We start from the raw sequence: 57,671 nt of genomic DNA, 5'->3' as shown, positions 1-57,671 counted from the left end.
CGACGTGGAGATGCGCAGGCCCGCCGCGGCGAGTCCGCCGATGACGGTCGGCCCCTCCCAGCCCGGGCTCGGGTGCACGGCGACCCCGACCGGCTTGTCGACCACGACGATGTCGTCATCCTCGTGCAGGACCTTCAGCCCCTCGACCGGTTCGGCCACGACCTGCGGCGGCTCCTCCGGTTCGGGCAACGTGACCTCGAGCAGCCCGCCCGCGACGAGCCGGTCCGACTTGCCAGCGGGCTCGCCGTCGAGCAGCACGTCCCCGCCCGCCGCGAGCTCGGCCACCACCGTGCGCGACAGTCCGAGCAGTTTGGCCAGCCCGGCGTCGACGCGCATGCCGTCGAGCCCGTCGGGCACGGGCAGCATCCGGGCGCTCATGCGTCGTCCTCCGTGTCGGTCCTCGCGGCCCTGCCGGGCCGGGTCGCGTCCCCTCCGGCCGGCCCGCCGTCGCCGGGAGGATCGCCGGCGGTGTCGCCGGCGATCGCTGCGCCGGCATCGGTGTCGTCACCGGCGGTGTCGTCACCGGCGGTGTCGTCGCCCGGCTCGGTGTCCTCGCCCGGCTCGGTGTCGTCGGCGGTGTGCTTCCCGCGCCCGCGTGCGATCGTGCCGTCGTAGTCGCGGCCGAGGATCGACAACACCACGATCAGCACCGCACCGACGGTGATGGCCGAGTCGGCCGCGTTGAACACCGGGAAGTACCTGCCGTCGGGGCCGAACACCGACAGGAAGTCGACCACGTGGCCGTGCATCGGGGCGGGGGCCCGGAAGACCCGGTCGGTCAGGTTGCCCAGCGCTCCGGCGAGCACGAGCCCGAGGCCGATCGCCCAGCCCGTGGAACGGAGCTTGCGGGCGAACCAGAGGATCACGGCGACGACCGCGAGTGCGACCAGCGCGAGGATCCACGTACCCCCGAAGTCCATCCCGAACGCGGCGTACGGATTACGGACCAACTGCAGGTGGACGATCCCACCGAGGATGCGGACCGGCTCCTCACCTTCCAGCGCGGCGGTGGCGGCGATCTTCGTGCCCAGGTCGATCAGGTAGGCGACCGCGGCCACGGAGGCGAGCAGCACGACGTACCGGACCGGGCGACCACCGGTGCCCGCCGGTCGGCCGGACGTGGCGGTCTCGGTTTCACGCTCGGTGTTCACCGGTCCATTGTCCACCCCGGTCGTCCCGGGCGTCGCCGGTGGTCAGTCGCCGGACTCGCCTTTCCACGCGGCCAGCGGGCCCGCCCTGTCGACCGCGCGGATCCGCCGCTCGGCGCGGCTGCGGGCCTCGCTGGTGGTGACGACGAGCAGCCGGTCACCGGACGTGAGCCGGGTGCCCGCACCGGGGGTGAAACTCGCCCCGTCCCGCACCACCAGGCTCACCCCCGCACCGGTGGGAAGCCGCAGTTCGCGCAGGTACACCCCGTGCAGCCGGGAGTCCGGCCCGATCGCGACCTGCAGCAGCACCGCGCCGAGCTCGTCCAACGGCGCGGCGTCCACGTCGAGTTCCTCGGGCTGGCCCGTGCGCGCGAGCCCCAGCAGCCGCGCGACCGGCCCGAGCAGCGCCCCCTGCAGCAGGGTGAAGCCGATGACGATCACGAACACGGCGTCGAGCAGGCCCTGCGCACCGGGCAGTCCCTCCGCGAGCGGGATCGTGGCCAGCACGATCGGCACGGCACCACGCAGCCCGGCCCACGACAGGAACACCTGCTCACGCCACGGCAGCCGGAACGGCAGCATGGACACGAGCACCGACACGGGACGGGCGAGGACGAGCACGACCGCGCCGGCGACCAGGCCGGGCACGATGCCGTCCACGAGCCGTTCGGGCGAGGCGAACAGGCCGAGCAGCACGAACAGCCCGATCTGGGCCATCCAGCCGAGCCCCTCGGCGAACGACAGCGTGTCACCGCGGTGCGGAAGCCGGGCGTTGCCGAGCACGAGCCCCGCCAGGTAGGTGGCGAGGAGTCCGGACGCCTGGCCGAGTTGGCCCGCCGAGTACGCCACCACGCAGACGGCGACCGTCGCGAGCGGGTACAGGCCCGTCGCGGGCAGCGCGATCCGCCGCAACGCCTGCGCGCCGAGCCAGCCGAGTGCCAGGCCGATGCCGGCGCCCGCACCGAGCTGGTACAGCACAACCAGGGGCAGTGTCCACTCCACGTCGGCCCCGCTCGCCAGCAACACCACGGCGATGTAAGCGGGTGCGTCGTTGAGACCGGACTCGAGTTCCAGCGTGCCCGACAGCCTCCGGTTGATGCCCGATCCGCGCAGCATCGAGAACACGGCCGCGGCGTCGGTACTGGCCAGGACCGCACCCCACAGAAAGGCGAGCTGCCAGTTGAGATCGAGCAACCAGTGCAGGGCCGACCCCGCGACCAGGATCGTCACCACGATGGCCACTGTGGACAGTGCAATGCCCGGGCCCAGCGCGGGACGTACCGCCTCCCAGCGGGTGGTGAGCCCGCCCTCGGCCAGGATCATCACGAGCGCGGCCAGGCCGAGGCTCTGGGTGAGGGCGGGATTGTCGAACTCGACGCCCAGGCCCGACTCGCCGATCAGAACGCCGATCCCGAGGTAGATCAGCAGCGACGGGAGCCCGAGCCGGATCGAGAACCGGACGGCGAACACCGACGCGAGCAGGACGATGGCCCCCGATCCGAGAATGATCGGAAGCTCGTCCATGCCCTACGTCCCTCGCTCTCGCCTCCCGCGACGCCGTCCCCGTCTCCCCTCCCTGCCGGTCGGGTCGTCTCCGGGCCGCGGCCGCCTCATGGCATTACGGTATCCGGCCGGGGCGCAACCGGCCGTCACAGCCGCGACCGAGGTGACGCGGACCGCACCGGCGACTACCTGCGGGACCCTGTCCGGCCACGGCCCGAGACGTCCTGCCGAGCCCTGCGCGCACCGACCCGCAACGCGCCGGCGGACACCGACCACGCCGGTTCCGGTGCCGGCCTTCAGTCGAGGCGATAGCCCATGCCGCGCACGGTCACGATGCGGTCCTGCCCGATCTTACGGCGCAGCGTGCGCACATAGACGTCGACGACGTTGGATCCGGGGTCGAAATCGTAGCCCCACACGTGCGAGAGCATCTGTTCCCGCGACAGCACCTGTCCCGGGTGCCGCAGGAACAGTTCGAGCAGCGAGAACTCGCGCGCCGTGAGGTCGACGACGCCGTCGGGCGTCTCGGCGCGGCGGGTCCGCAGGTCGAGCGACAGCTCCCCGTGGCGCAGCACCGTGACCTCCGGCGCCCGGTCCGACGAGCGCAGCCGCAGCCGCACCCGCGCGAGCAGTTCCTCGAATCGGAACGGCTTGGTCATGTAGTCGTCCGCTCCGCCTTCGAGCCCCGCGACGGTGTCGTGCACGGTGTCGCGTGCGGTCAGGATGATCACGGGGACGTGCACGTGGGCCCGGCGCATCGCCTGCAGCACGGCGAAACCGTCGCGTTTGGGCAGCCCCAGGTCGAGGACGACGAGGTCGAACTCGCCCGCCACCACCTGTGCGAGTGCCGTGTCGCCGTCGTCGACCACCGTCGTGGTGAAGCCGTTGGACCGCAGTCCTTTCTCGATGAACGCTGCGATCCTCGCCTCGTCCTCGGCGATCAGGATGCGGCTCATCGGTCTCCTCCCTCGAGTGGTATTTCGAACCCGAACGTCGCACCCTCCTCGGGTGCCGACAGCACCCGCACCTGTCCGTGGTGCGCGTCGACGATCGCCGTAACGATCGCCAGGCCGAGGCCGGCTCCGGTACCGTCGCGGGCCCCGGACCCGCCCCGGACGAACCGGTCGAAGATCCGCGTCTCGTCACCGGGCGCCAACCCGGGGCCGGTGTCGGTGACCCAGAACGACACCGAGTGCTCCCCGACGGCCGAACCGATGCGGATGCTCGCACCGTCGGTCGTGTGCTGCACCGCGTTCTGCGCCAGCTGCACCATCGCCTGGGTGACGCGCTGGGCGTCGACGCGGGCGTCGCCCTCGCCGATCGCCTCGAGCGTCCAGGCACGCGGTGCGATGGCGCGCACCTTGGCGTCGATGTCACTCGTCAGCTCGGGTACCGACGTCCACTCCGGACGGACGAAGTCGGGCTGCTCGGCCTTCGCCAGCAGCAGCAGGTCGTCCACGATCCGTGCCATGCGGTCGAGTTCGTCGGTGCACAGCCGCACGACCTCGGCGCGTTCCTCCGGGTCGTCGCCCATGAGCTCCAGGTTCCCGCGCACGATCGTGATCGGTGTGCGCAGCTCGTGACCGGCGTCGTCGAGGAACTGCCTACGGGTGTCGAACGCCCGCTCCAACCTGTCCAGCATCGCGTTGAACTGTTCGGCCAGTGCGGCGACGTCGTCGCGGCCCTCGACGCGGATCCGCCGCGTCAGATCGGCCTCGGTGAGCCTGCCCGCCGCCTTCCGCACCGTGTTCACCGGCGCGAGGATCTGGCCCGCGACCAGCCACGACAGCCCCGCGGCCAGTACGAGGGCCACCGCGCTGACACCGATCAGGGTGCGGACGGTCGCGCCCGCCTCCGCCCTGACCTCGTCGACGAAGTATCCGCTGACGAACCACGCCTCGGCCTCGTCACCGCCCTGGCGCGGCAACACCTCGACACGCAACCAGCGCAACTCGCCCGCCGGGGTCTCGACGGTTCCCGTGACGTCGTCGCGCGAGACGATGTCACGCAACAGCTCGTCGGAGAGCCGCACGTCCCGGAACGTCTCGTAGGCCTGCCGGATCGAGTCGAGCCCGTTCGCTGTCTCCCGGATGCCGAGCATGATCTCGGCGTTGTCCGGGTACTGACTGCTCAGGTGACGGTAGAACAGGTCTCCCGGGTCGGTCACCGCCCTGCCGGTCGCCGGATCCAGCCCCGCCTCGGCGAACCGCCGGAACTCCTCGGCATCCTGGGCGAGGGCCGCGTTCACCCGCTCGTCGATGGCGCGGTACTCGAGTTCGGCGACGAGCAGGACGACCGTGGCCAGTCCCGCAGCCATGACGGCCGCGAGCCAGCCCGTGATCTGCAGCCGCGCCGGGATGCGGGTGCCGCGTCTGCGACCGGGTACCGGCCTGCCCGCACCATCCGGTGCGGACCCGTCGTCGCCCGTGCCGGCAGCGGCGTCGTCCTGGGTGGCGAACACGTCAGGCATCGGCCACCGCACCGGCCGGTCCGCAGGGGCCGCGGCGGTCAGTCGTCGTCGTCATCGTCGTCCCGGTCGTCGTCATCATCGTCGTCATCATCGTCGACCGGCGGCGGTGGCGGCACGACGTCACGGGTCGGCTGCGGCTCCGGGCGGGGCTCGGGCGTCTGCGTGGGCTTCTGAGTGGGCTGCGGACTCGGCGGCCGCTCCGGCCCGTCCGTCGTGGGTGCCTGCGACGACGGGTCGTCCGGCAGCGACGGCAGCTCACTGCGGGAACCGTCGGCCCCGCCGATTCGGACGACCGGGGTCTCGTTCACCGGCGCGTCGGAGCCACGGAGCAGCAACGTCGCGATCACCGCGGCGACCGGCAGGGCCAGCACGGCGACCAGCGCCAACGCCCTCGGTGTCGGTTTCATGGTCCCCACTCTCCCCCGACACGACGAAGCCCGGATGAGCCGAAGATGAAGAGATCCTCATCGGGCTCATCCGGGCTCGTCGACCTGCCGGACCGGGCGGTCAGCCCGCGTGCCTGCGGACCGCCACCGTCACCTTGTCCCCGTCGCCGACCGCCCCGGCGAATCCGTCGCTCACCGCGGCGTAGGACACCTCGGTGGCCAGCGTCTCCGCGGCCACGAACTCCTGGTGCACCCGGACCGCCTCGGCGACCACGTCCGGCGCGTCGATCGTCAACGCGATGCGGTCGGCCACGTCGAGCCCCGCGTCGCGCCGGGCCTGCTGGACCACGCGGACCAGGTCACGCGCCACGCCCTCGGCGGCCAGCTCCGGCGTCACGTCGGTGTCGAGCAGCACCAGTCCGGAACCGCCGGGAAGCTCCCCCGCGACGCCCTCGTCGGACGCGACCAGCTTGCGCTCGTACTCGCCCTCGACCAGTTCGATCCCGGCGGCGACGACCGCGCCCTCGGCCGTGGTGGACCAGTCACCCGCCTTCACGGCCTTGATCACGGTCTGCACGTCCTTGCCCAGTCGCGGTCCGGCGGCACGCGCGTTGACGGCGATCTCGAACGAGCCGTGTGCCGAGACGTCGGTGGTCAGCTCGACCGACTTGACGTTCACCTCGTCGGCGACGATGTCGGCGAAGGGCCGCAGCACCTCGGCGTCGTCGGCGGCCACGAGCAGCGACGCCAGCGGCAGCCGCACCCGCAGCTTGTGCGCCTTGCGCAGCGACAGCGCCGACGAACACACCTGCCGCACCCGGTCCATCGCCGTGACCAGGTCCGGGTCCGCCGGCAGAGCCGCGGTGTCCGGCCAGTCGGTCAGGTGCACCGACCGGCCACCGGTCAGCCCCCGCCACACGGCCTCCGTCGTCATCGGCAACAGCGGTGCGGCCACCCGGCACACCGTCTCCAGGACCGTGTGCAGCGTGTCCACCGCGGCCTTCTCGCCCGCCCAGAACCGGTCGCGGGAGCGCCGCACGTACCAGTTGGTCAGCACCTCGAGGTAGTCGCGCAGCGTCGCACACCCGCCCGCGATGTCGTACCCGTCCAATGCGGACTGAACATCGGCGACCAGCTCACGCGTCTTGGCGAGGATGTAGCGGTCGAGCACGTGCCGCGAGGGCTGGGTGCCGGCCTGCGCCATCGCTTCGGCGTCGGTGACCGATGTTCCCCCGACGCCCTCGGCGTTCGCGTACAGCGCGAGGAAGTAGTACGAGTTCCACAGCGGCAGCACCGCCTGGCGCACCGCGTCGCGGATCCCCTTCTCCGTGACGACCAGGTTGCCGCCCCGCAGGATCGGGCTCGCCATCAGGTACCAGCGCATCGCGTCGGAACCGTCCCGGTCGAACACCTCGTTGACGTCCGGGTAGTTCCGCAGCGACTTCGACATCTTCTGCCCGTCGGAGCCGAGAACGATGCCGTGCGAGACGCAGGTCCGGAACGACGGCCGGTCGAACAGCGCCGTGGCCAGCACGTGCAGCGTGTAGAACCAGCCGCGGGTCTGGCCGATGTACTCGACGATGAAATCGCCCGGGTAGTGCTGCTCGAACCACTCGGTGTTCTCGAACGGGTAATGCACCTGGGCGTACGGCATCGACCCGGAGTCGAACCACACGTCCAGCACGTCCGGCACGCGCCGCATCGTCGACGCGCCCGTCGGGTCGTCCGGATTCGGCCGGGTCAACTCGTCGATGTACGGCCGGTGCAGGTCGGTCGGCCGCACCCCGAAGTCGCGTTCGAGTTCGTCGAGCGAACCGTAGACGTCCACCCGCGGATGGTTCGGGTCGTCGGAGACCCACACCGGGATCGGCGTCCCCCAGTAGCGGTTGCGCGAGATCGACCAGTCACGCGCGTTCTCGAGCCACTTGCCGAACTGGCCGTCCTTGATGTGGTCCGGGTACCAGGTGATCTGCTGGTTCAGCTCGACCATCCGGTCCTTGAACTCGGTCACGGCGACGAACCAGGACGACACCGCCCGGTAGATGAGCGGGTTCCGGCAGCGCCAGCAGTGCGGGTAGCTGTGCTCGTACGTCTCGTGCCGCAGCAGGATCGCGCCCTGCTGCGCCGCCGAGCCGGTGCCGTTCTTCAGGTCGCGGATGATGTTCGGGTTGGCCTCGAACACCTGCTGGCCCTCGTAGTCCGGCACCTGGGAGTCGAACCGGCCCTTGGCGTCCACAGGGGTCACCGGCGTGATGCCCGCCGCGTCGGTGACGACCTTGTCCTCCTCACCGTAGGCCGGGGCGATGTGGACGATGCCCGTGCCGTCGTCGGTGGTCACGTAGTCGGCCGACAGCACGCGGTGCGCGTTCTCCCGGCCGGTGAAGTACGGGAACGGCGGCGCGTAGCGGGTGCCGAGCAGGTCGGAGCCCTTGTACCGGGCCACGACGGACGGCTCCTCGCCGAGTTCCTTCGCGTAGGCGCCGACCCGGGCCTCGGCCAGCACGAACCGCCTGCCCTCGGCGTCGGTGACCTGCACGTAGTCCACGTCGGGGTGCACGGCCGTGGCCAGGTTGGAGGGCACGGTCCACGGCGTCGTGGTCCAGATGAGCAGGTGCGCGCCGTCCAGCTCGCTGTCGTTGCCCTCGACCCGGTAGCCGACGGTGACGGCGGGGTCCTGCCGCGACTGGTAGACGTCGTCGTCCATGCGCAACTCGTGATTGGACAGCGGCGTCTCGTCCCGCCAGCAGTACGGCAGCACCCGGTAGCCCTCGTAGATCAGGCCCTTGTCCCACAGCCGCTTGAACGCCCAGATCACCGATTCCATGTAGGTGACGTCGAGCGTCTTGTAGTCGTTGTCGAAGTCGACCCACCGTGCCTGCCGCGTGACGTAGTCCTGCCACTCGGCGGTGTAGCGCAGCACCGACTCGCGGCACGCCCGGTTGAACTCGGCGATGCCCATCTCGTCGATCTGCGACTTGTCGGTGATGCCGAGCTGCTTCTCCGCCTCGAGCTCGGCGGGCAGGCCGTGGGTGTCCCAGCCGAACCGCCGCTCGACCCGCTTGCCCCGCATCGTCTGGTAACGGGGAACGATGTCCTTGACGTACCCGGTCAGCAGATGGCCGTAGTGCGGCAGCCCGTTGGCGAACGGCGGACCGTCGTAGAAGACGTAGTCGTTGTCACCGCCGGTGCCCGCGTCGCGCGCCTCGATGCTGGCCTGGAAGGTGCGGTCGCTCTCCCAGTAGGCCAGGATGTCCTTCTCCAGCGCGGGAAAGGACGGCTGCGACGGGACCTCGTCGGCGGGCTGTGCGCCGACGGACGCCTTGGGGTACATCCGGTGTGCTCCTCGCGGAAAATGTCCGTGTTGCCGTACGGGCCTTCCGGCCCACACGGGGACGACGCGCGCGCTGCGTGAGCGCACGTTCCGCGGTACCACCCCGCTTGCCCGCGCCGGTCGGCGCGGACCCCTCGTTCGGCGGCTGTGACGGGCCGCTGCCGTCCGGTTCTACTGGGCCGCCGCGGGCGTGTGGCCGCGCGGCGTCCGTTCTTCCGGAAGCTCCCCGGTGATGGCCGGATCGTCGCCGTGTGTGTTCAGGATAACCGGTCGCGAGCCGGGCTATCACGCACCCGCGCCGTCGCGGTGCCTCCGCGCCAACGTTCCGTCCGGGGCGCACCGGCTGCACGGGCTGAACCCGAGCTCCCTGGCCTCCCTCGCGGGAAGCGGGATCGTCTCCCTCGCGCCGAGCCATGCGCAGTGCGCGAGGTGGTAGCGCGGCCGTTCGTCGACGACCAGCACCTCGTCCTCCAGGCGCGCCATGAGCAGCGCGTCGTCGTCCGAGGAGTCCTCGATGGCCGGCTCGTCCTCCGGGTCGGCCAGGTCGCCCTCGGCGGCGATCAGCTCTGTCTGACCGTCGTGGACGGGCTCCTCGGCGCCGGTGTCCTCGCCACCGTCCTCAGCGCCGGTGTCCGCGACGTCGGCGACCTCCGGCGTGGCGGAGTCGGTCGTGTCCGCCGCCGTTCTGCCCGCGGTCGCCCTGTCCGTTGTTTCGTCCGTCGTCTCGTCCGACTCGGCCGACGTGTCACGCGCGGCCTCGTCTCCGGCCGAACGGCGGCGCCACCAATCGATCACGAGCAGAATCGCCGCGAGCACGGACACACCCAGTGACACCCAGGCCCACAGCGAGTCAGCGGTGATCAGCGCCGCGACCACGAGGCCGAGCGCACCCAGCACGAGAATCAGAACGATGTAGAGCACAGTGAATTACAACACGAACGAGAAAGAGACGACTCCGACCCCTTCCTCAGGGTGTCGGAGTCGTCTCTCTCGGTGTACATCAGCCCGGCGGCGCCGGTGTGGGCGCCGTGTGCGTCGGCAACGGCGGCAGGCCGTCAGCCCGCTTCGGCTCGGGGGCCGAACGAATAGCCCTGGCTGCCGCTCGAGGAGTTCGAGCCGGAACCGCTCGTCGAGGACGACGACGATTCGGACGACGAGGACGTCGACGCCGAAGCCGGCGCGGCCGACCCGCGATCGTCGAGCTCACGCAGCTGCGACTCCAGGAAGCCGCGGAGCCGCGTGCGGTACTCGCGCTCTATGGTGCGCAGCTCCTCGATCTTCTTGTTGAGCTCGCCCTTCTCGGTGTTCAGGTTGTTCATCGTCTCGGTGTACTTGCGCTGCGCCTCGCGATCCAGAGTGGTCGCCTTGTCGCGCGCCTGACGCTCGAGCGTCTCCGCCCGGGTCCGTGCGTCGTTGAGCATGCTCTCGGCGCGCGTACGCGCCTCGTTGACCATCGAGTCCGCCTTCGAGCGGGCGTCGGACAGCAACTGCTCGGATTTCGTCCTGGCCTCGGCGAGCATGCCGTCGGACTCGGTCTTGGCCTCGGCGGTCAGCCGGTCGGCCATCTCCTGGGCCAGGCCCAGGACCTTGGCGGCCTGCACGTTCGGCTCGCCGTTCTCACCGCCGAGCAGTCCAGCGGCCGTGGCCTGCGTCTGCTCGGTCGACGACGGGGGTGGCACCGGGGCGAGTCGCCGCGACGGGGCCTCGTCGGTGGATCCGCGCTGCGGAGCGGGCTGCTGGGCCGCAGGCGCGGCACCGCCGCCCGCCTTCGCCGACTCCAGCTCACCGCGGGTCGACTCCAGCTCGGCGTCGAGCTGCTCCACCTGCTGGCGCAGCTCGTTGTTGTCCTCGATCAACCGGGCAAGTTCCGTCTCCACCAGGTCGAGGAACGCATCCACCTCGTCCTCGTTGTAGCCCCGCTTGCCGATAGGCGGCTTGCTGAACGCGACGTTATGCACGTCAGCAGGGGTCAACGACATCAGATCACCTCACGCACTCCATGGGCTGTCGGACGATCCGGGTTCCCCGTCACCCGGGTAGCGCCAGTTGCATCAGTATGAACACAACCAACAGCAGCACCATAATCGATAGGTCCAGGCCCACGCCGCCGATCCGTACGATGGGAATAACACGTCGCACGAGCTTGACCGGTGGGTCTGTCACTGTGTAGATGCTCTCGACCGCGACCGCAACCCCTCCCGCAGGTCGCCATTCGCGCGCGAAAGCCCGTACAAGCTCGACGACGATCCGCGCCGTGAGCAGGAGCCAGAAGACAAAGAGCAGCCAATAAAAGACCATCCGGACCGCATCCACGCCGCCACTGTAGCCACAACCGGCGAGGTTGTGGGCCACCGGCCCGGCGGCGCGCCCGACGGCCCTGCCCTGGCGCCCGGCGGTGGCCGGGTGACCGGCGGCGGGGATCACCGGGGACGGGGAGCGACGACGGGCGCCACCGACGACCGCGAGAAGTCGCCGACGACAGAGTCGCCGACGGCAGGGACCGCCGGTGACAGAAGTCGTCGGTGACAGAAGTCGTCGGTGACGGGGCAGGCCGGCGACCGGAGTCGTCGGCCGTGGGATCGAGGCGGGGTCGGCGGAGCGGAATCAGCGGCGCAGGAACAGTCCGCCCTCGGCGATGCGCCTGCGGTCCTCCGCCGAGACGTCGGCGTCCGGTGGAGAGAGCAAGAACACCTTGTTCGTGACGCGGTCCATCGAGCCGCGGAGCGCGAATGCGAGTCCCGCGGCGAAGTCGACGACACGTTTGGCGTCCGCGTTGTCCATTTCGGTCAAGTTGATGATCACCGGTGTGCCGTCCCGGTAGGCCTCGCCGATCTCGCGGGCCTCGGTGTAGCTCGTGGGGTGCAGCGTGCGGATCCGGCTCAGCGGATCGCGATTGGCCGCGGAGGTCCGCGCAGGTGGCTCCGGTGCCGGGCGCAGGCGCGTGACCGGCTCCGGCTGCCGCTCGACGGCGAGCGAGCCGTGCACCGGCGACGGCTCCGGCGCCGACCGCCGCGTACGTGCCGGCTCGGGCTCCTCGAACTCCTCCATGACGTGATACCGCGAACGACCCCGGCGCGGCGGCTCGTCGTAGTCCGCCTCCCGGTAGTCGACCCTGCCGCGGTCGTACGCGTCATAGGAGTCGTAGGCCTCGTAGGAGTCGTACGCGTCCGGGTCGTCGGCATAGCCGCGCCGGTAGTCGTCGTAGTCGTACTCGTCCTCGGCAGGGACCATCCCGAAGTAGGCCTTCAGCTTGTGCAGCGTGCTCATGCCTCTCCCTCGCCCGCACGGTCGCGTCCCCACCCCTGACGCTGAGTCACCGCAAAACGCCACTGTGGGTGAACGTCTCTAGGGCGAGGCTAGACCGCGGCCACCGAGCAACGCGGTTCCGACACGCACACAAGTCGAGCCGTGCGCCACCGCGGCCTCCAAATCCCCGCTCATCCCTGCCGAAAGTTCCACGGCGTCGGGATGATCACTCCTCACCCTCGCGTGGGCCTCGGCGAGCCGGGCGAACGCCGGCTCCGGATCGGCGTCCAGCGGAGCGACGGCCATGACTCCCCGCAACCGAAGCGCCTCACCCGAACGAGCGATGGCGTCGGCGAGCTGCGGCAGCTCCTCCAGCGGGCAGCCGCCGCGCCGCTGCGCGTCCTCGGCGGTGTCGAGACTCGCCTGCAGCAGCACGTCCAGCGGTTCGGACCGCGTGCCCGCGTCCTGCGCGCCTCGGACGGCTTTGGCGAGCGCCTCGGCGAGACGTTCCGAATCGACGGACTGGACCTCGCTCGCCCAGCCTGCGACCGATTTCGCCTTGTTTCGCTGCAGCCGTCCGACCATGTGCCAACGCACGGCCGCCTCCGGCCGCAGTTCGGCGACCTCGGCCGCCTTCGGCGCGGCCTCCTGATCCCGGTTCTCGGCCAGGTCCGTGAGCCCGAGGTCGCTCAGCAACGCGGCGTCGGAGGCCGGGAACGTCTTCGTCACGGCGAGCAACCGCACTTCGCCGGGGGCGCGCCCGGCAGCGGTGCACGCCGCGTCGATCCGGCCTCGCACCTGTTCCAGCGACGCCGCCAGCTCCGCGCGGCGCCCCGGCTCGCCCTGACTCTCGGCGGCCACGGTCACTCCTCGATCCACGTCAGTGCGGCGATCCGGCCGGAAGGATTGTCCCTGCGATGACTGAACAGCGTGTGGTCCTCGACGGTGCACCGTGGATCGACGCCGATCCTGCCCACACCCGCGTCGGCGAGCTGCCGCCAGAGGCCCGCATGGAGGTCGAGCGCGGCGGTGCCCTTCCGACTCCGGCACCGGCTGCCGGGCAGGTGCGCCTCGACGTCGTCGGCCATGTCGGCGGGCACCTCGTAGCAGGAACCGCACACCGCAGGGCCCAACAGCGCTTCGATCCGTCCCGGCTCGGCCCCCACCGAGCGCATCGCCTCGAGCGCGGCGGGCACGACACCCACGCGCGCGCCGACCCTGCCCGCGTGCACCGCGGCGACGACGCCCGCCTCGGCATCGCCCAGCAGTACCGGCACGCAGTCCGCGACCAGCACCACCGGCACCACGCCGGGCGTCGCCGTCACGAGGGCGTCCGTGGCCTCGGCGGGTTCGGTCTCCGTGCCGTCGACGATCGTCGCCGTGCGGCCGTGGACCTGTTCCATCCAGGTGAGACGATCCTCGGCCAGTCCCAGTTCGGAGGCCAGCCTCGCCCGGTTGGCGCGCACCGCGTCGGGGTCGTCCCCCACGTGCAGGCCGAGGTTGAACGAGTCGTACGGGGGCTTCGAGTACCCGCCCGCCCTCGTCGTGATCACGCGCCTGATGCGCACCGAATCGTCCTTTCACTCGCCGCCTTCATCGAAGCCCCGTGGGGGCCGTCGGCATCGGAGCTTACGGACCCAGGACACACACCGAGGGTCACCGTCCCCTGCGGCGGGAACGGTGACCCTCGAACGCGACCGGTACTGGGCGTGTGTCCGGGTGCTCCGAACGCGCGCCTTCAGCGACGCATGAACGGCGGCACGTCGACCTCGTCGTCGGCCGGGTCCTCCGCCACCGGCTGCGTGCCACCGGGAAGTCCCGTCTGCGGGCGCGGTGCTGCGGGCTGTCCCTGGCCGGCGACCGCGGCGCCCGACTGCGGGGCAGCACCCTGCTGAGTCCCCGCCTGCTGAGTCCCCGCCTGCTGAGCCCCGGTCTGCTGAGTCCCCGCCTGCTGAGCTCCGGCCTGCTGAGACGCGGCCTGGTGCGGCGACGTCTGCGGGAGCCCCGCCTGTGGGGCCGGACCCTGCGGCGCGGGCCGGTCCTGCGTGCCCGCCACCGGCTGGGCACCACCCGGGGCCGCGCCCCCACCGTGGGCGTGCGCGGACGCCGCACCGTTGGCGGGGGTCGCCCCGGGCGACGCGGGAGCCGACTGTTCGGCAGGATTGCCCCCCGCGGGCTGCGCCGGAGCGGACGGAGCCGCAGGAGCACCGGGTTCCGCGGGCGCGCCGCCGATCTCGCCCTCCTCCGCGGTCGCGGTCGACCCGTTCGCCGTCAGCGTTCCGGGGTCCAGCTTCTTGTGCGTCGGCGTGCCCGCGTCGAAGCCGGCGGCGATCACCGTCACCCGGACCTCGTCACCGAGCGAGTCGTCGATGATCGTCCCGAAGATGATGTTCGCCTCGGGGTGCGCGGACTCCTGCACCAGCGATGCGGCCTCGTTGATCTCGAACAGACCCAGGTCGGATCCACCGGCGATCGACAGCAACGCGCCGTGAGCACCGTCCATGGACGCCTCGAGCAGCGGAGAGTTGATGGCCTTCTCCGCGGCCTGCACGGCGCGACCCTCGCCACGCGCCGAGCCGATGCCCATGAGTGCGCTGCCCGCCCCTGACATGACGCTCTTGACGTCGGCGAAGTCGAGGTTGATCAGACCGGGTGTGGTGATCAGGTCGGTGATGCCCTGCACACCGGACAGCAGCACCTCGTCGGCCGACCGGAAGGCGTCCATCAGCGAGACGCCGATGTCGCCGAGCTGGAGCAGGCGGTCGTTCGGGATGACGATGAGCGTGTCGCACTCGTTGCGCAGCTCCTGTATCCCGTCCTCGGCCTGCTTGCCACGCCGCTTGCCCTCGAACGAGAAGGGCCGCGTGACGACACCGATGGTCAGCGCACCGAGCTTACGGGCGATCTGCGCCACGACCGGGGCGCCACCGGTGCCGGTGCCACCGCCCTCGCCCGCGGTCACGAACACCATGTCGGCGCCCTTGAGGACCTCCTCGATCTCTTCGCGGTGGTCCTCGGCAGCCTGCTGGCCGACGTCGGGTGCGGCACCCGCACCCAGCCCGCGGGTCAGTTCCCTGCCGATGTCGAGCTTGACGTCCGCGTCGGACATCAGCAGTGCCTGGGCGTCGGTGTTCACCGCGATGAACTCGACACCTTTGAGGCCGACCTCGATCATGCGGTTCACGGCGTTCACGCCGCCGCCGCCGATACCGACGACCTTGATCACCGCGAGGTAATTGTGCGGGGGCGTCATCGGGTTCGCCTTCCTGATCGTGGTGCTTGTCCCTGGCTCGCGCTGGATGTCGACCTCGAACTCCCGGCAACCCTCAACCTCAAGTTGAGGGTCAGACTTATGTCAACTACCAACGTTGCGGTAGGACGGTAGGCATCGCGCGCGCCCGAATCCAGGCGCCACGCCGCGTGTCGCCGGATGTTTGCACCACGTCGGCGGTTATCTCCGCCACCGCGGGCCGCAGGTGCGTCGTCTCCGGGTCTCCCAAGCGGCGCGCCCGTTGCCGCACAACGGAAAACCGGCTCCGGCCGGGTCCGGGACCGCGCGGCCGCCTCCCCGGCCGGCGGTCAGGACACGGTCGGCAGTTCCGGACTCGACACGTCGTAGACCTTGCCCTTGCGCGTCATCAGCGCGCCCAGCACCTTCGCCTTGCGGTCACTGCCGGACGCGTCGCCCCACCGCACCGTCTTTCCGCTCCGGAGCGTGAACTCGACACTGCCCGGCGAGTCGGCGCGCCACTCGGTGACCTTGTCCCGCAGTTGCCGCGGCAGCGCCTTCCGTACCGACACCACCGCGCGCGTCTCGGGATTACGCGCGCCCACTTCGGACAATCGAAACTCCGGAAGTCCTTGGGGGCGCTTGGAAATCTCCTTGTACACCACACCGCCGGCGTCGACGAGGTACAGCTTCGGACCGGTGTCGTACACGCCCGCCGGCGTGCGCTCGGTGACCGCGATCTCGATGGTCGACGGCCACGACCGCGAGACGTCGACCGTCGCGACGCCGGGGATGTCGGCGACCCGCTCGGCGATCGCGTCGGTGTCGACGCGGAGCATGGCGCGCCGTTCGGGCACCTCGGCCACCTCGCGGACCCGGTCGGCCCCGACGTCACGGTTGCCGGTGACCTCGACCGAACGCACCCCGAGCAGCGACGTGAACAGCAGTACGTAGGCCAGGCCGAGAACGGTCAGCACGCTCAGCACCGCGATCCAGCGACGCCGCAGCGCGCGGGCGCGCGACACGACACCGGTGTCCGCGGGCCGCGTGGACCGCCCTTTCCCGCCTGCGGGGCCCGGGCGCCCACCGCGCCGCCGCGCCGTGCGGGCCGGCCGCGCGGGGCCGGCCTCGTCCCCGCGCCGGCCGCGTCGGCTCGTGCTGGTCATGTCGTGTCCGTTCGCCGCCTCAGACCCCGCGACGGTCCAACTCTGCGAGGATCTCCGGGCCGAGCTGGGTCACATCGCCCGCGCCCATCGTCACGAGCAGATCACCCGGCTTGACGAGGTCGGCCGCGAGCGCGGTGGCGCGGTCGAACGCAGGCTCGTAGTGCACCGCAGCGCCCGTGATCCGCTCGGCGACGAGCTCCCCGCTCACCCCCGGTTTCGGTTCCTCCCGCGCGCCGTAGACGTCGAGCAGGATCACCTCGTCGGCCAGGCCGAGGGCCTCGGCGAACTCGCTCGCGAACGCCTCGGTGCGGGAGTACAGGTGCGGCTGGAACACGACCACCACGCGACCGGTGCCCGCGGCGTGCCGCACCGCACGCAGCTGGGCGTCGACCTCGGTCGGGTGGTGCGCGTAGTCGTCGTACACCCGCACGTCGGCTGCGCGGCCCTTGAACTCGAACCGCCTGCGCACGCCGCCGAACACGGCGAGGCCGGCGAGCATCCCGTCGACCGGGGCACCCAGTTCCAGACCCGCCAGCAGCGCGGCGACGGCGTTGAACGCCATGTGCTCGCCCGGCACGGTCACCCGCACCTCGAGCTCCTCACCGCCGAGCGCCAACCGCACCGTTCCGCCCTCGTCGGCGGGTTCGTAAGCCACGACCCGGGCGTCGTGCTCGCCGGTCGCCGAGCGCCCGTACCGCAGCACGCGCACCCCCGCGGCCTCGGCGCGGCACGCCAGTTCGGCGGCGGCCGCGTCGTCGGCGCACACCACGAGCGCACCGCCGGGCGTGATCCGCCCGAGGAACTCGGTGAACACCGCGATGTAGGCGTCGACGGTGCCGTGGTGGTCGAGGTGGTCGGGTTCGACGTTCGTCACGACCGCGACGTCGGGCGCGTAGCTCAGGAACGAGCCGTCGCTCTCGTCGGCCTCCGCGACGAACACCCCGCCCTCACCGTGGTGGGCGTTGGCGCCGGACTCGTTGAGGTCGCCGCCGATCGCGAACGACGGGTCGAGCCTGCAGTGTTGCAACGCGACCGTGAGCATCGACGTCGTCGACGTCTTGCCGTGGGTGCCCGCGATGCAGGCGACCCGATGCCCCTCCATCAGCGCCGCGAGCGCCTCCGCACGGTGCAGCACCGGGATGCCGCGAGCGCGCGCCGCCGCGAGTTCGGGGTTGTCGTCGCGAATCGCCGTCGAGACGATCACCGCCGTCGGATCGCCCCCGGCGAGGTCGAGATTCTCGGCGGCCTGCCCGACGGCGATCTGCGCACCCTGCGCCCGCAATGTCAGAAAGGCGCGCGACTCCTTCGCGTCCGAGCCGGAGACCTCGGCGCCCCGGGCCAGCAGGATCCGGCCGATACCGCTCATGCCGGCACCGCCGATACCGATCAGGTGCGCCCGCTGCAGAAGCTCGGGCGGCCGCGCCGCGACCGCGACCCGGCCGGGCTCCTCGGGTGTGTCAGCTGCCATCGCCATGTCCGCCGGCCTCCAAGACCATCCGCGCCAGTGTTTCGTCGGCCGCGCCGTGACCCAGTCCGACCGCCGCCGCGCTCATCTTCGCGAGCCGCTCCGAGTCGGTCACCAGCGGGACCACCCGCTCGGCGATCGCCTCCGGCGTGAGCGCCTCGTCCTCGACCAGCAGTCCGGCTCCCGCGTTCACCGCCGGCTCGGCGTTGAGCGCCTGCTCGCCGTTGCCGTGCGGCAGCGGGACGAACACCGCGGGCAGCCCGACCGCCGACACCTCGGCGACCGTCATCGCGCCGGACCGGCACAGCACCAGGTCGGCAGCCGCGTAGGCGAGGTCCATCCGTTCCAGGTACGGCACCGGTACGTACGGCGGAGCACCCGGGAACTCGCGCACCGCGACGGAGTTCTTGGGCCCGTGGGCGTGCAGCACACCGACGCCCGCCTCGGCGAACGTCCGCGCGGCGCCGGCGACGGCCTCGTTGATCGACCGGGCGCCCTGCGACCCGCCGAAGGCGAGCACGGTCGGCGCGTCCGGGTCGAGCCCGAAGTGGGCACGGGCCTCGGCGCGCAGCGCGGCACGGTCCAACGACGTGATCGAGCGCCGCAACGGGATGCCGACGACCTCGGCACCCGACAGCGGCGTGCCCGGGACGGCGGCGGCGACCTTCGCGGCGAATCGGGCACCGACCTTGTTGGCCAGACCCGGGTGCTTGTTGGCCTCGTGCACCACGATCGGGGTCCGCCCGCGGGCGGCCAGGTAGGCGGGCAGCGCGACGTAGCCGCCGAAGCCGACGACGACGTCCGCGCCGACGCGGTCGAACACCGCCCGCGTGCGCTTGACCGCGTCCCGGACCTTCAGCGGGAGCCGCAGCAGCTCCTTCGTGGGCTTGCGCGGCAGCGGCACCGGCGGGATCAGCTCGAGCCGGTAGCCGCGGTCCGGCACCAGCGTGGTCTCCAGGCCGCGCTCGGTTCCCAGCGCGACGACCGTGGCGTCGGGCCGGAGCCGTGTGACGGCGTCGGCCAGCGCGAGCGCGGGTTCGATATGGCCGGCCGTGCCGCCCCCTGCGACCACGACCGTCGGTGCGGTGCGTGCCGGCGTCTTCTCCCCACCGGTGTCAGGCTGGCTCACCTGCGTCCTCTCCGTGTCGATCGACTGGTTCCCGTGGAGCGGTCCGGTTTCGGCCTGCGCGGCCCGCCGCGTCCGGGCTCACCACGGGTGCGGCGACCGTACTCCGGTGTCGCACTCCGAGGTGCCGCACTCCGGGGTGCCGCACCCCGGCGGTCGGGGGCCGACGCCGAGCGGGTGGCGGGCCTGCCCGCCTTGGCACCCGACGCACGGGCTCCGCCCTGACCACGGCCGCCACCCCGGGTACCGCCACCACCGCGGGTTCCGCCACGCCGGGTGGCGGGCGGCCGGTACGGCTCCGGCGCGGGCAACCTCATCAGACGTCCGAACTTACCCGGACCCTGGGTGCGCAATGCCGCCACGGCCTCCGGTTCGTGCCGCGCGCAGTTGGCGAGCAGGCCGAACAGCAGCATCGTCACCAGCAGCGAGGTGCCGCCGTAGGAGATCATCGGCAGTGTCACGCCCGTGACGGGCAGCAGGCCGACGACGTAGCCGATGTTGATGGCCGCCTGCGACACGATCGACACCGTCAGCGTGCCGGCGACGATCCGGATCCACGGGTCCAGGTTACGCATCGCGATGCGGAGGCCGACGAAGGTCAGCAGGCCGAACAGGCCGATCACGACGATGCAGCCGATGAACCCGAGCTCCTCGCCGATGAGGGCGAAGATGAAGTCGTGCTGCACGTTCGGCAGGTACATCCACTTCGACTGGCCCTGCCCGAGCCCCTTGCCGAACAGCCCGCCGTCGGCCAGGGCGTACAGCGCCTGATTGGCCTGCATGCCCTTGCCGAGCGGGTCCGCGCCGGGGTTGAGGAACGTCATGACGCGGTCGAGCCGGTAGTCGGCGATCAGGGCCAGCACCACGGCGCCCGCCACACCGGCCGCCAGCACGATGCCGAACAGCCGCTTCGGCGCGCCCGCGAACCACAGCAACGCGATGAGCACGATGCCCAGCGGCACCGTGCCGCCGAGGTCCGGCTGGGCCATGACGAGGGCGCACATCAGCAGCGCGCCGGGCACCACCGGCACCAGCAGGTGCCGCCATTGGTGCAGCACCTGGTACTTGGTCACGAGGATGTGCGCACCCCACAGGGCGAGCACGATCTTGCCCAACTCCACCGGTTGCAGCGAGAGCGGACCGACGACGAACCAGCCCTGCGACCCGTTCTGCTCGCTGCCCAACGGGGTGAGCACGAGTGCGAGCAGGCCCAGCGCGACGACCATGGCCGCGGGCGAGAGCGTGCGGATCCGCGGCAAGGGGATGCGCACGCCCAGCCAGAACACGACCGCGCCGATGGCCACGAACACCAGGTGCCGCTGGAACAGGGCGTACACGCTGGCCGCGTTGCCCGGGTCGTAGGACGACACCGACGACGCCGACAGCACCATCACGGTGCCGAGCACCACGAGCAACCCGCAGACGGCGAGGATCAGGTGGAAATCGGCCAGCGGTCGCGACAGCCACGCGGTCAGCGCGGTGCGAACCGCCGCGAATCCACGTTCGGTGCGTTTCCTCCGGTTCCGGCCTTCGCCCCGCCGGGCGGATCCGGACGAACCGGATCGGCTCTCGTCAACCGCCGTCACCGAGGCGTTCCCGTCTCAACGCGTCGACGGCCGCCGTGAACGCCTCACCCCTCGCCGCGTAGTCGCGGAACATGTCCAGCGACGCGGCAGCGGGTGCCAGTACGACCGTGTCGCCCGCCTTCGCGAGCGCGTGGGCCGCGTTCACCGCCGATGTCATGGGCTCATGGTCACCCGGATCGACGCGTGTGACGGGAACATCCGGCGCGTGTCGCGCGAGAGCGGCGCCGATCACGTCCGCGTCGACCCCGAGCAGGACCGCACCGCGCAACCGTGCCACGACCACGTCGACGAGCTCGTCGACGGAGGCACCCTTGAGCTGGCCACCCGCGATCCAGACGACACCGTCCTGAGCGAGCAGGGAGCCGGTGGCGGCGTGCGGGTTGGTGGCCTTCGAGTCGTTGACGTAGCGCACCCCGTCGACCTCACCCGCGACGACGGCGCGATGCGCACCGGGCGTGAAGGCGCGCAGCCCCTGGGCGACGGCGGCGGACGGCACCCCGTGGGCACGCGCCAGCGCGGCGGCGGCGAGGGCGTTGGCGACGTTGTGGGGGCCGATGGGCCGGACGTCGGCGAGCGTGGCGAGTTCCTCGGCCCCCTGGACCGGGTCGCCGACGTAGGCGCGGTCGACGAGCAGGTCCTCGACGATGCCGAGCTCGCCGGGCCGCGGCGTGTCGATGCGGAACCCGATGCGCCGCGCCCCTTCCGGCGCGTACTCGTCGGCGAGGCGCTGCGACCACGCCTCGCCCACGTTGTGCACCACCGTCGCCGACCGGGCGTGGACGGTGCCCTTCGCGGCGGCGTAGGCGTCGAGGCCACCGTGCCAGTCGAGGTGGTCCTCGGCGACGTTGAGCACGACGGACGCGCGCGGCGCGAGCGTCGACGACCAGTGCAGCTGGAAGCTCGACAGTTCGACGGCCAGCACGTCGTGACCCGCTCGGACGGCGTCGAGCACGGCGAAACCGACGTTGCCGCAGGCTACGGCGTCCGCCCCGGCGGCACGCAGCATCGATTCGAGCATGCCGACGGTCGTGGTCTTGCCGTTGGTGCCGGTGACGACCAGCCACACCGGCGGGCGTTCCCGCTGCTGCCCGAGCCGCCAGGCCAGCTCGACGTCGCCGATCACCTCGATGCCCGCCTCGGCCGCGGCCACCAGCAGCGGCGCGGTCGGCCGCCACCCGGGGCTGGTCACGACCAGTTCGGTGCCCTCCGGCGGCGCGTCGAGGCCGGGTTCGAGTGCGGCACCGAGTCCGTCGAGCTCGGCGAGCCGCTGGGCGTTGCCGTCCGTCACGGTGACGTCGGCACCGAGTTCGGTCAGTGCCTGGCTCGCCGACCGGCCGGTCACCCCGGCGCCGGCGACCAGCACCTTCGTTCCCGCCAGCTTCACCGATCAGCCTCCGCCGAGCCCGAGCTGTTCGCTGTAGAACAGGCCCAGACCGAACATGCAGCACACGGCTGCGAGCAGCCAGAACCTGATGATCACCGTCGTCTCGGCCCAGCCCGCCAGCTCGAAGTGGTGATGGAACGGTGCCATGCGGAACAGCCGTTTGCGAGTGGTGCGGAAGACGGCGATCTGCAGCACGACCGACACCATCTCGACGACGAACAGACCGCCGATCACGATGGCGAGCAGCTCGGTGCGCGTCGTCATCGACAGGCCCGCGATGAGACCGCCGAGGGCGAGCGATCCGGTGTCGCCCATGAAGATCTTCGCGGGCGCGGCGTTCCACCACAGGAAGCCGACACAGCCGCCCGCGGCGGCGGCGGCCACCACGGCGAGGTCGAGCGGGTCCCGGACGTCGTAGCACGCGGCCTGCGGCGTCTCGACACAGCTGAGCCGGGCCTGCCAGAACGCGATCACCACGTACGTGACCAGCACCATCGCCCCGGCGCCGCCTGCGAGGCCGTCGAGCCCGTCGGTGAAGTTCACCGCGTTCGACCACGCCGAGATCAGCAGGTAGCAGAACAGGATGAACACGGGGACCGGGAAGAAGATCAACGACAGGTCCCGCACGTACGACAGGTGCTGCGAGGCCGGGGCCAGGCCGTTGTCGTTGACGAACTGCAGCGCGAGGATGCCGAACACGACCGCGACGACGAGCTGGCCGACCAGCTTGGCCGTCTTGTTCAGGCCGAGGTTGCGCTGTTTGCGGATCTTGATGAAGTCGTCGAGGAAGCCCACGAGACCGAGCCCGACGGACAGGAAGAGCACGAGCAGTCCGGACGCCGTGGGCCCCGAGTTCGACGAATCGCGGATCACGTCGACCAGGTGCGCCACGAAGTAGGCGACGACCATCGCCACGATGATCGCCACGCCGCCCATCGTGGGCGTGCCGCGTTTCGACCGGTGCCCCTCGGGGCCTTCCTCCCGGATCTCCTGCCCGAAGCCCTGCTTCGAGAACACCCGGATGAGGTAGGGGGTGAACAGGATGGAGATCAGCAGCCCCACCGAGGCCGCGATCAGGATGCTGATCACTGGGTGCCCTCCAGCCCGGTGCCGGCCAGCAGCGCGGGATCCAACAGTGCGTCGGCCACTCGCCACATCTCGGCGACCTTGGAGGCCTTGACCAGGACCACGTCGTCGGAACGCAGCTCATCGCGTAGCAGGGCGACGGCCGCGTCGGTGTCGGGAACCAGAACCGACTCCTCTCCCCAAGAACCTTCGTGGCTGGCACCGGTGTGCATCGGGGCGGCCGCGTCTCCGACCACCACGAGCCTGCTGATGTTCAGGCGCACCGCGAGCCTGCCGATCTCGTCGTGCGCGGACACGCTATCGGTACCCAGTTCACCCATCTCCGACAGGACCGCCCACGATCGTCGGCCGCTGGACCGGGTCATCGAAGCCAGGGTCTTGAGCGCCGCCTTCATCGACTCGGGGTTGGCGTTGTAGGAGTCGTTGAGCACCGTGACGCCGTCGTCGCGCGTGGTGACCTCCATGCGACGCGAGGACCGGCGTTCGGCGCCGGAGAGCCGCTCGGCCACCTCGGCGACGGGCGTGCCCAGCTCGAGGGCGATGGCCGCGGCGGTGAGGGCGTTGCCGACGTGGTGCTCGCCGTGCAGGGACAACGTCACGTCGGCGGTGCCCTGGGGGGCGACGAGCCGGAACGACGCACGCGCCTGGTCGTCGAGGCGGACGTCCTCGGCCCGGACGGTCGCCTCGGCGCTCTCGCCGACGAACACGACCCGCGCCGCGGTACGGGACGCCATTGCGGCGACCAGCGGATCGTCGGCGTTGAGCACGGCCACTCCGTCGGCGGGCAGCGCCTCGACCAACTCCCCCTTCGTCTGCGCGATGCCCTCGCGGGAGCCGAACTCGCCGACGTGGGCGGTGCCCACGTTGAGCACGGCACCGATCGTCGGGGGCGCGATCTGCGCCAGCTCGGCGATGTGTCCCGGCCCTCGCGCCGACAGCTCGAGCACGAGGTTGCGCGTCGAGGCGTCCGCCCGCAGCGCGGTCCAGGGGTGGCCGAGCTCGTTGTTGAACGAGCCGGGCGGGGCGATCGTCGAGCCGAGCGGTTCGAGCAGCTGGGCGATGAGGTCCTTGGTGGAGGTCTTGCCGGACGAACCGGTCACGCCGACGACCGTCATGCCGCCCTCGGTCAGCCGCGTGACGACGTGCCGGGCGAGTCTGCCGAGGGCGGCGAGCACCGCCGCGCCGGCCCCGTCGCTGTCGCCGGCCAGCGCCATCGCGTTCGCGTGGGCCGCCTCGACCGGCGGTGCGATCACCGACGGCGCGTCCACCTCGCGGCCCGCGAGCACGCCCGCGGCACCGTCGGCGACGGCCTTCGCCGCGAACGCGTGCCCGTCGACCCGTTCGCCGGGCAGCGCCACGAACAGTCCGCCGCCGGTGAGCTTGCGCGAGTCGAATTCGACCGACGCCGTCACGCGCTCGGTGCCGTCGGCACGGTGCAGCCGGCCGCCGGTCACCTCGGCGATCTCGGCCATGCTCATCTCGATCACACGCTCACCTCGAGTCCGTCGCGGATGGCGGCCGCGAGTTCATCCCGATCGGAGAAGGGATGCACCACGCCCGCGATGTTCTGTCCGCTCTCATGTCCTTTGCCCGCCACGAGCACGACGTCGCCGGGGCCGGCCGCGGCGACCGCCGCGACGATGGCCTCCCTACGGTCACCGATCTCGCGGATCTCACCCGCCTCGGCCGCGGGCACGGCCCGGGCGCCCTGCAGCATCTCGGCCCGGATGGCCGCCGGGTCCTCGCTGCGCGGATTGTCGTCGGTGACGATCACCAGCTCGCTGCCGCGTACCGCCGCCTCACCCATGACGGGCCGCTTCGCGGTGTCGCGATCGCCGCCGCATCCGAGCACCGTGATGATGCGCCCTCGGGTGCGCGCCCGCAGCGCCCGCAGCGCCTCCGTGACGGCCGCGGGCTTGTGCGCGTAGTCGACGACGGCGGCGAACGGCTGGCCCAGCACGACGCGCTCCATCCGGCCCGGCACCTCGACGGACGACAGTCCGGTGACGATCGTGTCGAGAGGTACACCCGCCGTGTCGAGGATCGCCGCGGCGAGGGTCGCGTTGGCGACGTTGAACTCACCCGGCAGCGGGATGCTCGCGCGGGCGCTGCGCCCGTCCGGCGCGTGGAGGGTGAAGCCCTGTTCCCCGGTCGGCGTCACGGCGATGTCGCTCGCCCACCACGCGGCGTCGACGTCGGGGCCGGAGCCGACCGTGATCGTCTGCGGGGTGACGAGCCTGCGGCCCCAGTCGGCGTCAACGACCACGACCTCGCTCGTCGACCGGCCGTCGAACAGCAGGGCCTTCGCGGCGAAGTACTCGTCCATGTCGCGGTGGAAGTCGAGGTGATCCTGCGACAGGTTGGTGAACGCGCCGACGGTGCACCGGGTGCCGTTCACCCGGCCGAGGCTCAGCGCGTGGCTGGAGACCTCCATCGGCACGTGCGTCACGCCCTGTTCGACCATCAGCGCGAACAGCGCCTGCAGGTCCGGCGCCTCCGGGGTGGTGAACGCGCTGGCGAGTCGTTCGCCCGCGACCCGGGTCTCGACCGTGCCGATGAGGCCCGTGGTGTGACCGGCCGCGCGCAGTCCCGCTTCGACGAGGTAGGTGGTGGTCGTCTTGCCCGAGGTACCCGTGATTCCGAGGACGTTGAGCGTCAGCGACGGCTCCCCGTAGATCCAGGCGGCGATCTCGCCGAGCGCCGCGCGCGGCGCGGTGTGCACGAGGACGGGCAGCTCGGTCTCGGCGATGGCGGGACGTTCGGCACCGGCCTCGTCGGTGAGGATCGCGGCGGCGCCCGCGGCGATGGCGTCGGCGGCGAAGTCCGCGCCGTGCACGCGCGCGCCGGGAAGCGCGGCGAACAGGTCGCCGGGCCGGACGTCCTGCCCCCGCAGCGTCGCCCCCGTCACCGCCACCTCGGGTGCGGTCGGGTCGGCGAGGAGCCGGGAGTCGGAGCGCGCCACGAGCGTCGTCACGGGAACCGGTTCGGTGTACGCGGGCCGCGGCGGTCCGGAACGACCGGACGCAGGGACACCGCGCTCGCCGACATCGCGCTCGTGCTTGTTGACAGACACGCGGGAAGGTTACCCACGTCCGCAGTCGCACCGCTCAGCGGTCGCCGCCCGGCTCCGGGGCCGAGGCCGGCCCCGGCACACCGGGACCGGAGTCGGGCGTCGCGGCGACGAGGCGACGGCCCGGCGAGAGCCGGTTACGCCGCGCCCTCGGCGCTCGCGTCGTGCGAACCACCGCCGCCCGACGTGCCGGATTCGACCACAGCGCCCGATTCACTCAGGCCGCCCGATTCGTTTACGCCGCCCGCATCACTTACGCCGCCCGTTTCAGTTGCGCCGCCCGATTCGTCCACCACGTCCGAGCCGCCCACGGTGCCGGACACAGCGGTACCGGCCGCGGCCAGGTCCTCGGCGGCCAGATACCCGAAGACCATCGCCGGGCCGATCGTCGCGCCGGGTCCCGCGTAGGTGCGGCCCATGACGGCGGCGCTGGTGTTGCCCGCCGCGTAGAGCCCGTCGATCACCGATTCGTCCTCGCGCAGCACCCGCGCCCGCGTGTCCGTGCGCACGCCGCCCTTCGTGCCGAGGTCCCCGGGCACCATCTTCACGGCGTAGAACGGGGCGCGGTTCAGCTCGCCGAGGCTCGGATTGGGCCGGTTCCGCGGGTCGCCGTAGTAGTGGTCGTAGCGGCTGCGGCCACGGCCGAACTCGGCGTCCTCGCCCGCCCTGGCGTACCCGTTGAAGCGTTCCACTGTGGACTCCAGCGCCGCGGCCGGTACGCCCATCTTCTCGGCCAGTTCGCCGACCGACGGCGCCTGCACCACGATGCCGTGCTTGTACCAGCGCCCCGGCAGGGGCTGGCGGGGCCCGAGCCCGGTGAACATGTACCGGTTGCGGTACCGCTGGTCGAACACCAGCCAGGTCGGGATGTTTTCGCCGGGCCCGTCGCCGCGGCCCTGATCCCCGCCGTACATCGCGTGCACGGCGTCGACATAGGGGGCCGACTCGTTGACGAACCGTTCGCCGCGCTCGTTCACCATGATACTGCCCGGCCGGGACCGTTCCGCCAGCGCGAACCACGGTCCGCCCGGCAGCGGGATCGACGGACCCCACCAGGCGTCGTCCATCAGGTCGACCGCGGCGCCCACCGCCGTCGCCGCGGCGATGGCGTCGCCGGTGTTGGCCTTCGCACCGACCGTCCATTCCGTACCGATCGGCGCGCGCTGGTGACGTTCCCGCATCGCGGCGTTGTGTTCGAATCCGCCCGCGGCCAGCACCACGCCGTGGCGGGCGCGCACCACCGCCTCGTCGCCGTCCCGGCCCACCACGACGCCGGTGACCCGGGCCCCGTCGCTCTCGAGACGCAGCAGCGGACTGTTCAGCCGCACCTCGACGCCGGCCCGGCGGACGCCGACCTGCAACGCCGCGGCGATCGCCTGGCCCATGACGAGCTGCCGTTTGCCCAGCAGTAGCCCTCCCAGCCAGCGCAGACCGAGGCTCAGCAACGTCAGCAGCCCCCGCGGGTGACGCGCGATCAGGCTCAGCCACCGGTAGTCCGCCTGCCCGAGCGGTACGCCGAGCGGCGGCGCGCTGTACGGAGGTTCGAGCCTGTCGCGGTCCTCTCCCAGCAGCCGGGCGTCGACGGGTTTCGGCTCGGCGGAGCGGCCGACCGCCTTGCCGCCGGGGGCCTCGGGGTAGTAGTCGGAGTAGCCGCGCACCCAGCGCAGCCGCAGCGGCGTGGTCCGCTCCACGAACGACAACACGTCCGGGCCGTGTTCCAGGTAGGCGTCGATCCGTTCCGGTTCGGCCGCATCGCCCACGATGGCGTGCAGGTACTCGCGCGCGGTCTCCGGCGTGTCCGGCACACCGGCTCGCCGGAGCGCGTCGTTGCCGGGAACCCACACGCCGCCACCGGAACGGGCCGTGGAGCCGCCGAACGCGGCGGCCTTCTCGAGCACCACGGTCGACAGCCCGAGGTGCGCGGCCCGCAACGCCGCGGTCAGCCCGGCGGCGCCGCTGCCGACCACGACGACGTCGAACTCCTCCACCGCGGCGCCGCCGCGCGACCCCGGTGCACCCGCCTGCCCGCCCGTCACTCGGACTCGTCCAGCGACAGCGCGGCCTTCGGGCACGACTCCACGGCCTGCAGGATGCGGCCGCGGTTCTCGGCGTCCGGGTCGGCCTTGAGGACCAGGTTCTCGTCCTCGTCCAGTTCGAACACATCGGGGGCGACGGCTTCACAGATCCCGTTGGACTCGCACAGGTCCCAGTCGACGACGATCCTCATGCCTGTTCCTCCTGAAATCGCTTCTCGGTCAGTGCGGCCGCCACGCGGCGCCCGGAGAACACGCAGTCCGCAATGGACAGACCGCTGACGTAGGACTCCGAGCACACGCCGACGGCGTTGCGGCCCGCGGCGTACAGCCCCGGCACGGCCGAGCCGTCGCCGCGGGTGACGGCGCCGGTGGCCTCGTCGACGGCCAGCCCGCCGAGCGTGATCATCGGGATCGGGAACGCGGGCTGCGTACGGATGGAGCAGTCGATCGCGTGAAACGGGCCGGCCGACAGCGCCCGCACGTGCGCGGGGTCCTTCCCCATCCGGTCGCGACCGGCTGCGGCGCCGGCGTTGTACTCCGCGATCGTGCGGGCCAACCCGTCCGGGTCGATACCCCGCTTGCGGGCCAGTGTCGGCAGGTCACCCCCGGAGACGTTGCCCAGCCGCAGGACGTACTCGGCCTGCAGCCGCTGGAACCACAGCGTCTGCGACGGGACCTGCCGGAGCGCCTCGGCGCGGGTGCGGGCGTCGATGATCAGGTACGCCTCCGCGTCGGGCTGCCGCGCGACGTGGTCGCCGATGCGCGCGCCGTAGTACGCCTCGTTGCAGATGCGCTCGCCGCGGTTGTTCACGAGCACCCCGTCGATCATCGCGAGCGGCGGGTTGAAGAACCGCCACGCCGACACCCGGTGCATCCGGTCGGCCCGGCCGCCCGCCGATTCGCCGAGGGCGATGCCGCTGCCGTCGTCCCCGATCGTGCCGAGCGAGGATCCGCGCCGGTAGGCGGGCGCGTGCTCGGCCAGGAGCGGCCGGTTGAACACGAATCCGCCCGCGGCGAGCACGACGCCGCGGCGAGCGCGGAACCGGCGCACCTCTCCGTACCCGCGTTCCAGGTTGGCGATGGGCCCGTCGAGCATCCGGCCCAGTGGGCGGTAGTAGATGTTCAGCTTGCGGTTGGCCGCCGACAGCGCGCGGTGCAGCCAGCGCGGAAAGGACTTGCGGAGCTCGGTCGCCTCCACGCCGACGACGCGGTCGCCGTCGGTGACGAGCCCGGTGGCCCTGGTCTGCGTGCGCACCGCGATCGGCCTGCGCGCCACCGCCTTGCGCAGCGCCGCGAACAGCGGCTTGCCCGACACGCCCTTGCCCTTGGCACGGTGTCCGCGCGGCGCGGGGGCCGCGGCGTCGGAGAACGGCGGGGCGAGCTCGTTACCGGAGTAGTACAGGTAGTGCTCATTGGTCGGATACGACGTCTTGCGCGGCGCCATGCTGCCTTCGAAGACCGCGCCGTGCTGCTCGAGCCAGCGCAGGTTGTCGAGACTCTGCGCGCAGAACCGCGACAGCGTCTCGTCCGAGACGACCCCGTCGGTCTCGAGCCGGAGGTACTCGAGCATCGACTCGGTACTGTCGTCGAACCCCGCGGCCCGCTGGTGCGGGGTTCCACCTCCCGCGTAGACGACGCCGCCGCTGATGGCGGTCGCACCACCGCCGTGGAACCGGTCGAGCACGAGCACGTCGGCGCCGTGATCACAGGCGTCGACGGCGGCGCACGCCCCCGCACCCCCGAACCCGACGATCACGACGTCGGCTTCGGCGTCCCATTCCCGGTGCGGCATCGCAGACTCCTTCCTGCGGGGAGGTCGTGCTCCACATGATGCCGATTTCTGAAACATGTTTCAACTATTGGCCGAAGACGGGAGCTGTGGTCGATACCGCGGCCGGTCGCTCCCCCCTGGTTCGGACGGCATCGTGTTCCACCCACGGGTCCGCCGTTGTTGAGCCGTCGACGGCCCGCGCCTACAGTCCCCGTCATGCCCGCCGCCACGGCCATGCCACCGGAGCTGCTGACCGCCGCGATCGACGCTCCCGGCTTCATGCCCACCGACGAAGGCCTCGCCCTCTACGACGCCCTGCACGAGACGGCCGGCACGCGGCCCGCCGACGCCCGCTCGGAGGGGCCCGTGGCCGTGGAGATCGGCAGCTACTGCGGCAAGTCGACCGTCTTCCTGGGTGCGGCCGCGCGCGAGACGGGCGCGCGGGTCGTGACCGTCGACCACCACCGCGGCTCCGAGGAACACCAACCGGGCTGGGAGTACCACGACCCCGGCCTCGTCGACCCGCACGCCGGCAGGCTCGACACGCTCGGCGCGTTCCGCCGCACCATTTCGGGCGCCGGCCTCGAGGACCACGTCGTCGCCGTGGTCGGCCGCTCCCCGGACGTCGCGGCCCTGTGGCGAACGCCCGCCGATCTGGTGTTCATCGACGGCGGGCACACGGAGGAGGCGGCCGACGCCGATCTCGCCGGCTGGGCACCCTGGGTGCGGCCGGGCGGGCTGCTGGCGATCCACGACGTGTTCCCCGACCCGCGCGACGGCGGCCGCCCGCCGTTCCACATCTTCCGCCGGGCGCTGGCCTCGGGGCAGTTCGCCGAGCACACCGCCACCGGGTCGATGCGGGTACTGCGGCGGGTCGCCGGTCAGCCGGGCACGCCCGTCACGTAGGTGTCGCAGCCGCAGCCCGCGCCGACGGGTGCCAGACCGACGGACAGGTCCTCACCGTGGAAGATCGCCGACGCCGGAGTGGTGCGAGACAGCGCGTCGGCGGCCAGGACCACCGCGGCGCCGGTCCACGTGGTGCGTTCCTCCGGCCAGCGCTTGCCGTCGGTGAAGACGTGTCCCGTCCAGTACGAGCCGTCCGGGTCGCGCAGGTGCTGCATGGCCGCCAGCAGTTCCCGGGCGGCACCCGCCTCCCCGAGGGTGTCGAGGGCGAGCACGAGCTCGCAGGTCTCCGCTCCGGTGACCCACGGCCGGTCGTCGACGCACCGCGCGCCGAGCCCGCCGACGACGAAGTCCCGCCATCGCCCACGGATCCGGTCGAGCCCTGCTCGCCCGCGCACCGCGCCCCCGAGCACCGGGTAGTACCAGTCCATCGAGTAGCGGCCCTTGTCCGCGAAGGCCTCGGGATGGGCGCGCAGCGCGTGGCCGAGCCTGCCGAGCGACACCTCCCAGTCCGGCTGGGGCCGCCCGACGTGGTCGGCCAGCGCGAGCGCGCACCGCAGGCTCTGGTGGATGCTCGCGCAGCCGGACAGCAGTGCCTCGCCCACCCAGGCACCGTCGCTCCCGCGCGCCCACGAGAGCTCGCCGCGTTCGGATTGCGCGTCGAGCACGAGCTCGACGGCGGCGCGCACGACCGGCCACATGCGCCGGGCGAACTCGTCGTCACCGGTGCACGTCAGGTGGTGCCACGCACCGACCGCCACGTAGGCACAGAAGTTGGTGTCGGTGGTGGGATCTTCGACGCTGCCGCCGACGAGCTTCGCGGGCCACGAACCGTCGGCGCGCTGGGTGCGGCGGCACCAGTCGTAGGCAGCCTCGGCCTCGTCGTACAGCCCGGCGGCTGTCAGCGCCATCGCGGATTCGACGTGGTCCCACGGATCGGTGTGGCCGCCGGGGAACCACGGAACGGCCCCGGAGGCCTCCTGCACGCCGGCGATCGACCGTGCCGTGGCGGCCACGTCGGCGGCCGTCAGCACCCCGGGAACCTCGGGCGGGTCAGTCCGCGGCACCGGTCACCCCCTGCCCGCCGTCGCCGCCCGTGTCCTCGACGGCGTCGGCGTCCTTGACGCTGTAGACCGCGAGGCTTTTGCCGAGCACGGGGTCGAGCAGCCGCTCGGCGGTGCGCGTCGGCCAGGGGGCGCGCAACATGTCCCACACCAGCAGCCGGTGGTAGGCCTTGACCAGTGGATTGTCGCCGTTGTCGGGCCCGACGGCGCACTTGAGCCACCAGTACGGCGAGTGCAACGCGTGGGCGTGGTCCCCGGCGACGGGTCGCAACCCGGCGGCACGCAGCTTGCCGCGCAGCTGGTCACCCCGGTAGATGCGCACATGTCCGCCCTCGACCTCGTGGTAGGCGTCGGAGAGCAGCCAGCACACGCGTTCCGGCAGCCACCGCGGCACGGTGACGACGACGGACCCGCCGGGCCGTGCCACCCGAACCAGCTCGGCGATGGCCCGCTCGTCCTCGGGGACGTGCTCCAGGATCTCCGAGGCGATCACGCAGTCGAACGCGCCGTCCGGGAACGGCAGCCGCAGCGCGTCGCCCGCCACCGTGGTGGCTGCGGCGCCGTCCGGCACCTGCCCCTCGGCCGACATCGCGGCGAACATCGTCTCGACGTCGCCGAGCGCGGACTTGTCCTGGTCGAACGCCACCACGTCGGCGCCGCGGCGGTACGCCTCGAACGCGTGCCTGCCCGCGCCGCAGCCGACGTCGATCACCGTCGTGCCCGGTCCGACCCCGATGCGGTCGAAATCCACCGTCAGCATCTACTCCGCCTTTCGCCGTGTCCGGTCGATCGCCTCGCGATATACGTCCACTGTGGACGCGGCGACGGATCGCCAGCTGTACCGCTCCAGGGCCCGCGCCCTGCCCGCCTCGCCGAGCCGTCCCCGCGCCTCCCGGTCGTCGAGCACCGCCGCCAGCTCCCGCGTCAGCGCCTCGGTGTCACCGGGTGGCACGAGCCGCGCGCAGTCGCCCACCACCTCCGGCAGCGCGCCCGCGCGGGTGACCACGAGGGGCGTGCCGCACGCCATCGCTTCGACCGTCGGCAGCGAGAAACCCTCGTACAGGGACGGCACGCACGCCACCTCCGCCGACGCCAGGAGATCGGCCAGCTCGCCGTCGGCCAGCCCGTGCACAGCGCGGACGACGTCGCCGATCGCCAGCTCGTCGATGAGCCGCCTCGTCGGCCCGTCCTCGGCGAGCTTGCTGACCAGCACCAGTTCCACGTCGCGTTCGACGCGCAGTTTCGCCACCGCCTCGAGCAGGTGACGGACGCCTTTCAGCGGCACGTCGGCACTGGCCACGGCGACGACGCGGCCCGGCACCCGCTCCCGGGCGGGACGGAACAGCTCGGTGTCGACGCCGAGCGGGATCGTGGTGAGCCGGTCCGGCCTCACCCGGAAGTCCTCGGCGATGTCGCCCGCCGACGCCTGCGACACGGTGATCAGCCGCGGCAGCCGCCGCGCGACCCGGGCCTGCATCGTCACAAAGCCGTACCAGCGGCGCACCGCGAGCTTGCGCCGCCAGGGCGCGGCGGCCAGGTCGGCGACCCGGTCCCGGGTGATGGGGTGGTGCACCGTGGCCAGCAGCGGCATGCCCGCGCGCTGCAGGCCGAGTAGGCCGTAGCCGAGGCACTGGTTGTCGTGCACGACGTCGAACTCGGCCGCTCGCCGTCGCAGCAACCGCGCGGCACGCATGCTGAACGTCAGCGGCTCCGGGAATCCGGCCGTCCACATGGCGGCGGTCTCGAGCAGGTCGATCGCGTCGCGGTACTCCCCGAGCCCCGGGGTGCGGAACGGGTCGGGCTCGCGGTACAGGTCGAGGCTCGGCACCCCGGTGAGCCGGACCGGGTCGTCGAGCTCCGGATACGGCTGCCCGGACAGCACCTCGACGTCGTGGCCGAGCTCGGCGAGCCCACGGCTGAGGTGCCGCACGTACACGCCCTGCCCACCGCAATGCGGCTTGCTCCGGTAGGACAACAACGCGATGCGCATCCGATCACCTCACCCGCCGGACGACCGCCATGATCATCGAGCAAGACTAGAACGTGTTTCAGTTTCTGGCAACGTCAACTCCCGGCTGTGTCCGATTCCGTCCGTCTCCGATTCCCTCCCTGCCCGGTTCCCTCCCTGCCGGTTCCCGTCGTGTCCGGTCAACGCAGCGGCCGGACCCGGTGCCGGAGGTGACCGGCCCCCTCCATGATCAGCACACGAACGCGGACCTCGCACGCCAGACGAACTCACATCGGGGACATCTCGGCGATCCGCCAGCCTCCGTCGGTGTGCACCGCCACGACGTCGATCCACACCGCGTGCGAACCGCGCGAGCGCATGTCCTGGTCGAGAACACGGCGATCGGCCAGCACGAGCAGCTCCGCACGGTCGCCCTCCAGGCTGCGCACGCCGACCGACCGGACCGTCGTCGACTGCACCGCGCCGGATCCGTCCGCCTGCTCACGGAGCCTGGCGAACGTGGCGTCGTACTCCCGGCGCGCCGCTCCGGTCAGCATCCGGTCGGCCGCCCGCTCGGTACGCGCCAGGTCGCCGCGATCGTACGAGAACACGGCCGTGACGGCTGACCCGATCTGTTCGGTCACCTGCCGCGTCCGCGTCCCGTCGACGTGAGCCACGTCGTCCGATACCGCTCCCCCCGCCTGCACACCCAGCCAGATCGCGCCGGCCACGGCCACGACGCACAGTGCGGCCAGCACCGCGAGCACCGTCGCCCTCCGGCTCCCCGATCTGCGCCGCCGGTCCGGGGTCGCATCGTCTCCCGGGTCGGCAGTGCCACCCGGGGCGCCGGTGCCACTCGGGTCGTCGGTGTCGACCGGGTCGTCCGGATCGCCTGCGTCGTCCAGGCCGCCGGCCGCCGTGTCCTCGTGCACGCTGTCCTCGTGCACGTTGTCCCCGTGCACGTTGTCCCCGTGCACGTTGTCCCCGTGCACGGGGTCCTCGTCCACCGTGCCGTCGGCCCCCTCGTCGACCTCGGCGCACTTCCCGGACGGCTTCACACCGGGAGCCGTGCCGAACACGCTCCGCCGGGTCACGATCCCACCGCCTGCACGTTCGACACGGTCCACCGGCCGTCCTTCCGCGTCAGCGACGCGATCAGCGTGCTGCGCCGCCGCTCGTCGCCGACATCGGTGTCCACGACGGCGAGCATCCGCGCCGTCCCCTCGGCGACGTCCAGTTCGGACAGTGCAGCCCGGGTCACCGTGGCGCTGGCGACGGTCTCGCCGGCACGCGCGCGCTCGATGTGCCGTTTCCGGTCGCCGGTCAGCCTGCCGTGCAGCGGTCCCGATGTGGCGCGGGCCCACGCGTCGAGATCCGCAGCGGCGGTGCGGTGGTCGATCGTGTGGAGCACGTCGAGCGCACGGGTTCCCTCGGCCACGGCGGCGTCCCGGGCCGCCGCGGTGGTCGCCGGTTCACTGTGGGCCACGGCCCACCAGCGCCAGCCCAGGCCGGCGCACGCCAAGGCCCCGATCACGGCGACGGCCAGCAGCACGGCCACCGCGCGGTCCCGGACCACGCCCCGGAGCAGCGGAACCGGCCTCATTCCGACACCCCCAGCAGGCCGCCCAGCCCGCCGCCGGACGACCCGGCCTCCGCGTTCGCGCCGCGCCCCGACTCCCCGGCCCCCGCCGAGAAGTCGAGCAGCCCCGGCAGTCCGCCCTCGCCGTTCTCGCGTCCTTCACCGCGCGCCGCTCCGCGGTCCGGGCCCTCGCCTGCGCCACCGGCCGGGTCCTGCTCACCGCCCGGGACCTGCACCGGGTCGCCCGCCACCGGCGCGTTCTGCGCACCGCGGACGTTGCTGGGACTGCCGGGCGGTTCGGCGCAGTAGGCGTCGGTGTTCGGCGGGGTGTTCCGCGTGTCGTTCGCGGGACGCCGCTCCGTGTCCTCGTACCCCTTGGTGCAGCTGTGCGGGTCGAAGAAGGTGGGCACGAAGCCGAGATGTCCTTCGCCGTTCGACACGACCGACCGCGAGAAGCCGGACACCATCGGCAGCGCCACCATCATGTGTTCGAGCGCGTCGGTCCGCGGTTCGAGCACCTGCGACGTCGTCAGCAGGTTCCCGATGAGTACCGACAGGCTCGACCCCGACTCGTCGAGCAGTGCCGAGATCTCCCGGCTCGCGGCCGGGGCGCGGTCGATGACGGTCCGCAGGTCGGAGTCGGACTTCTTCAACTGCGCCGCGATGTCGCGGAATCCGCCCGCGATCGAGCGCAGCTGCGTAGAGTTCCGTCGCTGGGTGTCGAGGACCGTCCGGCTCTGCCGCAGCAGTGTCGCCGTCTGCGGCAGGTGCTCGCGAGCCCCTGCCGTCAGTGACCCCGCCGAGTCCAGCAGCCGGCCCAGGTCCGGACCCACCCCGGTGAACGCGGTGTCGAGTTCGTCGACGACCGTCCGCAGCGACTCGGGATCCACACTGGACACGAGCCGGTTCAGGTTCCGCAACAGCTGACCGGGTGGGACCGGGGTTCCGGTCCGTTCGCTGTCGATGGTCGAACCGTGCTCGAGATACGGCCCGTCCCCGGAACGGGGCCGCAAGTCGACATATTGCTCACCGACCGCCGACCGGTTGGCGACGACGGCCTCGGAGTCGGCGGGGATGTCCGGGGAGCCGTCCTCGATGTCCAGGTCGACGGTCACGCCGTCGCCTTCGAGACGGAGCGCCGCCACCCGGCCGACCGTCACCCCGCGGTAGGCGACCTCGGCGTTCTCGAAGATCCCGCCCGACTCGCCGAGCTGCACGTGGACGATGTACCCGCGGTTGCCGAACAACCGGTCCAGTCCGGCGTACGTGCCGCCCGCGTAGCCGACCGCCAGCAGCGAGATGAGGCCGAACACGACCAGCTGCACCCGGTTCTTGCGTTCCAGCCGCATCAGCCACCTCCCAGGAGTCCGCCGACCAGGCCGCCGACACCGCCGTCACCACTCTGCTCGCCGCTTCCCTGCGGCGCGGTCAGCGGTCGCGAGGCGTCCGGCAGCGGCAACGGTGGCGGGGCGTTCCCGTCGTTGAACGGGATCGCACCCTCGGCGCCCGTACCGTCGTCGTGCGGCAGCTGCACCGGCGGCCTGCGCGCGTTGAGGACGTTCTCCAGGATCGCGTCGAGCTGCAGGTCCAGCCGTACGCTCACGTTCGCGTAGTCACCGTGCACGATCGACTCCCCGAACACCGGGATCGGATAGCTGGGCAGCAGCTGCATCGCCTTCGGCAGGTCGGCACCGGTCTCGGCGAGCTTCTCCAGCGTCGGTGTCAGCGCCTCCAGGTTCGCGACGAGGCTCTGCTTGCTGGCGTTGACCACCCGCGTGCCGGTGCTCGACAGTTTCCGCAGCGAGGTCAGCATTCCCACCAGCTGCTCGCGCTGACCGGAGACGACCTTCAACCCGGGTTCCAGGTGATCGAGCGCCGTCGCCAGCTGCCCCCGCTGCTTCGACAGCGTGCCGGACAACCGGTGCACGCCCTCGATCGCCCGCACGATCTCGCCGCGCTGGCTGTCCAATGTGGTCGCCAGTTCGTCCACGCGCGTGAGCAGTGCCTTGAGTTCCGGTTCGTTGCCCGCCAAGGCATTGTTGAGCTCGCCGACGATGTCGCGGAGCTGCTCCACGCCGCCCCCGTTGAGCAGCAACGACAGCGCACCGAGCACCTCCTCGACCTGGGGGTTGCGGTTCGTCCGGTCGAGCGGGATCACGTCGCCGTCGCCGAGCGACCCGCGGCCTCCCCCGTCGCCGGGCGGCCGCAGCTCGACGAACTTCTCCCCCATCAGGCTCGACTGGCGCAGCTCCGCCTCCGCGTTCGCGGGCAGCGCGATGTCACCGTTCACGGCGAGGTCGGCGAGCGCGGTCTTGCCGTCGTCGGCGAGACGCACCCGTTCCACCCGCCCGACCGCGACGTCGCTGACCTTCACCGCCGCCTGTGGTACGAGGTCCAGCACGTCCTGGAACCGCACCGTGACGCGATACGGCCGGTCGCCGAGGTCGGCCCCGCCGGGCAGCGGCGCGTTGTACAGACCCGAGAACCCGCCGTCGCCGCACCCCGCCACCAGCAACAGCAGGGACACCAGCGTCACGTGCACGGCCCGGCGCAGCCGGCCGGGGCGCCCACGGGCCGGCGTCCGCTCCCTCACCCTCGCCGTCGTCGTCATCACCGGCCTCCCGGTGCGATGATCGACGGCAACGGCAGCGGTGGCAGTTCCCCGCTCTGGATCGAGGCCAGCAGCTGGGAGACCGACGGCAGGTTGGCCTTCCCGTCCACGACCGGGCCGAGGATCTCGCACAGCTTGTCGAGCGAGCCGGGCAGCTGGTGGTCGGCCAACGACTTCGTCAACTTGCACGCCGTCGTCATCAGCGGATTGGTGACCTCGTTGAAGTTGTAGCGGATCGCGATCGACCCGGACGCGGCGTCGTAAGAGTTGATGAAGTTCGACAGGCCGAGCGGCGCGACGTCGGCGATCTCGGCGACCGCGGCGCGCTGGTCGACCAGCACCTGGGTGACGCCTTCGAGCTTGCCGATGTTGTCCGAGAGTGCCTTGCGGTTCTCCCCGACGAAACCCTTCACCTTGCCCAGTGCCCCGCCCAGCGACGACAGCGCCCTGCCGACGTCGTCGGAGTCCTCGGAGAGGAACCCGCTCACCTCGGCCAGCCGCTCGTAGAACCGGTTCAGCTGCGCATCGCTGGTGGCGAGCAGTTCGGTGAACTTCTGCAGGTTCCGCACCGTGCCGAACAGGTCCTCGGAAGAATCATCGAGCGTCGTGGCCAGTTCGGACAGTTTCGTGACCGTGGTGTTCAGGTTCCGGCCGTTGCCCTCGAGGTTGGCGGCGGTCGTGTCGAGCACCCGCGACAGTGCCCCGTCGGAGTTGGCCCCGTCGGGCCCCAGCGCGGTCGACAGCTCGTCCAGACTCGCGTACAGGTCGTCGATCTCCATCGGCGTCGCGGTGCGCTCGCGCGGGATGACGGTGCCGGACGTCATGATCGGGCCGCCGTCGTACACCGGGGTCAGCTGCACGTAGCGATCGCTGACCAGGCTGGGCGCGACGACGACCGCGTCGGCACCCCGCGGTACCTGCACCCCGCTGTCGACCCGCATGGACACCACGACCCGCTCGCCCTGCGGCTGCACCCTCGTGATCTCGCCGACCTCGATGCCGAGCACCCGCACCGTCGAACCGGCGTACAGCCCGACCGCACGGTCGAAGTGAGCCGTCAGCCGGGTGCCCGCCTCCTCGCGGAGCAGCCACCAGACGCCGCCGGTCAGCAGCAGTGCGGCGACGCAGGCCGTCGCCAGCCAGCGGTAGACGCTCCTGCCCGCGCGTGTGTCCATCGTCATCGGCCACCTCCGACGCCCTGGTCCGGTGCGGCCATGTCGCCGATGCAGCCCTCCGAGTTGTATTCGTAGCCGGTGCCGGTGTTGATCGTGGGCGGCAGCATCCCGCAGATGTACCCTTCGAACCACCGGCCGTTGCCGGTCACGTTGGTGCCGAGCCGGGTGAACGGCGCGAGCAGTTCCAGGCTCCGGTCCAGGTTGTTCTGGTTCCGTTGCAGCACGGTCGTGACCTTGCTCAGCTCCTGCAGCGCGGGCCGGAGCTGCTCGCGGTTGTCGTCGACGACCCCGGACAGCTGCCGCGAGACCTGCCGGGTCCCGACCAGCAGCTGGTTGATGTCCTGCCGCCGGTTCTGCAGTTCGGTCAGCAGCGAGTTGCCGTCGCCGATCACCTTGCGCAGCTGCTGGTTCCTGCTGCGCAGCGTGCCGGTGATCTTGTTGGTGTTCGACAGCAGCTTGCCGAGCTGCGCATCCCGCGACGACACGGTCTCCGACAGCGCCGAGAGTCCCTGCAACGCCTCGGTCATCGGTTTCGGCGTGTCGGCGAAGGTGTCCGCCACCACGTCGAAACTCTTCGCGAGCCGGTCGGTGTCGATGTCCTCGACCGTGCCGGACAGCCGGTCGAACGCGTCCTGCAGTTCGAACGGCGTGTCCGTGCGGTCCACCGGGATCGGCTCGGCCGGGTCCTGCGCGGACTCGCCCTCGGGGCGGAGCGCGAGGTACTTCTCCCCCAGCAACGTCTTGATCTCGATCGACGCCCTCGTCCGGTCGCCGATCCTGGAGGTGTCGACCCCGTCGAGCGAGAACGTCGCGCGCACGTGCGTGCCGTCGAGCACGACCTCGTCGACCTCTCCGACCTTCACGCCCGCCAGCTGCACGTCGTTGCCCTCGGCCAGTCCCGCCGACTCGGCGAAGTGCGCGGCGTAACTCGTCCGATCGTTGAGGAGCGGGATCTCGTCGGCCCGGTAGGCCGTGACGATCGCGAGCGACACCAGCACGAGTGCCACGAGTCCCACCGCGGCCTGGTTGCGTTCCTTCAGCGGTTTCACTCTGTCTGACACCTCTCCGGCTGCTGCGTCGCGGGCAGCGGCAGGATCGGCACCTCGACGTTGAGGGCCTTGATGCCGACCGTCCCGCTCAGGTCACACAGGAAGTAGTTGAACCAGCTGCCGTAACTGACCGCGCGCGTGAACTTGTTGAGGTGTCCCGGCAGCGTCGTGAGCACCTCGTCGATCAGCTCACGCGAGCCGGCGAGGCCACCGGCGAGTTTGCGCAGTGCCGTCACGTCCTTGCGCAGCGGCTCCCGCGCGTCCTCGAGCAGCCCGCCGGTCGCCGTGGTCAGTTCGGCGAGTCCGGACACGGCCTCGCCGATCGGTTTCCGCTGTTTCGCCAGCCCGCTCACCAGCTGCTGCGTCGTCGACACGAGGCTTTTCACCTGGGGCGTACGCGAGTTGACGGTGCCGAGCACGCGGTTGAGGTTGTCGATGGTCTGCCCGATGATCCGGTCCTTCGACGCGAGGGTCGAGGTCAGCGACGCGGTGTGCGACAGCAGGCTGCGCACCGTGCCGCCCTCCCCCTGGAACACGCGGATGATCTCGTACGAGAGCTGGTTGATCTCCTTCGGATCGAGCGCGCGGAACAGCGGCTGGAAGCCGTTGAACAGCACGGTCAGGTTGAGCGCCGGGCTCGTTCGTTCGGGCGGGATCACGCCGTTCGGTGCGAGGTGGCCGCGCTCGGGAACGTCGGTACCGAGCGCCAGGTATCGCTGGCCGATGAGGTTGCGGTACTTCACCGTGGCCGTCACGAGGCCGGGGAGCCTGCGCTCGCCGTCGACGTCGAACCGGACATCGGCGTGGTCGCCGTCGCCGAGGGCGATCTCCTTCACCTGGCCGACCTTCACGCCTGCGATCCGGACGTCGTCGCCCTCGGACAGCCCGGACACGTCGACGAACCGTGCGGTGTAGCCCGACGCGTCGGCGAAGTTCGTGTTGGCGATCGTCGCGGCCAGGATGCCGGTCAGCAGCACCGTCACGGCGGCGAACACCGAGATCTTCAGCAGGGCGGGTACGAAACTCCTCATCGCGGCTCCACCGTCATCGCAGCTCCACCGTCATCGCAGCTCCACGGTCGCGCCGCGGTACAGCGGGCCGAGCAGCACGCCGCCCCAGCCCGGGAGCTCGTCCGGCGCGATCCCGGTGTGCGGCGACTGCAAGACCCCGATCAGCCGGTGCTCGGCCGCCGAGTTGGCGGGCGAGGAGACCCGGCCCTGCGACGTCCCGCCGCCGCCCGAGGCCTGGTTCTCGTTCCCCTGCAGCGCGGCCTTGTCGTCGCCGTCGGCGGGGAACGGCACGTCGTAGCCCAGCACCGGGCCGGGCAGCCCGCCGGAGTTCTTCGACGGCGCCGGATGCGTCGACCCGTCCTCGAGCGGCCCTTCCGGCGGGTACTGCGGGAACCGTTCCGGCGGAACCATCTGCGGATAACACCGGGGGCCACGCTTGTCGTCGTAGCGCGGTTCGTCGACGCCCGGTTTGTACTTGCCGCGGTTGTCGGCCAGCATCCGGATCACGACGTGGTTCATCTCGTCGTCGCCGTGGCCGAACGCGGCCTTGGCGTTCGGCACCGCCTCGGCGAACTGCCGGAACATGCACGGGTACTGCGGCGCGTACTTGGCGAGCACGTCGAGGGTCGACTGGGACGTCGTCGTGAGCCGGATGATGTTGCGCTCGTTGGCGGCGAGGAACCGCGTCAGGTCGCCGGACGCGCCGGAGACGCTCTCGTACACCCCGGCGAGTCCCTCGCGTTTCTCGACGATCGTGCGCGTCGTCGTGGTCAGATCCCGCATCGCGGCGAGGAAATCGGGAGCCGCCTCGCGGTAGATGTCGGCCACGTCGGCCGCCGCCGTGATGTCGTGCGAGAGGTCCGGCAGCGACGGGTTGAAGTCCTTGAGGTACTTCGACAGCCCCACGAGCGTGTCCCCCAGCTGCTCGCCGCGCCCCTCGAGCGCGTCGGAGACCGACGAGAGCGTGCCGGACAGCTTCTGCGGCTGCACCGACTGGAGCAGCGGGAGCACATTGGACAGGACCTGCTCCAGTTCGACCGCAGAGCGACTGCGGTCCTGCGTGATGACGTCGCCCGCCGCCAACGGCGTGACCTCACCGTCGCGTTCGGACCGGTCGGGCGGCTGGAGTGCCACGTAGCGTTCGCCGAACAACGTCTTCGGCAGCAGTCGCGCCGACACTCCGGAGGGAACGGCCCCGATCCGGTCGCGCTCGATGGCCAGTTCGAGGATCGCCTTCTCACCGTCGGTCGACACCGACCGCACCTCGCCGACACGCATCCCGCGGATCTTGACGTCGGCGCCCTTGCGCAGCTGGTTACCCGCGGTGGAGGTCTCGAGGCGCACGGAGACAGCGTCGGAGAACGCCTTGTTGTAGATCGCGATCGTCGTGGCGATGAACAGCGCGGCGACGACGAGGAAGACCAGCCCGAGCACCTGCAGCCCGAGCCTGCGCACCACCGCCCTGCGTGTACTCATCCGGACAACCTCACCGTCGTCGTCGCACCCCAGATCGCGAGGCTGAGGAAGAAGTCCAGCACCGCGACCAGCACGATCGACGTCCGCACCGCCCGGCCCACGGCCACTCCCACGCCCGCAGGGCCGCCGCGCGCGTAGTAGCCGTAGAAGCAGTGCGACATGATCACGATGGTGCTGAAGATGATCACCTTGAGGAACGACCACAGCACGTCCTCCGGCGGGAGGAACAGGTGGAAGTAGTGGTCGTACGTTCCCGCTGACTGGCCGTACATCCAGATCGTCACCTGACGGGAGGCCAGATAGGACGACAACAGCCCCACCGCGTACAGCGGGATCACCGCCAGGACACCGGCGATGACCCGGGTCGTGACCAGGTACGGCAGGCTCGGGATGCCCATGACCTCCATGGCGTCGATCTCCTCGGAGATCCGCATTGCGCCGAGTTGGGCGGTGAAGCCGCAGCCGACGGTGGACGACAGGGCCAGACCGGCGGCGAGCGGCGCCACCTCGCGGGTGTTGAAGTAGGCCGAGATGAAGCCCGTCAGCGCCGCGGTGCCGAGCTGTTCGAGCGCCGCGTAACCCTGGATGCCGACGATGAGACCGGTGAACAGCGTCATGCCGACCATCACGCCGAGGGTGCCGCCGATGACGGCGAGTCCGCCGGTGCCGAAACACACCTCCGTGAGCAGCCGCAGCGTCTCCTTGCTGTACCGGCGGACCGTGCGCGGCACCCAGGCCAGCACCTTGAGGTAGAACAGCAGCTGTTCGCCGAGACCCTCGAACATGGCGCCCGGCCGCGCGATGGCCTCCAGTACCCGTTCGTCGGCGCGGGGGTCGCGTCGCGGCGGCTCCGGTCGTGGCGCGGACGCGGCGTCTCGGTCCTGGGTCGCGGTCATGGCGTCACAACGCCTTCGGCGGAACGATCTGCAGGTACACGGCGGTGAGCACCACGTTGATGAGGAACAACAGCAGGAATGTGATCACGACCGCCTGGTTCACCGCGTCACCGACACCCTTCGGCCCACCGGCCGGGTTGAGTCCCCGGAACGCGGCGACCACGCCCGCGAAGAACCCGTAGATCACGGCCTTGATCTCGCTGATCCACAGGTCCGGCAACTGCGCGAGGGCGTTGAAGCTGGCCAAGTACGCGCCCGGGGTGCCGCCCTGCATGACGACGTTGAAGAAGTAACCGCCGAGCACGCCGACGACGCTGACCAGGCCGTTGAGCAGGACGGACACCACGATCGCCGCGAGCACCCGCGGCACGATGAGGCGCTGGATCGGGTCGACCCCGAGCACCTCCATCGCATCGATCTCCTCGCGGATCTTGCGGGCGCCGATGTCGGCGCACACGGCGCTGCCGCCCGCACCCGCGACGAGCAGCGCCGTGATCAGCGGACTGGCCTGTTGCACGATCGCCAGCGCGCTGGCCGCACCGGTGAACGACTGCGCGCCGATCTGCTGCGTGAGCGATCCCAGCTGCAACGCGATGACCGCACCGAACGGGATCGCGACCAGCGCGGTCGGCAGGATCGTGACGCTGGCGAAGAACCAGCACTGCTGGATCCACTCGCGCCACTGGAACGGCCGCCGCGGGGTCGCGACGAGCACCTGCCACGACAGCGTCGTGAGCCGGCCGACCTGGGCGAACGCGGCGGTGCCCGGGATGGAACCCGTCCGTGCGGTCATCACACCTCCTGCGTTCGCCTGCCGGCCGGTCCGGCCCGGTCGTCACACCTTCAGCGCGTGGGTCGCGGTCGCACCGCCGTCGGCGACGAACTCGGCCCCGGTGCTGTACGAGCTGTCGTCGCTGGCCAGGAATGCGACGAGGCCTGCGATCTCCTCGGGTCTGCCGACCCGGCCGAGCGCGACCTTCGCGCCCACCGGGGACAGGTCGGTGTCCGCGCCCGTGAACCTGCGGATCATGGCAGTGTCGATCATGCCCGGGTGCACGGAGTTGACACGAATGCCTTTGGCGCCGAGTTCCAGGGCCGCCACCTTCGTCATGCCGCGGATGGCGAACTTCGTGGCCGTGTAGGCCGCGACGTACGGCATGCCTGCGAGCCCTTCGACGGACGACAGGTTGATGATCGAACCACCGCCGGCCGCCGTCATGGGTGCCACGACCGCGCGCATGCCGAGGAACGTACCGATCTGGTTCACCCGCAGGATCCGCTCGTAGTCGGCCAACGCGGTGTGTTCCAGCTCCGAGAAGTGCAGCAGGCCGGCGTTGTTGACCAGCACGGTCGGCGGGCCGAACTCCTCGGTGACGCGTTCGACCGCGGAGGTCCAGTCCTCTTCGGACGACACGTCGAGCCGCTGGTAGGCGGCCGTACCGTCGCGTTCGGCGCACAGACCGGCCGCGACCTCCTTGCCGTCGGCGTCTTCGACGTCGGTGACCAGCACTCGCGCGCCCTCGGCGACGAGCCTGCGCGCGAACGCCGCGCCCTGGCCGCCCGCCGCACCCGTGACCAGCGCGACCTTGCCGGCGAGTCGCGCACCACCGCTGAGCATGTCGGGAGTCGTCGTCATCGGCGCGCTCACATCATCTCGTCGCCGAGGGGCATCAGCACGGTCTTGAGCTCGGTGAACGACTCGATGGCGGACTTGCCACCCTCCCTGCCCAGGCCGGACTGCTTGAAGCCGCCGAACGGCAGGTGCGGTTCGATCTGGAACCCGTTGACGCACACGGTTCCCGCGCGCACCTTGCGGGCCACGCGGAACGTGCGCTGGGCGTTCGCACTGAACACGCTCGCACCCAGGCCGTACTCGGTGTCGTTGGCCATCGCGACTGCCTCGTCCTCGTCGTCGAACGGGATCACCGCCAGGACGGGGCCGAAGACCTCCTCCTGCGCGAGCGTGGACGCGTTGTCGACGTCGGCGAAGATCGTCGGTGCGACGAAGTTGCCGTTCGCGTAGTCGCCGTCGAGCCGCTCCCCACCGGTCACGAGCCGAGCTCCGTCCGCCTTGCCCCGCTCGATGTAGCCGAGCACGCGGTCGAGCTGCGTGCCGTTGATCAGCGGCGCCGACATCACGCCGGGGTCGAACGGGTCGCCGTAGCTGACCATGCCCGCCATGCCCTCGGCCGCGGCGATGAATTCGTCGTAGACGTCGCGGTGCACCAGCGCACGGGTGTTCGCGACACACGCCTGGCCGGACAGGCCGAGGGTCACGGCGCCGATCGTCGTCGCCGCCGCGAGGCCGACGTCCGCGGCGTCGTCGAAGACGATCGCCGGGCTCTTTCCGCCGAGTTCGAGCGAGACGCGTTTCATCGTCGCCGCGGACGCCTCGACGATCCGGCCACCCACGCCGCGCGAGCCGGTGAAGCTGACCTTGTCGACGTCGGGGTGGGTGATGAGCCGCTCGCCGGTCGGGTCGCCGGGGCCGGTCACGACGTTGAGCACCCCGGCGGGCACACCGGCCTGCTCGAGCAGCTCCACCATCCGCAGCACCGTGAACGTGCAGTACTCGGACGGTTTGAGCACCACGGTGCAGCCGGTCGCGAGCGCGGGCGCCACCTTCTGCGCGAACAAGAGGAACGGGGCGTTCCACGGAAGAATCGCCGCGACGACACCGATCGGCTCGCGGAACGTCATCGCCAGGTGGTCACCGCCCTGATACGGCGTGAGTGTCTCGCCGCCGAGCTTGTCGACCCAGCCGGCGTGGTGGTCGAACACGTCTGCGGCGACCTCGACCGACACGGCGTAGACGCCCGCGCCGAAGCCGACGGGTACGGAGTTGTCCAAGGCCTGCAGTCCGCGGAGCTCCTCGGCGTGCTCACGCAGCAGCGCCCCGCACCGGCGCAGCACACCGATGCGTTCCTGCGCGCGGGTGTTCGACCACTCGCCGGAGTCGAACCGCCTGCGTGCCGCGGCGACTGCGGCGTCCACATCGGACGCCGAGGCGACGGCGAGTTCACCGATGTCCTCACCGGTGGCGGGGTGCCGGTGCGTCCAGGTGGCGCCGTCGGTGGCACCTCCCCATTCGCCGTCGATGTAGAGCAGGCCCGGTTTGAGTCCCACCGTCTCGCGGTGCGGTTGCATGGTCAGCGTCATGGGCGCGTCTCCTGTCCCGGTTGTCCCAGTTCCAGCACGTCGGTCGCGGAGAACATGCGTGCGGGGTCGCGGTCGTCGAAGTGGCCGCCGATGCGGCCGGCGAGTTCACCAACCGTCCAGGCCTCGCCTGCGGTGACGAAGTCCTGTTCGATCGACGGCGGGGCCAGCAGTGCCACGTGCCCCCCGTGCACGACGAACACCTGGCCGTTGATGCGGTCGGCTCCCGGTGATCCGAGGTAGGCCACGAACGGGGCGACGTGACCGGTCGACAGCGGGTCGTCGCCGTCCGGTGCCTCGGCACCGAACGTGCCTGCCGTCATGGCCGTCCGGGCGCGCGGGCAGATCGCGTTGGCGCGGACGCCGTAGCCGGCACCGGCCCGCGCGGTCGACACCGTCAGCGCCGTGATGCCCGCCTTCGCGGCACCGTAGTTCCCCTGCCCGGCCGGACCCGACAGGAAGGCCTCGGAGGCGGTGTTGACGATCCGGCCGTACGCCGGGCCGCCGCCGGCCTTGGACACCGACCGCCAGTACTGCAACGCGCCGCGGCACAGCAGGAAATGCCCTCGCAGGTGCACCCGGACCACGGTGTCCCAGTCGTCGTCGGTGAGGTTGAACAGCATCTTGTCGCGCACCAGGCCCGCGTTGTTGACCACGACGTCGAGGCGGCCGAAGTGGTCGGACGCCGCGGCGAGCAGCGCGTCGGCCGTGGCACGCTCGCCGACGTCTCCGGCCACGGCCAGCGCCTTGCCGCCGACCTCCTCGACGGCGGCGGCCGTGGCACGGGCGGCGGCGTCGGTGAGGTCGTTGACGACGACGGCGGCGCCCTGCTCGGCGAGTTCGAGCGCTTCGGCGCGGCCCAGTCCCGCACCCGCGCCGGTGACGATCGCGACCCGGCCGTCGAGCACCGCGTCGGCCGGTTCGCCTGCCGGAACACTCACCCGAAGGTCACCACCTGGCGGATCACGTCGCCGCTGCCGGCCCGCAATGTGTCGAGTCCGGTGTTGAGGTCGTCGAATCCGATACGGCGGCTGATCATGCCGTCGAGGTCGAGCATCCCCGCGCGCCAGAAGCGGAGCATCGCCGCCGTGTCCCGTTCGACGTGCGCGGAGCCGTAGAGCGAGCCGAGGATCTTCTTGTCGTGCAGGAACAACTCCTGCGCGCTGAACTCGACCATCGCATCGGCCTTGCCCGCGCCGACCACGACGACGGACCCGCCGCGGCGCGCGTGGTCCCAACCGGAGCGGATCGTCGCCGGCGCGCCGACGACGTCGAAGGCGTGGTCGAACCCCTGCGAGGCCGTCAGCGCGTGTTTGGTCTCCTCCACCTGGTCCGGCGTCACGGCGTGGGTCGCACCGAACCGCTTGGCGACGTCGTGCTTGGCCGTGACCGGGTCGACGGCGACGATCGTGGTGGCACCCGCGATCCGCAGCCCCTGGATGACCGAGATGCCGACACCGCCGCAGCCGTACACGATCGCCGTCGACCCGGGTTCGACCTTCGCGGTGTTGAGCACCGCGCCGACCCCGGTCAGCACGCCACACGCGATCAGCGCGGCGGTCTCGAACGGCACGTCGGGGTCGACTTTCACCGCGGCGGGCGCGGGAACGACGAGTTCCTCGGCGAACGTTCCGAGGCCGGAGAAGCCGAACAGCTGCTGTTCGCCGATGCGGAACCGGGCGGTGGTGAACGCCTCGACGACGTGCACGGCGCACAGGTTCAGTTCGCCGCGCACGCAGTCCGGGCAGTGCCCGCACGGCGGTACGAACGACATCGTGACGTGGTCGCCGGGCTGCAGGTGCTCCACGCCGTCGCCGACAGCCACGACCTCGCCCGCCCCCTCGTGCCCGACGACGCCAGGCGCCATCGCGGGCAGCGTTCCGGTCATCGCGGACAGGTCGCTGTGGCAGATACCCGAGGCACGCACGCGTACGCGCACCTCGCCGGGGCCCGGGCCGACGACCGTGACGTCGTCGCGCAGGTCGAGCTTGTCGGTCCCGATCTCGTGCAGAACGGCCGCTCTCACGTACTGCCTCCTCGTTGAAGCCTGCTCGGTGTGCGACGCGGCCGGGGGTGTGTGCTGGCTCACCACGGCTCACATCGGGACCCGACAATAGAATTTGTTCTCATTCTCCGCAAGGGTCACCGTCCCGGGTGCCTGCGCGGCTCACGGCCGTCATGTCGAACCGCTGAGCGGGAACAACGTCGACAGTCCTGAGGTCCGTCCGGGTCGGGACTGTTCGCGCAAATAGAACCTGTTCTACACTCGATGCCGACAGGGATCGGCGCTGGGACCGGGCCCGGGTCGGCGAAGACCCGACCGCGCGGGCCGGTGGGGCGACCGGGTCCTCACTACGTCCAACGGCCCACAGGAGGATCGGATGCGGATCGCGTACGCACCGGAGCACGAACGGCTCCGCGAGGAGCTGCGCGCGTACTTCGCCACGCTGATGACGCCGGAGCTGCGTGACGGGCTCCGCACCGACCGTGACGCCGCCAATGAGGGCGTAGCCGGCGGGAATGGGGGTCCCCCCGCCAGTGGGGGCGTAGCCGGCGGGAATGGGGGTCCCCCCGCCAGTGGGGGCGTAGCCGGCGGGGGAGAGTACGGCGACGGCGGCGCGTACAAGGAGATCGTGCGCAGGCTCGGCGAGGACGGCTGGCTGGCGCTCGGCTGGCCGGAGGAGTACGGCGGGCAGGCCCGGTCGATGCTGGACCAGCTGATCTTCACCGACGAGGCCGCGAGGGCGGGTGTGCCGGTGCCGTTCCTGACGATCAACACCATCGGCCCGACCATCATGCGGTTCGGCACGCCCGAGCAGAAGGAGTACTTCCTGCCGCGGATCGCGGGCGGTCGGCTCCACTTCGCCATCGGCTATTCCGAGCCCGACGCGGGCACCGACCTGGCCGCGCTGCGCACGCGGGCGGTCCGGGACGGTGACGAGTACGTCGTCAACGGCCAGAAGATGTGGACCAGTCTCATCGAGTACGCCGACTACGTGTGGCTGGCCGCGCGAACCGATCCGGATGCGAAACGCCACAAGGGGATCAGCGTGTTCACGGTGCCGACCTCGGCGGAGGGGTTCTCGTGGACGAAGGTCCACACCGTCGCGGGCCCGGGCACGAGCGCGACCTACTACTCGGACGTGAGGGTGCCCGTCTCCGCGCGGATCGCCGAGGAGAACGCGGGCTGGCCGCTGATCACCAACCAGCTCAACCACGAACGGGTCGCGCTCACCTCCGCGGCGCCGCTGCTGGCGGCACTGTCCGAGGTGCTGACGTGGGCGCGCGAGAGCAAGCGCGCCGACGGCAGCCGCGTCATCGACCAGGCCTGGGTGCGCACGCACCTGGCGCGGGTGCACGCCCACGCCGACTATCTCAAGCTCCGCAACTGGAAGATCGCCTCCACTGCCGACACCGGCGCGGTCGCGCCCGCGGACGCCTCGGCGACCAAGGTGTTCGGCACGGAGCTGGCCACGGACGCCTATCGGCTGCTGCTCGAGGTCCTCGGTGCGGGTGGGCTCGTCCGCGAGGGCTCACCGGGTGCGCTGCTGCAGGGACGCATCGAACGGGCACACCGGTCGGCACTGATCCTCACTTTCGGCGGCGGCACCAACGAGATCCAGCGCGACATCATCGGTTCGACCGCACTCGGCCTGCCCGTCACCCGCTGACGAGCGCCGCCGCCCGAGCGCCATCCACATCGGACCGTCACGCATTCTGCCGACCGAGGAGACGTCGATGGATTTCACCTACACCGAGGCGCAACACGACCTCGCCGAACTGACCCGCAGGATCGCCGCCGACCACCCGCCGACGGCGCCGCACGGGACCGGCGGGTTCGACCGCGACCTGTGGCGGGCGCTCGCCTCGGCGGGCGTGCTGGACGCCGCCCTACCGTCGAACGTCGGCGGCGGCGGGTTCGGCGTGCTGGAACAGTGCGCGATTCTGCACGAGCTGGGCCGCGCCGCCGCGCCCGTGCCGTATGTGCCCGCGATTTCCCCCGCGGCCGCGGTGCTCGCCGAGTTCGGCGACGGCGAACTGCTGGAACGCTGGCTCGTCCCCGTGGTGCGGGCCGCCGCGGTGCTCACCGCCGCCGTGCCCGACGACGGGGCTCCCACCGAGTTCGCACTGGCTCCGGACGGCGGGCTGACCGGAGAGGCGCAGACCGCGCCCTACGGCGCGTTCGCCGACGGACTGCTGATCCAGGCGGCCACGGCCGACGGCGACGTCCTCGCGCTGGTGGGCGCGGACGATCCCGGTCTGGAGCTCGCCCCGCAGCGCGTGGTCGACCACGCTGACGCCGCGCTCGTCCGCGCCGCAGCGGTCCGGCCACGGGCGGTGCTGCCTGCGAAGGCGGTGCCGTTCCTCCGCAGGCGGCTCACGCTCGGCGCGTGTGCGCGGCAACTCGGTGTCGTGGAGCGTGCGCTGGAACTCACGGCTGCCTACGCCGGTGAGCGGCACCAGTTCGGCACACCGATCGGCGGATTCCAGGCGGTGCGGCACCGACTGGCCGACGGCTACATCGACGTCGACGCCGTCCGGCTCTCGCTCTGGCAGGCGGCGTGGCGTCTCTCGGCCACCTCGGAGGATCCGCAGCACGACCATTCGGCCCCGGCGCGCACGGGCGGCGGAGCACCGGACGGCGACCGCGGCCAGGGACCGGACCCCGACGCCGACGTCGATGTCGCGATCGCCACGGCGAAGTACTGGGCCGCCGAGGCCGGTCACCGGGTGGCGCACACGGCCGTGCACGTCCACGGGGGTGTCGGCATCGACGTCGACCACGACGTGCACCGGTATTTCGTGGCCGCGAAACGCGGTGAGTTCGCGGGCGGCGGTGCCACGGCTCAGCTGCACCGCCTCGGGGAGCTGCTGGCATGACCGCGGCGCCGACGGTCGCCGAGCTGCTGCTGGCCCAGGCAGGCCGCACGGAACCGGGGCTGAAGACCCACGACGGGACCTGGACGTGGAGCGAGGTCCTCGCCGCCTCGGCCGCACGCGGCGCGGCCCTCCGGAAGCTGCTGAGCAGTGCCCCACGGCAACGTGACCCGCGGAGCGGTGACCTGGCGAACCCCGATCCCGGGGACGGCCCGCCCCACGTCGGCATCCTGGCCGACAACGTCCCCGAGTTCGCGTTCCTGCTCGGCGGCTGCGCCCTGTCCGGCTCGGTGCTCGTCGGCCTGAACCCGACGCGCCGCGGCCCGGCACTGACCCGGGACGTGCGGGTGTCGGACTGCCGCGCCGTACTCGCCCAGTCCTCGTACCGGCCGCTGCTCGGCGACGACGTCGGCGTTCCCGTGCTCGAACTCGGAGGTCCGGAGTGGACCGATCTGGTCACGCGGCACACCGCGCCACCCGCCGGCCCGGCGCCCATCGACCCGGTACCCGTGACCGCCGACGACCTGCTGATGCTCATCTTCACCTCCGGAACCAGCGGCGACCCGAAGCCGGTCCGCTGCACCCACGGGAAGATCGCGTTTCCGGGACGCATGCTCGCCGAACGGTTCGGCCTCTCGCGCTCCGACACCGCGTACGTCGCGATGCCGATGTTTCACTCGAACGCGATCATGGCCGGCTGGGCCGTCGGAGTCGCCGCGGGCGCAGCGATCGCGCTGCGCGAGCGATTCTCCGCGAGCGGGTTCCTCCCCGACGTGCGCCGGTTCGGGGCGACCTACGCCGACTACGTCGGCACTCCCCTGTCGTACGTGCTCGCCACACCACCACGGCCCGACGACGCCGACAACCCGCTTCGCGTCGTCTACGGCAACGAGGGCGACGAGGCGGACCTGGCCGCGTTCGCCGAGCGCTTCGGCTGTCACGTGGTCGACGCGTACGGGTCCACCGAAGGCGGGATCGGCTTCGCCAGAACCCCCGACACCCCACCGGGGTCACTGGGCAGGCTCACCGACGGGGTGCGCATCCTCGATCCCGACACCGGTGAGCCGTGCCCGCCCGCCGAGTTCGGCCCGGACGGGCGGCTCCGCAACGCCGACACCGCCGTGGGCGAGCTCGTCAACCTGGCGGGACCGGGCTGGTTCGCGGGTTACTACAACGACCCGGACGCGGATGCCGACCGACTGCGCGACGGCCGGTACCACACCGGCGACCTGGCCTATGCCGACGCCGACGGGTTCGTCTACTTCGCCGGACGCACGGCCGACTGGGTACGCGTCGACGGCGAGAACCTCGGCACGGCACCGATCGAGCGGATCCTCCTACGCCACGACGCGATCGCCGAGGCCGCGGTGTACGGCGTTCCCGGTCACATCGGCGACGAGGTCATGGCCGCGATCGTGCCCGCCGACGGCGCCGCTCCCGATCCCGGCGAGTTCGCGGAGTTCCTCGGCGAACAGGCCGACCTCGGCCCGAAACAACGTCCCCGGTACGTGCGTGTGACGGCCGAACTGCCGAGAACGGCGACGTTCAAGGTGCTCAAGCGGCGCCTCGCCACGGACGGCACGGCGTGCGCCGATCCGGTGTGGGAGCGCCACGGCGACGGCTACCGACCCGTCGGCCACCCCTGACGGGACACGCTCAGCCCGCCGGAGCGTTGAGCTGGCGCAGCCTCCGTGGCCCGGTGTCGGGTCGGGACGGCGGCGAACCGAGCACGATCCGCGCGTTGGTGACGAACGCGCCCTCCGGGGAGGCGAGCACCGGGTCGAGCATCAGCGACCGCACCTCCGGGTTGTCCTCGCCCAGCGCCGCGACCCGCAACATGAGGTCCTGCAACGCGTCGAGGTCGGCGGGCTCGTCGCCGCGGTACCCGGTGAGCAACGGCGCCGTCCGCGGTTCCCGCACCAGGGTCGCGGCGTCCACATCGGTCAGCGGAACCGCCCGGAACGCGCGATCGCCGAGCAGCGTACTGACCACACCCGACAGTCCGAACGAGACGAGCGTGCCGAACGACGGGTCGTCCTGCAGCCCGATGACGCACGAGATCCCCTTTGGCGCCATCCGCTGCACGTAGATCTCGGCCATGCCGGACGCCTCGCTCAGGTCGCGGTAGCTCGTGCGCACCGCGTGGTCGGAGGCGAGATCCAGGCGCACCCCGGCCAGGTCCGGCCTGCCCCGCAGCGTGTCGTCGTAGGCCTTCAGCGTCACCGCGTAACCGAGCTCGGCCGCGACGGCCGCGGCCTCGTCCTCACTCGAGACCACCCGGAACGGCACCACGTCGATGCCGTAGCACTCGAGCAGGCGCACCAGCTCCGCGTCGGCCAGCCGGACGTCACGGTCGCCGGAGCGTCGGCCCGCGGGATGGCCGCTCACGGGATGCCCGTCGTCGGCCGCGTGCCGCACGTCGGCGGGCAGGGCCTCCCGGACGAGTCCCTGCGCCCGCTCCGGATGCAACCCCTCGGGCCGCACGACGGCTCCCTGGGGCCGCGCGCGCCACTCGGCGTACCGGATGACCCTCGCAAGCGCGTTCACCGCGCGTTCCGGACTGGGGTAACTCGGGATCGAGCCGACCACCGGCTGGCCGTGGTCGCCGAGCGTCGCCAGCTCGGCGGGAACCCCCTCGACGGCGAGGAACGTCGACACGATCGGCTTGTCGACCGCGTCCCGCGCCTGCACCGTCTCCCGCAGCGCCCGCGCGTACCGCGTGCCGGGGGTCGCCACAGGTGGAGCGAACACGGCGACCAGCGCGTCGACGTGCGGGGAGTCCAGCGCATCGCCGACCGCCGCGGCGAACTCCTCCGGCGAGGCCTGCGGTCCGATGTCGACCGCCTCGATGCCGAGTTCGAGCCCGTTCGCCCGCGCCGTGTCCGCCGCGAGCAGGCCGATCGCACTCGAGTTGCCCACGATCCCCACCCGCGCCCCGGCGGGCAGCGGCTGATGGGCGAACACGAGCGCCGTGTCGAACAGCTGCGCCAGCGAATCCACTCGCACCACGCCGGCCTGCTCGAACAGCGCCTGCACGCTCGCCTCGTCGATGTCCGTCGACGTCGCCGCGAGCTGCGGCCGGACCGCGTGCCTGCCCGACTTCACCACCACGATCGGTTTCGTGCGCGCCAGTCGCCTGGCCAGGCGGGCGAACTTGCGCGGGTTGCCGAACGACTCGAGATACAGCAACACGACGTCGGTGTTCGGGTCGGTCTCCCAGTACTGCAACAGGTCGTTGCCGGAGACGTCGGCGCGGTTCCCCGCCGAGACGAATGTCGACAACCCGAGCCCGCGCGACCCCGCGTCGGCCAGAATCGCCGTGCCCAGCGAACCCGACTGGCAGAAGAACCCGGTACGACCCGGCTTCGGCAGCTGCGGAGCGAGCGTCGCGTTGAGCCGCACCCGCCGGTCGGTGTTGAGCACGCCGAGCGCGTTCGGTCCGACGACCCGCATCCCGTGGGCCCGCGCCTCCCCGACGAGCTGCAGCTCGGAGTGCAGACCGTGCGGGCCCGCCTCCGCGAACCCGGCGGAGACGATGACCAACGTCTTGACGCCCTTGGCCAGCGCCCCGTCGAGCACCGCCTCGACCTGGTCGGCGGGCACGGCCACGACCGCGAGGTCCACGGGGTCCGGGATGTCCAGCACCGACTTGTATGCCCGGACCCCGCGCACCGACGCGTGCTCGGCGTTGACCGGGAAGACCGGCCCGGAGAAGTCGGCGCCCAGCAGATTGGTCAGGACCGCGTACCCGATCTTCGTCGGGTCGGTCGACGCGCCGATCACGGCCACCGAGCGCGGATGCAGCAGGTTGTGCACGCTGCGCGCCTCGGCGGCCTGTTCCCGGGCGCGCGCCACCTCGAGCGAGTCCTCCGTCGGATCGATGTCGAACTCGAGGTGCACGACGCCTTCCTCGAAGGAGCGGCTGACCTGGTAACCGGCGTCGCGGAACACGCGCACCATCGCCGAGTTCTCGGCCAGGACCTCCGCCACGAACCGGCGCAGCCCCGACTCCCGCGCCGCGGCAGCGAGGTGTTCGAGCAGGATCGACCCCAGTCCCCGGCCCTGGTGCGCGTCATCGACGACGAACGCCACCTCGGCCGACTCGCTGTCGAGCCCCTCGTACCGCCCGACCGCCACGGCGTCGTCACCCAGCAAGGCGATGAACGCCACCCGGCTGCGATGATCCACGGTCGTGAAGCGCCTGAGGTCCCGCGCCGGGATCCGCGGGTAGGCGCCGAAGTAGCGCATGTACCGGGTGCGCTCCGAGAGCCTGCTGTGCAACGCCACGACCCGGTCGGCATCGCTCGGCACGATGGGGCGCATGTGCACCGTGCCGCCGTCGGACAGGACGACGTCGGCCTCCCATTCATGCGGGTAGGCGAACGGATCCGGCTCCGGTTCCCCGCTCTCCCCCGCGCCGCCGTTCGCGGCCGCCGCATCGCCGCTGCCACCGGTGCCCGTGCCTTCGGTGGCGGCGGCCTCCGCGTCCGGTCCGTCCGGGCCCGGCGTCTCGTCCGTACCGGAGGAATGCTGTTGCTCGGTCATGGCGGTTCAGTCCCTCGGATCGTCCGGGTCCAGTCCGTGCAACGGGAACACGGCACGGCGGGTGTCGCGGATCGCCGCGTCCACGGCGTCGTCGAAGCCGTCACCCCACGCGGAGAATCCCCCGTCTGCACCGTCGGACATGGTCGGCGGCAGCTCCGCCGACGGCGCCACGCCGCGGACCATGTCGGTCCACTCCGCGGGCAGCGGGGTGTCCGGGGCGACGTCGTGGTCGAGCACCGTCGCGATCAGATGCGTCCACGACCGGGGAACCACCCGCAACAGCTGGTATCCCCCGCCGCCGACGGCGAGCCACCGGCCCTCGGCGTACCCGTCGGCAAGGCGGCGCAACTCGCGGTAGATCGTCCGGTGCCCGTCGACGGTGAGCGACAGATCCGCGAGCGGGTCCTCACCGTGCGAATCGACCCCGCACTGCGTGACCAGGATCTGCGGGCGGAACGTCTCGAGCAGGGACGGCACCACGGCGTGGAACGCGCGCAGCCATCCTGCGTCGCCGGTGTTCGGCGGCAGCGGCACGTTGACGGCCCGGCCCTCCGCGTCCTCGACCCCGATCTCACCCGAATAGCCGGTGCCCGGGAACAGCGTGAACGGATGCTGGTGCAGCGAGATCGTCAGCACCCGCGGATCTCCGAGGAACGCCGCCTGCACCCCGTCACCGTGGTGCACGTCCGTGTCCACGTACGCGATGCGGTCGTAGCCCTGCTCCAGCAACCACGAGATCGCGACGGAACAGTCGTTGTAGACGCAGAACCCGGAGGCGCGGTCCTGCATGGCGTGGTGGTGACCGCCGGCGATGCTCACCGCCCGCTGCGTCCTGCCCTCGGAGATGCACCGGGCGCCCAGCAGGGTCGACCCGACGACGAGGGAGGCCGCATCGTGCATGTCGGTGAAGACCGGGTTGTCGTCGCTCCCGAGACCGTGGCCGACGTCCCAGCCGGCCATCGGCGCCTGCTGCACCGCCTCGAGGTACTCCGCCGAATGCGCGCGGTACAGATCCTTGACCCCCGCGGGCTCGGGAGACAGCAACGGCACGTCGTCGAGCACGCCGAGCGCCGTCGCGAGCCGCATCGTCAGGTGCAGCCGCACCGGGTTGAACGGATGCTGGTCACCCATGTCGTAGGCCAGCAGCGCGGAGTCCCAGACGACGGCGGAGGGAGACATGCCCAGAGCGTAGCTGCCAGCGCCGCCGAGTCCAGGGTGACGATCAACCCGGATCGTCACCCGTCGCCGCGGGCCGGTCCGGGTCCGCCGACCAGTTGGACCACGAGCCCGCGTACAGCGCGGCCGGGGTGTCGCGGCCCGCGCGTTCGAGGGCGAGCACCACGGAACTGGCGGTGACGCCCGAACCGCAGTACACGCC

At 71.5% G+C, this 57,671-nt stretch carries 49 protein-coding genes (2 of these 49 running past the window's edge); 4 read left to right on the top strand and 45 right to left on the bottom strand.

The window, feature by feature from the left end; translation table 11 throughout:
* From FHS23_RS18390 to FHS23_RS18270, 25 genes are all read right to left on the bottom strand, one after another.
* Positions 1 to 378, bottom strand: the 5' end (the start) of a protein-coding gene (locus FHS23_RS18390) for an RluA family pseudouridine synthase (RefSeq protein WP_183657328.1). The gene continues 549 nt to the left of window position 1, outside the view; only the first 378 of its 927 coding nucleotides appear in the window; it begins with the start codon at positions 376 to 378; the stop codon falls past the left edge of the window.
* Positions 375 to 1,151, bottom strand: coding sequence for a signal peptidase II (gene lspA, locus FHS23_RS18385; RefSeq protein WP_183657325.1), 777 nt, complete (start codon positions 1,149 to 1,151; stop codon positions 375 to 377). Before lspA ends, FHS23_RS18390 begins: the two co-directional genes overlap by 4 nt.
* A 42-nt stretch (positions 1,152 to 1,193) precedes the next feature.
* Entirely contained in the window at positions 1,194 to 2,672 is a 1,479-nt protein-coding gene (locus tag FHS23_RS18380) for a potassium/proton antiporter (protein ID WP_183657322.1), read from the bottom strand.
* A 275-nt stretch (positions 2,673 to 2,947) separates the two neighbouring features.
* Complete coding sequence (locus FHS23_RS18375) at positions 2,948 to 3,607, bottom strand: response regulator transcription factor (protein WP_183657319.1); 660 nt, start codon at positions 3,605 to 3,607, stop codon at positions 2,948 to 2,950.
* Positions 3,604 to 5,121 carry a sensor histidine kinase gene (locus tag FHS23_RS18370; RefSeq protein WP_183657316.1) on the bottom strand — a complete coding sequence of 506 codons (1,518 nt, stop codon included), beginning with the start codon at positions 5,119 to 5,121 and terminating at the stop codon, positions 3,604 to 3,606. The genes FHS23_RS18375 and FHS23_RS18370 overlap by 4 nt, the downstream gene beginning before the upstream one ends.
* A 38-nt stretch (positions 5,122 to 5,159) precedes the next feature.
* The gene (locus FHS23_RS18365) at positions 5,160 to 5,528 is read right to left on the bottom strand and encodes a hypothetical protein (protein WP_183657313.1); all 369 of its coding nucleotides are present in this window, start codon (positions 5,526 to 5,528) and stop codon (positions 5,160 to 5,162) included.
* Positions 5,529 to 5,628: 100 nt separating this feature from the next.
* A complete protein-coding gene (gene ileS, locus FHS23_RS18360) occupies positions 5,629 to 8,838 on the bottom strand; it encodes an isoleucine--tRNA ligase (RefSeq protein ID WP_183657309.1) in 3,210 nt (1,069 codons plus the stop codon).
* Positions 8,839 to 9,123: 285 nt separating this feature from the next.
* The gene (locus FHS23_RS18355) at positions 9,124 to 9,759 is read right to left on the bottom strand and encodes a hypothetical protein (RefSeq protein ID WP_183657305.1); all 636 of its coding nucleotides are present in this window, start codon (positions 9,757 to 9,759) and stop codon (positions 9,124 to 9,126) included.
* Between the two features lie 134 nt (positions 9,760 to 9,893).
* Positions 9,894 to 10,817: a DivIVA-like cell division protein Wag31 gene (gene wag31, locus FHS23_RS18350; RefSeq protein ID WP_183657302.1), complete on the bottom strand. Its 924-nt coding sequence runs from the start codon at positions 10,815 to 10,817 to the stop codon at positions 9,894 to 9,896.
* A 49-nt stretch (positions 10,818 to 10,866) separates the two neighbouring features.
* Entirely contained in the window at positions 10,867 to 11,136 is a 270-nt protein-coding gene (locus tag FHS23_RS18345; protein ID WP_183657479.1) for a YggT family protein, read from the bottom strand.
* 306 nt (positions 11,137 to 11,442) lie between these two features.
* Positions 11,443 to 12,105 (bottom strand): cell division protein SepF, encoded by a 663-nt coding sequence (locus FHS23_RS18340; RefSeq protein WP_183657299.1) that lies wholly within the window; start codon positions 12,103 to 12,105, stop codon positions 11,443 to 11,445.
* Between the two features lie 78 nt (positions 12,106 to 12,183).
* Positions 12,184 to 12,945, bottom strand: coding sequence for a YggS family pyridoxal phosphate-dependent enzyme (locus tag FHS23_RS18335; protein WP_183657296.1), 762 nt, complete (start codon positions 12,943 to 12,945; stop codon positions 12,184 to 12,186).
* Positions 12,946 to 12,947: 2 nt separating this feature from the next.
* Positions 12,948 to 13,652 carry a peptidoglycan editing factor PgeF gene (pgeF, locus tag FHS23_RS18330; RefSeq protein WP_183657294.1) on the bottom strand — a complete coding sequence of 235 codons (705 nt, stop codon included), beginning with the start codon at positions 13,650 to 13,652 and terminating at the stop codon, positions 12,948 to 12,950.
* Between the two features lie 170 nt (positions 13,653 to 13,822).
* Entirely contained in the window at positions 13,823 to 15,337 is a 1,515-nt protein-coding gene (ftsZ, locus tag FHS23_RS18325) for a cell division protein FtsZ (RefSeq protein WP_183657291.1), read from the bottom strand.
* A 326-nt stretch (positions 15,338 to 15,663) separates the two neighbouring features.
* Complete coding sequence (locus FHS23_RS18320; RefSeq protein WP_183657289.1) at positions 15,664 to 16,479, bottom strand: cell division protein FtsQ/DivIB; 816 nt, start codon at positions 16,477 to 16,479, stop codon at positions 15,664 to 15,666.
* A 19-nt stretch (positions 16,480 to 16,498) separates the two neighbouring features.
* Entirely contained in the window at positions 16,499 to 17,947 is a 1,449-nt protein-coding gene (murC, locus tag FHS23_RS18315; RefSeq protein WP_183657286.1) for a UDP-N-acetylmuramate--L-alanine ligase, read from the bottom strand.
* A complete protein-coding gene (gene murG, locus FHS23_RS18310) occupies positions 17,937 to 19,073 on the bottom strand; it encodes an undecaprenyldiphospho-muramoylpentapeptide beta-N-acetylglucosaminyltransferase (protein ID WP_183657284.1) in 1,137 nt (378 codons plus the stop codon). The genes murC and murG overlap by 11 nt, the downstream gene beginning before the upstream one ends.
* Entirely contained in the window at positions 19,070 to 20,656 is a 1,587-nt protein-coding gene (ftsW, locus tag FHS23_RS18305) for a putative lipid II flippase FtsW (RefSeq protein ID WP_183657281.1), read from the bottom strand. Before ftsW ends, murG begins: the two co-directional genes overlap by 4 nt.
* The gene (gene murD, locus FHS23_RS18300; protein WP_183657279.1) at positions 20,643 to 22,040 is read right to left on the bottom strand and encodes a UDP-N-acetylmuramoyl-L-alanine--D-glutamate ligase; all 1,398 of its coding nucleotides are present in this window, start codon (positions 22,038 to 22,040) and stop codon (positions 20,643 to 20,645) included. Before murD ends, ftsW begins: the two co-directional genes overlap by 14 nt.
* A 3-nt stretch (positions 22,041 to 22,043) precedes the next feature.
* Entirely contained in the window at positions 22,044 to 23,129 is a 1,086-nt protein-coding gene (mraY, locus tag FHS23_RS18295; RefSeq protein ID WP_183657277.1) for a phospho-N-acetylmuramoyl-pentapeptide-transferase, read from the bottom strand.
* Entirely contained in the window at positions 23,126 to 24,613 is a 1,488-nt protein-coding gene (locus FHS23_RS18290; protein WP_183657275.1) for a UDP-N-acetylmuramoyl-tripeptide--D-alanyl-D-alanine ligase, read from the bottom strand. Before FHS23_RS18290 ends, mraY begins: the two co-directional genes overlap by 4 nt.
* Positions 24,610 to 26,100, bottom strand: coding sequence for a UDP-N-acetylmuramoyl-L-alanyl-D-glutamate--2,6-diaminopimelate ligase (locus tag FHS23_RS18285; protein ID WP_425501141.1), 1,491 nt, complete (start codon positions 26,098 to 26,100; stop codon positions 24,610 to 24,612). The genes FHS23_RS18290 and FHS23_RS18285 overlap by 4 nt, the downstream gene beginning before the upstream one ends.
* A 233-nt stretch (positions 26,101 to 26,333) precedes the next feature.
* Positions 26,334 to 28,232: a 3-oxosteroid 1-dehydrogenase gene (kstD, locus tag FHS23_RS18280; protein ID WP_343054056.1), complete on the bottom strand. Its 1,899-nt coding sequence runs from the start codon at positions 28,230 to 28,232 to the stop codon at positions 26,334 to 26,336.
* Positions 28,229 to 28,423 (bottom strand): ferredoxin, encoded by a 195-nt coding sequence (locus FHS23_RS18275; RefSeq protein ID WP_183657271.1) that lies wholly within the window; start codon positions 28,421 to 28,423, stop codon positions 28,229 to 28,231. The genes kstD and FHS23_RS18275 overlap by 4 nt, the downstream gene beginning before the upstream one ends.
* Complete coding sequence (locus FHS23_RS18270; RefSeq protein ID WP_183657269.1) at positions 28,420 to 30,024, bottom strand: FAD-binding protein; 1,605 nt, start codon at positions 30,022 to 30,024, stop codon at positions 28,420 to 28,422. Before FHS23_RS18270 ends, FHS23_RS18275 begins: the two co-directional genes overlap by 4 nt.
* 195 nt (positions 30,025 to 30,219) lie before the next feature.
* Between FHS23_RS18270 and FHS23_RS18265 the strand changes: the two genes are divergently transcribed.
* The gene (locus tag FHS23_RS18265) at positions 30,220 to 30,909 is read left to right on the top strand and encodes a class I SAM-dependent methyltransferase (RefSeq protein WP_183657267.1); all 690 of its coding nucleotides are present in this window, start codon (positions 30,220 to 30,222) and stop codon (positions 30,907 to 30,909) included.
* On the opposite strand, the gene FHS23_RS18260 is transcribed toward FHS23_RS18265, so the two are convergent.
* The 17 genes from FHS23_RS18260 to FHS23_RS18180 all read right to left on the bottom strand — a co-directional run bounded on the left by FHS23_RS18260 (position 30,885) and on the right by FHS23_RS18180 (position 48,896).
* The gene (locus FHS23_RS18260; RefSeq protein WP_183657264.1) at positions 30,885 to 31,973 is read right to left on the bottom strand and encodes a prenyltransferase; all 1,089 of its coding nucleotides are present in this window, start codon (positions 31,971 to 31,973) and stop codon (positions 30,885 to 30,887) included. The genes FHS23_RS18265 and FHS23_RS18260 overlap by 25 nt on opposite strands.
* Positions 31,960 to 32,730, bottom strand: coding sequence for a class I SAM-dependent methyltransferase (locus FHS23_RS18255; RefSeq protein WP_183657261.1), 771 nt, complete (start codon positions 32,728 to 32,730; stop codon positions 31,960 to 31,962). The genes FHS23_RS18260 and FHS23_RS18255 overlap by 14 nt, the downstream gene beginning before the upstream one ends.
* Positions 32,731 to 33,960, bottom strand: coding sequence for a glycosyltransferase family 4 protein (locus FHS23_RS18250; RefSeq protein WP_183657258.1), 1,230 nt, complete (start codon positions 33,958 to 33,960; stop codon positions 32,731 to 32,733).
* 245 nt (positions 33,961 to 34,205) lie between these two features.
* Positions 34,206 to 35,012 (bottom strand): hypothetical protein, encoded by an 807-nt coding sequence (locus tag FHS23_RS18245; protein ID WP_183657255.1) that lies wholly within the window; start codon positions 35,010 to 35,012, stop codon positions 34,206 to 34,208.
* The gene (locus FHS23_RS18240) at positions 35,009 to 35,521 is read right to left on the bottom strand and encodes a hypothetical protein (RefSeq protein ID WP_183657252.1); all 513 of its coding nucleotides are present in this window, start codon (positions 35,519 to 35,521) and stop codon (positions 35,009 to 35,011) included. The genes FHS23_RS18245 and FHS23_RS18240 overlap by 4 nt, the downstream gene beginning before the upstream one ends.
* The gene (locus FHS23_RS18235) at positions 35,518 to 36,846 is read right to left on the bottom strand and encodes an MCE family protein (RefSeq protein WP_183657249.1); all 1,329 of its coding nucleotides are present in this window, start codon (positions 36,844 to 36,846) and stop codon (positions 35,518 to 35,520) included. The genes FHS23_RS18240 and FHS23_RS18235 overlap by 4 nt, the downstream gene beginning before the upstream one ends.
* Positions 36,846 to 38,108 (bottom strand): MCE family protein, encoded by a 1,263-nt coding sequence (locus tag FHS23_RS18230; RefSeq protein ID WP_183657246.1) that lies wholly within the window; start codon positions 38,106 to 38,108, stop codon positions 36,846 to 36,848. The genes FHS23_RS18235 and FHS23_RS18230 overlap by 1 nt, the downstream gene beginning before the upstream one ends.
* Entirely contained in the window at positions 38,108 to 39,289 is a 1,182-nt protein-coding gene (locus FHS23_RS18225) for an MCE family protein (protein WP_183657243.1), read from the bottom strand. Before FHS23_RS18225 ends, FHS23_RS18230 begins: the two co-directional genes overlap by 1 nt.
* Positions 39,286 to 40,332, bottom strand: a complete 1,047-nt coding sequence (locus tag FHS23_RS18220) for an MCE family protein (protein WP_183657241.1) — start codon at positions 40,330 to 40,332, stop codon at positions 39,286 to 39,288. The genes FHS23_RS18225 and FHS23_RS18220 overlap by 4 nt, the downstream gene beginning before the upstream one ends.
* Complete coding sequence (locus FHS23_RS18215; RefSeq protein ID WP_183657239.1) at positions 40,329 to 41,363, bottom strand: MCE family protein; 1,035 nt, start codon at positions 41,361 to 41,363, stop codon at positions 40,329 to 40,331. Before FHS23_RS18215 ends, FHS23_RS18220 begins: the two co-directional genes overlap by 4 nt.
* A gap of 30 nt (positions 41,364 to 41,393) precedes the next feature.
* Positions 41,394 to 42,818, bottom strand: coding sequence for an MCE family protein (locus FHS23_RS18210; protein ID WP_183657236.1), 1,425 nt, complete (start codon positions 42,816 to 42,818; stop codon positions 41,394 to 41,396).
* Positions 42,815 to 43,603 (bottom strand): MlaE family ABC transporter permease, encoded by a 789-nt coding sequence (locus tag FHS23_RS18205; RefSeq protein ID WP_246382441.1) that lies wholly within the window; start codon positions 43,601 to 43,603, stop codon positions 42,815 to 42,817. Before FHS23_RS18205 ends, FHS23_RS18210 begins: the two co-directional genes overlap by 4 nt.
* A gap of 115 nt (positions 43,604 to 43,718) precedes the next feature.
* Positions 43,719 to 44,507, bottom strand: a complete 789-nt coding sequence (locus tag FHS23_RS18200) for an MlaE family ABC transporter permease (RefSeq protein WP_183657229.1) — start codon at positions 44,505 to 44,507, stop codon at positions 43,719 to 43,721.
* Between the two features lie 42 nt (positions 44,508 to 44,549).
* Complete coding sequence (locus FHS23_RS18195; protein WP_425501138.1) at positions 44,550 to 45,350, bottom strand: glucose 1-dehydrogenase; 801 nt, start codon at positions 45,348 to 45,350, stop codon at positions 44,550 to 44,552.
* A gap of 8 nt (positions 45,351 to 45,358) precedes the next feature.
* The gene (locus FHS23_RS18190) at positions 45,359 to 46,873 is read right to left on the bottom strand and encodes an aldehyde dehydrogenase family protein (RefSeq protein ID WP_183657227.1); all 1,515 of its coding nucleotides are present in this window, start codon (positions 46,871 to 46,873) and stop codon (positions 45,359 to 45,361) included.
* A complete protein-coding gene (locus tag FHS23_RS18185) occupies positions 46,870 to 47,778 on the bottom strand; it encodes a 3-oxoacyl-ACP reductase (RefSeq protein WP_183657457.1) in 909 nt (302 codons plus the stop codon). Before FHS23_RS18185 ends, FHS23_RS18190 begins: the two co-directional genes overlap by 4 nt.
* Before the next feature lie 29 nt (positions 47,779 to 47,807).
* Entirely contained in the window at positions 47,808 to 48,896 is a 1,089-nt protein-coding gene (locus tag FHS23_RS18180) for an alcohol dehydrogenase catalytic domain-containing protein (protein WP_183657224.1), read from the bottom strand.
* Positions 48,897 to 49,251: 355 nt separating this feature from the next.
* On the opposite strand from FHS23_RS18180, the gene FHS23_RS18175 reads away from it, so the two are divergent.
* The 3 genes from FHS23_RS18175 (at position 49,252) to FHS23_RS18165 (ending at position 53,394) form a co-directional block, all read left to right on the top strand.
* Positions 49,252 to 50,541: an acyl-CoA dehydrogenase family protein gene (locus FHS23_RS18175; protein WP_246382378.1), complete on the top strand. Its 1,290-nt coding sequence runs from the start codon at positions 49,252 to 49,254 to the stop codon at positions 50,539 to 50,541.
* Positions 50,542 to 50,608: 67 nt separating this feature from the next.
* Entirely contained in the window at positions 50,609 to 51,751 is a 1,143-nt protein-coding gene (locus FHS23_RS18170) for an acyl-CoA dehydrogenase family protein (protein WP_183657222.1), read from the top strand.
* On the top strand, positions 51,748 to 53,394 hold the full coding sequence (locus FHS23_RS18165) for a long-chain-fatty-acid--CoA ligase (protein ID WP_183657220.1): 1,647 nt from the start codon (positions 51,748 to 51,750) through the stop codon (positions 53,392 to 53,394). Before FHS23_RS18170 ends, FHS23_RS18165 begins: the two co-directional genes overlap by 4 nt.
* 10 nt (positions 53,395 to 53,404) lie before the next feature.
* On the opposite strand, the gene FHS23_RS18160 is transcribed toward FHS23_RS18165, so the two are convergent.
* The 3 genes in view from FHS23_RS18160 to FHS23_RS18150 are tightly spaced (at most 43 nt apart) and all read right to left on the bottom strand, a layout consistent with a single transcriptional unit that may run on beyond the window.
* Positions 53,405 to 56,293: a bifunctional acetate--CoA ligase family protein/GNAT family N-acetyltransferase gene (locus tag FHS23_RS18160; protein WP_183657218.1), complete on the bottom strand. Its 2,889-nt coding sequence runs from the start codon at positions 56,291 to 56,293 to the stop codon at positions 53,405 to 53,407.
* 6 nt (positions 56,294 to 56,299) lie between these two features.
* Positions 56,300 to 57,472, bottom strand: coding sequence for an acetoin utilization protein AcuC (locus tag FHS23_RS18155; RefSeq protein WP_183657216.1), 1,173 nt, complete (start codon positions 57,470 to 57,472; stop codon positions 56,300 to 56,302).
* 43 nt (positions 57,473 to 57,515) lie between these two features.
* A protein-coding gene (locus FHS23_RS18150; protein ID WP_183657213.1) for a sulfurtransferase crosses the window boundary here: on the bottom strand, positions 57,516 to 57,671 show its final stretch. 783 nt of this gene lie beyond the right edge of the window; only the last 156 of its 939 coding nucleotides appear in the window; the start codon falls outside the window, past its right edge — the gene reads right to left on this strand; the stop codon is at positions 57,516 to 57,518.

The organism is Prauserella isguenensis, from assembly GCF_014191605.1.
GTDB classification, from domain to species: domain Bacteria; phylum Actinomycetota; class Actinomycetes; order Mycobacteriales; family Pseudonocardiaceae; genus Prauserella; species Prauserella isguenensis.
Note: the sequence above shows the minus strand (reverse complement) of the source record. Positions and strands in the feature narration are given on the sequence as shown.

Excerpts from the sequence above, each read along its gene's own strand:
- FHS23_RS18155 (WP_183657216.1), bottom strand. The coding sequence starts at position 57,472 with ATGTCTCCCTCCGCCGTCGTCTGGGACTCCGCGCTGCTGGCCTACGAC.
- FHS23_RS18215 (WP_183657239.1), bottom strand. The coding sequence starts at position 41,363 with ATGAGGAGTTTCGTACCCGCCCTGCTGAAGATCTCGGTGTTCGCCGCC.
- FHS23_RS18175 (WP_246382378.1), top strand. The coding sequence starts at position 49,252 with ATGCGGATCGCGTACGCACCGGAGCACGAACGGCTCCGCGAGGAGCTG.
- FHS23_RS18270 (WP_183657269.1), bottom strand. The coding sequence starts at position 30,024 with ATGCCGCACCGGGAATGGGACGCCGAAGCCGACGTCGTGATCGTCGGG.
- FHS23_RS18235 (WP_183657249.1), bottom strand. The coding sequence starts at position 36,846 with ATGCGGCTGGAACGCAAGAACCGGGTGCAGCTGGTCGTGTTCGGCCTC.
- FHS23_RS18250 (WP_183657258.1), bottom strand. The coding sequence starts at position 33,960 with ATGCGCATCGCGTTGTTGTCCTACCGGAGCAAGCCGCATTGCGGTGGG.
- FHS23_RS18275 (WP_183657271.1), bottom strand. The coding sequence starts at position 28,423 with ATGAGGATCGTCGTCGACTGGGACCTGTGCGAGTCCAACGGGATCTGT.
- FHS23_RS18160 (WP_183657218.1), bottom strand. The coding sequence starts at position 56,293 with ATGACCGAGCAACAGCATTCCTCCGGTACGGACGAGACGCCGGGCCCG.
- FHS23_RS18345 (WP_183657479.1), bottom strand. The coding sequence starts at position 11,136 with ATGGTCTTTTATTGGCTGCTCTTTGTCTTCTGGCTCCTGCTCACGGCG.
- FHS23_RS18365 (WP_183657313.1), bottom strand. The coding sequence starts at position 5,528 with ATGAAACCGACACCGAGGGCGTTGGCGCTGGTCGCCGTGCTGGCCCTG.
- FHS23_RS18205 (WP_246382441.1), bottom strand. The coding sequence starts at position 43,603 with ATGTTCGAGGGTCTCGGCGAACAGCTGCTGTTCTACCTCAAGGTGCTG.
- FHS23_RS18210 (WP_183657236.1), bottom strand. The coding sequence starts at position 42,818 with ATGAGTACACGCAGGGCGGTGGTGCGCAGGCTCGGGCTGCAGGTGCTC.
- FHS23_RS18200 (WP_183657229.1), bottom strand. The coding sequence starts at position 44,507 with ATGACCGCACGGACGGGTTCCATCCCGGGCACCGCCGCGTTCGCCCAG.
- ftsZ (WP_183657291.1), bottom strand. The coding sequence starts at position 15,337 with ATGACGCCCCCGCACAATTACCTCGCGGTGATCAAGGTCGTCGGTATC.
- FHS23_RS18380 (WP_183657322.1), bottom strand. The coding sequence starts at position 2,672 with ATGGACGAGCTTCCGATCATTCTCGGATCGGGGGCCATCGTCCTGCTC.
- FHS23_RS18255 (WP_183657261.1), bottom strand. The coding sequence starts at position 32,730 with ATGCTGACGGTGGATTTCGACCGCATCGGGGTCGGACCGGGCACGACG.
- FHS23_RS18265 (WP_183657267.1), top strand. The coding sequence starts at position 30,220 with ATGCCCGCCGCCACGGCCATGCCACCGGAGCTGCTGACCGCCGCGATC.
- FHS23_RS18320 (WP_183657289.1), bottom strand. The coding sequence starts at position 16,479 with ATGACCAGCACGAGCCGACGCGGCCGGCGCGGGGACGAGGCCGGCCCC.
- FHS23_RS18225 (WP_183657243.1), bottom strand. The coding sequence starts at position 39,289 with ATGACGATGGACACACGCGCGGGCAGGAGCGTCTACCGCTGGCTGGCG.
- FHS23_RS18340 (WP_183657299.1), bottom strand. The coding sequence starts at position 12,105 with ATGAGCACGCTGCACAAGCTGAAGGCCTACTTCGGGATGGTCCCTGCC.
- wag31 (WP_183657302.1), bottom strand. The coding sequence starts at position 10,817 with ATGTCGTTGACCCCTGCTGACGTGCATAACGTCGCGTTCAGCAAGCCG.
- FHS23_RS18230 (WP_183657246.1), bottom strand. The coding sequence starts at position 38,108 with ATGACGACGACGGCGAGGGTGAGGGAGCGGACGCCGGCCCGTGGGCGC.
- FHS23_RS18375 (WP_183657319.1), bottom strand. The coding sequence starts at position 3,607 with ATGAGCCGCATCCTGATCGCCGAGGACGAGGCGAGGATCGCAGCGTTC.
- FHS23_RS18195 (WP_425501138.1), bottom strand. The coding sequence starts at position 45,350 with ATGACGACGACTCCCGACATGCTCAGCGGTGGTGCGCGACTCGCCGGC.
- FHS23_RS18190 (WP_183657227.1), bottom strand. The coding sequence starts at position 46,873 with ATGACGCTGACCATGCAACCGCACCGCGAGACGGTGGGACTCAAACCG.
- ileS (WP_183657309.1), bottom strand. The coding sequence starts at position 8,838 with ATGTACCCCAAGGCGTCCGTCGGCGCACAGCCCGCCGACGAGGTCCCG.
- FHS23_RS18240 (WP_183657252.1), bottom strand. The coding sequence starts at position 35,521 with ATGAGGCCGGTTCCGCTGCTCCGGGGCGTGGTCCGGGACCGCGCGGTG.
- FHS23_RS18370 (WP_183657316.1), bottom strand. The coding sequence starts at position 5,121 with ATGCCTGACGTGTTCGCCACCCAGGACGACGCCGCTGCCGGCACGGGC.
- FHS23_RS18165 (WP_183657220.1), top strand. The coding sequence starts at position 51,748 with ATGACCGCGGCGCCGACGGTCGCCGAGCTGCTGCTGGCCCAGGCAGGC.
- murC (WP_183657286.1), bottom strand. The coding sequence starts at position 17,947 with ATGGCAGCTGACACACCCGAGGAGCCCGGCCGGGTCGCGGTCGCGGCG.
- FHS23_RS18170 (WP_183657222.1), top strand. The coding sequence starts at position 50,609 with ATGGATTTCACCTACACCGAGGCGCAACACGACCTCGCCGAACTGACC.